The sequence below is a fragment of the Pradoshia sp. Z6_59 genome, from assembly GCF_058267515.1.
Window position 1 is genome coordinate 57,672 of sequence record NZ_JBZCPP010000012.1, and the last position, 57,156, is coordinate 114,827.

The 57,156-nt window shown below is 35.6% G+C and carries 68 protein-coding genes and 1 pseudogene (2 of these 69 running past the window's edge); 59 read left to right on the forward strand and 10 right to left on the reverse strand.

Annotated features, from left to right (window positions below):
* From AC4D4B_RS13225 to AC4D4B_RS13300, 16 genes are all read left to right on the forward strand, one after another.
* Positions 1–200: the 3' portion of a hypothetical protein gene (locus AC4D4B_RS13225; RefSeq protein WP_491000152.1), read on the forward strand. The gene continues 175 nt to the left of window position 1, outside the view; the window shows 200 of its 375 coding nt (coding positions 176–375); its start codon lies beyond the left edge, outside the window; the stop codon is at positions 198–200.
* Entirely contained in the window at positions 200–499 is a 300-nt protein-coding gene (locus tag AC4D4B_RS13230; protein ID WP_490996180.1) for a WXG100 family type VII secretion target, read from the forward strand. Before AC4D4B_RS13225 ends, AC4D4B_RS13230 begins: the two co-directional genes overlap by 1 nt.
* Entirely contained in the window at positions 496–1,206 is a 711-nt protein-coding gene (locus AC4D4B_RS13235; protein ID WP_491000153.1) for a DUF5081 family protein, read from the forward strand. Before AC4D4B_RS13230 ends, AC4D4B_RS13235 begins: the two co-directional genes overlap by 4 nt.
* Entirely contained in the window at positions 1,199–1,537 is a 339-nt protein-coding gene (locus AC4D4B_RS13240) for a hypothetical protein (protein ID WP_491000154.1), read from the forward strand. Before AC4D4B_RS13235 ends, AC4D4B_RS13240 begins: the two co-directional genes overlap by 8 nt.
* Positions 1,538–1,540: 3 nt before the next feature.
* Complete coding sequence (locus AC4D4B_RS13245) at positions 1,541–1,774, forward strand: hypothetical protein (protein ID WP_491000155.1); 234 nt, start codon at positions 1,541–1,543, stop codon at positions 1,772–1,774.
* Complete coding sequence (locus AC4D4B_RS13250) at positions 1,764–2,141, forward strand: UCP033725 family protein (protein WP_491000156.1); 378 nt, start codon at positions 1,764–1,766, stop codon at positions 2,139–2,141. Before AC4D4B_RS13245 ends, AC4D4B_RS13250 begins: the two co-directional genes overlap by 11 nt.
* A 187-nt stretch (positions 2,142–2,328) precedes the next feature.
* A complete protein-coding gene (locus AC4D4B_RS13255; RefSeq protein ID WP_491000157.1) occupies positions 2,329–2,955 on the forward strand; it encodes a hypothetical protein in 627 nt (208 codons plus the stop codon).
* A gap of 80 nt (positions 2,956–3,035) precedes the next feature.
* Positions 3,036–3,665, forward strand: a complete 630-nt coding sequence (locus AC4D4B_RS13260) for a hypothetical protein (protein WP_491000158.1) — start codon at positions 3,036–3,038, stop codon at positions 3,663–3,665.
* Positions 3,666–3,724: 59 nt separating this feature from the next.
* Positions 3,725–3,871 (forward strand): hypothetical protein, encoded by a 147-nt coding sequence (locus tag AC4D4B_RS13265; RefSeq protein ID WP_491000159.1) that lies wholly within the window; start codon positions 3,725–3,727, stop codon positions 3,869–3,871.
* A complete protein-coding gene (locus tag AC4D4B_RS13270) occupies positions 3,864–4,502 on the forward strand; it encodes a hypothetical protein (protein WP_491000160.1) in 639 nt (212 codons plus the stop codon). Before AC4D4B_RS13265 ends, AC4D4B_RS13270 begins: the two co-directional genes overlap by 8 nt.
* Positions 4,503–4,861: 359 nt before the next feature.
* Entirely contained in the window at positions 4,862–5,830 is a 969-nt protein-coding gene (locus AC4D4B_RS13275; RefSeq protein WP_490996183.1) for a proline dehydrogenase family protein, read from the forward strand.
* Between the two features lie 148 nt (positions 5,831–5,978).
* Entirely contained in the window at positions 5,979–6,761 is a 783-nt protein-coding gene (locus tag AC4D4B_RS13280) for a polysaccharide deacetylase family protein (RefSeq protein ID WP_491000161.1), read from the forward strand.
* 14 nt (positions 6,762–6,775) lie between these two features.
* On the forward strand, positions 6,776–7,402 hold the full coding sequence (locus AC4D4B_RS13285; RefSeq protein ID WP_491000162.1) for a YkyA family protein: 627 nt from the start codon (positions 6,776–6,778) through the stop codon (positions 7,400–7,402).
* A 243-nt stretch (positions 7,403–7,645) separates the two neighbouring features.
* The gene (locus AC4D4B_RS13290) at positions 7,646–8,149 is read left to right on the forward strand and encodes a DUF2798 domain-containing protein (protein ID WP_490996186.1); all 504 of its coding nucleotides are present in this window, start codon (positions 7,646–7,648) and stop codon (positions 8,147–8,149) included.
* Between the two features lie 311 nt (positions 8,150–8,460).
* On the forward strand, positions 8,461–8,922 hold the full coding sequence (gene yiaA, locus AC4D4B_RS13295) for an inner membrane protein YiaA (RefSeq protein ID WP_490996187.1): 462 nt from the start codon (positions 8,461–8,463) through the stop codon (positions 8,920–8,922).
* A gap of 174 nt (positions 8,923–9,096) precedes the next feature.
* Positions 9,097–9,315, forward strand: a complete 219-nt coding sequence (locus AC4D4B_RS13300; RefSeq protein ID WP_490996188.1) for a VOC family protein — start codon at positions 9,097–9,099, stop codon at positions 9,313–9,315.
* Between the two features lie 222 nt (positions 9,316–9,537).
* Here the strand turns inward: AC4D4B_RS13300 and AC4D4B_RS13305 are convergent, their stop codons facing one another.
* Positions 9,538–9,963 carry an HIT family protein gene (locus AC4D4B_RS13305; RefSeq protein ID WP_490996189.1) on the reverse strand — a complete coding sequence of 142 codons (426 nt, stop codon included), beginning with the start codon at positions 9,961–9,963 and terminating at the stop codon, positions 9,538–9,540.
* A gap of 110 nt (positions 9,964–10,073) precedes the next feature.
* Here AC4D4B_RS13305 and AC4D4B_RS13310 point away from each other — a divergent pair, with 110 nt between their 5' ends.
* Both AC4D4B_RS13310 and AC4D4B_RS13315 read left to right on the forward strand, forming a co-directional pair.
* Complete coding sequence (locus AC4D4B_RS13310) at positions 10,074–10,199, forward strand: hypothetical protein (protein ID WP_491000163.1); 126 nt, start codon at positions 10,074–10,076, stop codon at positions 10,197–10,199.
* A gap of 22 nt (positions 10,200–10,221) precedes the next feature.
* Entirely contained in the window at positions 10,222–10,428 is a 207-nt protein-coding gene (locus tag AC4D4B_RS13315; RefSeq protein WP_491000164.1) for a DUF3221 domain-containing protein, read from the forward strand.
* 62 nt (positions 10,429–10,490) lie between these two features.
* On the opposite strand, the gene AC4D4B_RS13320 is transcribed toward AC4D4B_RS13315, so the two are convergent.
* Positions 10,491–11,588, reverse strand: coding sequence for a YkvI family membrane protein (locus tag AC4D4B_RS13320; protein WP_490996191.1), 1,098 nt, complete (start codon positions 11,586–11,588; stop codon positions 10,491–10,493).
* Between the two features lie 185 nt (positions 11,589–11,773).
* Here AC4D4B_RS13320 and AC4D4B_RS13325 point away from each other — a divergent pair, with 185 nt between their 5' ends.
* The 18 genes and pseudogenes from AC4D4B_RS13325 to AC4D4B_RS13410 all read left to right on the forward strand — a co-directional run bounded on the left by AC4D4B_RS13325 (position 11,774) and on the right by AC4D4B_RS13410 (position 28,284).
* Positions 11,774–12,748 carry an ADP-ribosylglycohydrolase family protein gene (locus AC4D4B_RS13325; RefSeq protein WP_491000165.1) on the forward strand — a complete coding sequence of 325 codons (975 nt, stop codon included), beginning with the start codon at positions 11,774–11,776 and terminating at the stop codon, positions 12,746–12,748.
* A 261-nt stretch (positions 12,749–13,009) separates the two neighbouring features.
* On the forward strand, positions 13,010–14,749 hold the full coding sequence (locus tag AC4D4B_RS13330; RefSeq protein WP_491000166.1) for a DNA/RNA non-specific endonuclease: 1,740 nt from the start codon (positions 13,010–13,012) through the stop codon (positions 14,747–14,749).
* An 11-nt stretch (positions 14,750–14,760) separates the two neighbouring features.
* Positions 14,761–15,249 carry an immunity protein YezG family protein gene (locus AC4D4B_RS13335; RefSeq protein ID WP_491000214.1) on the forward strand — a complete coding sequence of 163 codons (489 nt, stop codon included), beginning with the start codon at positions 14,761–14,763 and terminating at the stop codon, positions 15,247–15,249.
* Between the two features lie 307 nt (positions 15,250–15,556).
* Positions 15,557–16,261: a hypothetical protein gene (locus AC4D4B_RS13340; RefSeq protein ID WP_491000167.1), complete on the forward strand. Its 705-nt coding sequence runs from the start codon at positions 15,557–15,559 to the stop codon at positions 16,259–16,261.
* Positions 16,262–16,272: 11 nt separating this feature from the next.
* Complete coding sequence (locus AC4D4B_RS13345; protein ID WP_491000168.1) at positions 16,273–16,788, forward strand: Imm6 family immunity protein; 516 nt, start codon at positions 16,273–16,275, stop codon at positions 16,786–16,788.
* 330 nt (positions 16,789–17,118) lie between these two features.
* Positions 17,119–17,727 carry an immunity protein Imm33 domain-containing protein gene (locus tag AC4D4B_RS13350; protein WP_491000169.1) on the forward strand — a complete coding sequence of 203 codons (609 nt, stop codon included), beginning with the start codon at positions 17,119–17,121 and terminating at the stop codon, positions 17,725–17,727.
* Positions 17,728–18,138: 411 nt separating this feature from the next.
* A complete protein-coding gene (locus tag AC4D4B_RS13355; protein WP_491000170.1) occupies positions 18,139–18,471 on the forward strand; it encodes a DNA/RNA non-specific endonuclease in 333 nt (110 codons plus the stop codon).
* Positions 18,472–18,475: 4 nt separating this feature from the next.
* On the forward strand, positions 18,476–18,955 hold the full coding sequence (locus tag AC4D4B_RS13360; RefSeq protein ID WP_491000171.1) for an immunity protein YezG family protein: 480 nt from the start codon (positions 18,476–18,478) through the stop codon (positions 18,953–18,955).
* Positions 18,956–19,291: 336 nt separating this feature from the next.
* Positions 19,292–19,733: pseudogene (locus AC4D4B_RS13365) on the forward strand (hypothetical protein); the annotation flags it as partial.
* Positions 19,733–20,173: an SMI1/KNR4 family protein gene (locus AC4D4B_RS13370; RefSeq protein ID WP_491000172.1), complete on the forward strand. Its 441-nt coding sequence runs from the start codon at positions 19,733–19,735 to the stop codon at positions 20,171–20,173. The pseudogene AC4D4B_RS13365 and the gene AC4D4B_RS13370, both read left to right, overlap by 1 nt.
* A 186-nt stretch (positions 20,174–20,359) precedes the next feature.
* Positions 20,360–20,836, forward strand: coding sequence for a DUF600 domain-containing protein (locus AC4D4B_RS13375; protein WP_491000173.1), 477 nt, complete (start codon positions 20,360–20,362; stop codon positions 20,834–20,836).
* A 317-nt stretch (positions 20,837–21,153) separates the two neighbouring features.
* The gene (locus tag AC4D4B_RS13380) at positions 21,154–21,300 is read left to right on the forward strand and encodes a DNA/RNA non-specific endonuclease (protein WP_491000174.1); all 147 of its coding nucleotides are present in this window, start codon (positions 21,154–21,156) and stop codon (positions 21,298–21,300) included.
* A gap of 20 nt (positions 21,301–21,320) precedes the next feature.
* Positions 21,321–21,776 carry an immunity protein YezG family protein gene (locus AC4D4B_RS13385; RefSeq protein WP_491000175.1) on the forward strand — a complete coding sequence of 152 codons (456 nt, stop codon included), beginning with the start codon at positions 21,321–21,323 and terminating at the stop codon, positions 21,774–21,776.
* A gap of 101 nt (positions 21,777–21,877) precedes the next feature.
* Positions 21,878–22,078: a hypothetical protein gene (locus AC4D4B_RS13390; protein WP_491000176.1), complete on the forward strand. Its 201-nt coding sequence runs from the start codon at positions 21,878–21,880 to the stop codon at positions 22,076–22,078.
* A gap of 413 nt (positions 22,079–22,491) precedes the next feature.
* Positions 22,492–23,481, forward strand: a complete 990-nt coding sequence (locus tag AC4D4B_RS13395; protein ID WP_491000177.1) for a LacI family DNA-binding transcriptional regulator — start codon at positions 22,492–22,494, stop codon at positions 23,479–23,481.
* A gap of 280 nt (positions 23,482–23,761) precedes the next feature.
* Positions 23,762–25,171: a sucrose-specific PTS transporter subunit IIBC gene (locus tag AC4D4B_RS13400; RefSeq protein ID WP_491000178.1), complete on the forward strand. Its 1,410-nt coding sequence runs from the start codon at positions 23,762–23,764 to the stop codon at positions 25,169–25,171.
* Between the two features lie 71 nt (positions 25,172–25,242).
* Positions 25,243–26,682 (forward strand): glycoside hydrolase family 32 protein, encoded by a 1,440-nt coding sequence (locus tag AC4D4B_RS13405; RefSeq protein WP_491000179.1) that lies wholly within the window; start codon positions 25,243–25,245, stop codon positions 26,680–26,682.
* Positions 26,683–27,024: 342 nt separating this feature from the next.
* Positions 27,025–28,284, forward strand: a complete 1,260-nt coding sequence (locus tag AC4D4B_RS13410; RefSeq protein ID WP_490996203.1) for a cytochrome P450 family protein — start codon at positions 27,025–27,027, stop codon at positions 28,282–28,284.
* A 123-nt stretch (positions 28,285–28,407) separates the two neighbouring features.
* On the opposite strand, the gene AC4D4B_RS13415 is transcribed toward AC4D4B_RS13410, so the two are convergent.
* The 3 genes from AC4D4B_RS13415 to AC4D4B_RS13425 are packed head-to-tail and all read right to left on the reverse strand — an operon-like array spanning position 28,408 to position 31,307.
* Positions 28,408–28,761, reverse strand: a complete 354-nt coding sequence (locus AC4D4B_RS13415) for a cupin domain-containing protein (protein WP_491000180.1) — start codon at positions 28,759–28,761, stop codon at positions 28,408–28,410.
* A gap of 14 nt (positions 28,762–28,775) precedes the next feature.
* Positions 28,776–30,335 carry an autoinducer-2 kinase gene (gene lsrK / locus AC4D4B_RS13420; RefSeq protein ID WP_491000181.1) on the reverse strand — a complete coding sequence of 520 codons (1,560 nt, stop codon included), beginning with the start codon at positions 30,333–30,335 and terminating at the stop codon, positions 28,776–28,778.
* Positions 30,336–30,386: 51 nt separating this feature from the next.
* Positions 30,387–31,307, reverse strand: coding sequence for a sugar-binding transcriptional regulator (locus tag AC4D4B_RS13425; protein WP_491000182.1), 921 nt, complete (start codon positions 31,305–31,307; stop codon positions 30,387–30,389).
* Positions 31,308–31,641: 334 nt separating this feature from the next.
* Here AC4D4B_RS13425 and AC4D4B_RS13430 point away from each other — a divergent pair, with 334 nt between their 5' ends.
* The 5 genes from AC4D4B_RS13430 (at position 31,642) to lsrF (ending at position 37,141) form a co-directional block, all read left to right on the forward strand.
* A complete protein-coding gene (locus tag AC4D4B_RS13430; RefSeq protein WP_491000183.1) occupies positions 31,642–33,150 on the forward strand; it encodes a sugar ABC transporter ATP-binding protein in 1,509 nt (502 codons plus the stop codon).
* A gap of 67 nt (positions 33,151–33,217) precedes the next feature.
* Positions 33,218–34,138: an ABC transporter permease gene (locus AC4D4B_RS13435; RefSeq protein ID WP_491000184.1), complete on the forward strand. Its 921-nt coding sequence runs from the start codon at positions 33,218–33,220 to the stop codon at positions 34,136–34,138.
* Between the two features lie 7 nt (positions 34,139–34,145).
* Positions 34,146–35,147, forward strand: a complete 1,002-nt coding sequence (locus AC4D4B_RS13440) for an ABC transporter permease (protein ID WP_491000185.1) — start codon at positions 34,146–34,148, stop codon at positions 35,145–35,147.
* 14 nt (positions 35,148–35,161) lie between these two features.
* The gene (gene lsrB, locus AC4D4B_RS13445; RefSeq protein ID WP_491000215.1) at positions 35,162–36,223 is read left to right on the forward strand and encodes an autoinducer 2 ABC transporter substrate-binding protein LsrB; all 1,062 of its coding nucleotides are present in this window, start codon (positions 35,162–35,164) and stop codon (positions 36,221–36,223) included.
* Positions 36,224–36,262: 39 nt separating this feature from the next.
* Positions 36,263–37,141, forward strand: coding sequence for a 3-hydroxy-5-phosphonooxypentane-2,4-dione thiolase (gene lsrF / locus AC4D4B_RS13450; protein ID WP_491000186.1), 879 nt, complete (start codon positions 36,263–36,265; stop codon positions 37,139–37,141).
* A gap of 309 nt (positions 37,142–37,450) precedes the next feature.
* On the opposite strand, the gene AC4D4B_RS13455 is transcribed toward lsrF, so the two are convergent.
* Together AC4D4B_RS13455 and AC4D4B_RS13460 are read right to left on the reverse strand one after the other, a co-directional pair.
* On the reverse strand, positions 37,451–38,185 hold the full coding sequence (locus AC4D4B_RS13455) for a glucose 1-dehydrogenase (RefSeq protein ID WP_491000187.1): 735 nt from the start codon (positions 38,183–38,185) through the stop codon (positions 37,451–37,453).
* Between the two features lie 315 nt (positions 38,186–38,500).
* The gene (locus AC4D4B_RS13460; protein ID WP_491000188.1) at positions 38,501–38,896 is read right to left on the reverse strand and encodes a SpoIIAA family protein; all 396 of its coding nucleotides are present in this window, start codon (positions 38,894–38,896) and stop codon (positions 38,501–38,503) included.
* A gap of 286 nt (positions 38,897–39,182) precedes the next feature.
* Here AC4D4B_RS13460 and AC4D4B_RS13465 point away from each other — a divergent pair, with 286 nt between their 5' ends.
* Positions 39,183–39,815 carry an SGNH/GDSL hydrolase family protein gene (locus tag AC4D4B_RS13465; RefSeq protein ID WP_491000189.1) on the forward strand — a complete coding sequence of 211 codons (633 nt, stop codon included), beginning with the start codon at positions 39,183–39,185 and terminating at the stop codon, positions 39,813–39,815.
* 332 nt (positions 39,816–40,147) lie between these two features.
* Here the strand turns inward: AC4D4B_RS13465 and AC4D4B_RS13470 are convergent, their stop codons facing one another.
* The 3 genes from AC4D4B_RS13470 to AC4D4B_RS13480 form a co-directional block, all read right to left on the reverse strand.
* Entirely contained in the window at positions 40,148–40,597 is a 450-nt protein-coding gene (locus AC4D4B_RS13470; RefSeq protein WP_490996207.1) for a DUF3021 domain-containing protein, read from the reverse strand.
* Between the two features lie 10 nt (positions 40,598–40,607).
* A complete protein-coding gene (locus AC4D4B_RS13475; protein ID WP_491000190.1) occupies positions 40,608–41,048 on the reverse strand; it encodes a LytTR family DNA-binding domain-containing protein in 441 nt (146 codons plus the stop codon).
* A 540-nt stretch (positions 41,049–41,588) separates the two neighbouring features.
* Positions 41,589–42,650 carry a YkvI family membrane protein gene (locus tag AC4D4B_RS13480; protein ID WP_491000191.1) on the reverse strand — a complete coding sequence of 354 codons (1,062 nt, stop codon included), beginning with the start codon at positions 42,648–42,650 and terminating at the stop codon, positions 41,589–41,591.
* Positions 42,651–42,990: 340 nt separating this feature from the next.
* On the opposite strand from AC4D4B_RS13480, the gene AC4D4B_RS13485 reads away from it, so the two are divergent.
* The 17 genes from AC4D4B_RS13485 to AC4D4B_RS13565 all read left to right on the forward strand — a co-directional run.
* Positions 42,991–44,037, forward strand: coding sequence for an XdhC family protein (locus tag AC4D4B_RS13485; RefSeq protein ID WP_491000192.1), 1,047 nt, complete (start codon positions 42,991–42,993; stop codon positions 44,035–44,037).
* The gene (locus AC4D4B_RS13490; RefSeq protein WP_491000193.1) at positions 44,030–44,650 is read left to right on the forward strand and encodes a nucleotidyltransferase family protein; all 621 of its coding nucleotides are present in this window, start codon (positions 44,030–44,032) and stop codon (positions 44,648–44,650) included. The genes AC4D4B_RS13485 and AC4D4B_RS13490 overlap by 8 nt, the downstream gene beginning before the upstream one ends.
* A gap of 1,053 nt (positions 44,651–45,703) precedes the next feature.
* Complete coding sequence (locus AC4D4B_RS13495) at positions 45,704–46,597, forward strand: FAD binding domain-containing protein (RefSeq protein WP_491000194.1); 894 nt, start codon at positions 45,704–45,706, stop codon at positions 46,595–46,597.
* A gap of 16 nt (positions 46,598–46,613) precedes the next feature.
* Complete coding sequence (gene pucD, locus AC4D4B_RS13500; RefSeq protein WP_491000195.1) at positions 46,614–48,875, forward strand: xanthine dehydrogenase subunit D; 2,262 nt, start codon at positions 46,614–46,616, stop codon at positions 48,873–48,875.
* Positions 48,866–49,381, forward strand: a complete 516-nt coding sequence (locus tag AC4D4B_RS13505; protein ID WP_491000196.1) for a (2Fe-2S)-binding protein — start codon at positions 48,866–48,868, stop codon at positions 49,379–49,381. Before pucD ends, AC4D4B_RS13505 begins: the two co-directional genes overlap by 10 nt.
* 427 nt (positions 49,382–49,808) lie before the next feature.
* On the forward strand, positions 49,809–50,324 hold the full coding sequence (locus AC4D4B_RS13510; protein ID WP_491000197.1) for a GNAT family N-acetyltransferase: 516 nt from the start codon (positions 49,809–49,811) through the stop codon (positions 50,322–50,324).
* Positions 50,325–50,598: 274 nt separating this feature from the next.
* Positions 50,599–51,204 (forward strand): uridine kinase family protein, encoded by a 606-nt coding sequence (locus tag AC4D4B_RS13515; RefSeq protein WP_491000198.1) that lies wholly within the window; start codon positions 50,599–50,601, stop codon positions 51,202–51,204.
* A gap of 91 nt (positions 51,205–51,295) precedes the next feature.
* Positions 51,296–51,628, forward strand: coding sequence for a hypothetical protein (locus AC4D4B_RS13520; protein ID WP_491000199.1), 333 nt, complete (start codon positions 51,296–51,298; stop codon positions 51,626–51,628).
* An 86-nt stretch (positions 51,629–51,714) separates the two neighbouring features.
* On the forward strand, positions 51,715–52,158 hold the full coding sequence (locus AC4D4B_RS13525) for a WapI family immunity protein (protein WP_491000200.1): 444 nt from the start codon (positions 51,715–51,717) through the stop codon (positions 52,156–52,158).
* A 117-nt stretch (positions 52,159–52,275) separates the two neighbouring features.
* Complete coding sequence (locus tag AC4D4B_RS13530) at positions 52,276–52,599, forward strand: YjcN family protein (RefSeq protein WP_491000201.1); 324 nt, start codon at positions 52,276–52,278, stop codon at positions 52,597–52,599.
* Between the two features lie 147 nt (positions 52,600–52,746).
* A complete protein-coding gene (locus AC4D4B_RS13535) occupies positions 52,747–53,172 on the forward strand; it encodes a hypothetical protein (protein ID WP_491000202.1) in 426 nt (141 codons plus the stop codon).
* 190 nt (positions 53,173–53,362) lie between these two features.
* Positions 53,363–53,722: a DUF4181 domain-containing protein gene (locus tag AC4D4B_RS13540; protein ID WP_491000203.1), complete on the forward strand. Its 360-nt coding sequence runs from the start codon at positions 53,363–53,365 to the stop codon at positions 53,720–53,722.
* A 170-nt stretch (positions 53,723–53,892) separates the two neighbouring features.
* Positions 53,893–53,973 (forward strand): hypothetical protein, encoded by an 81-nt coding sequence (locus AC4D4B_RS13545; protein ID WP_491000216.1) that lies wholly within the window; start codon positions 53,893–53,895, stop codon positions 53,971–53,973.
* A gap of 393 nt (positions 53,974–54,366) precedes the next feature.
* Positions 54,367–54,546: a hypothetical protein gene (locus tag AC4D4B_RS13550; RefSeq protein ID WP_491000204.1), complete on the forward strand. Its 180-nt coding sequence runs from the start codon at positions 54,367–54,369 to the stop codon at positions 54,544–54,546.
* Between the two features lie 114 nt (positions 54,547–54,660).
* Entirely contained in the window at positions 54,661–55,674 is a 1,014-nt protein-coding gene (locus AC4D4B_RS13555; protein WP_491000205.1) for a serine hydrolase domain-containing protein, read from the forward strand.
* A gap of 497 nt (positions 55,675–56,171) precedes the next feature.
* On the forward strand, positions 56,172–56,483 hold the full coding sequence (locus AC4D4B_RS13560) for a hypothetical protein (protein WP_491000206.1): 312 nt from the start codon (positions 56,172–56,174) through the stop codon (positions 56,481–56,483).
* Positions 56,484–56,636: 153 nt separating this feature from the next.
* On the forward strand, positions 56,637–57,156 hold the 5' portion of the coding sequence (locus tag AC4D4B_RS13565) for a nucleoside/nucleotide kinase family protein (protein WP_491000207.1). 23 nt of this gene lie beyond the right edge of the window; the window shows 520 of its 543 coding nt (coding positions 1–520); it begins with the start codon at positions 56,637–56,639; its stop codon lies off the right edge, out of view.

Here is a 57,156-nt window from a genome sequence, read left to right on the forward strand (position 1 = left end):
CCAATGATTTTGACACTAAAAGGGAAGAATTGAATGCTAAAGTACTGAAGTACTTTAACAATGATAAGGATAAAAGGGAGTCATTAGTTCGTGCCAAAGAGAAAGCGTATGATAAGTACCTCTATTATAAGCAGAAGGCAGCAGAAGAGGCGGAAGAACAGTTGAGGAGAGAAAAAGAGTTTTTGGAGGGATTATTTTAATGGGGAAAGTGATTATTCATGAAGATAAGCTTAATGAAGCCAAAACAGCTGCAAAAGCATTAGAGCAATCAATTGACCAAACCTATGAAACTTGTAAGCAGCTCCTCTCCTATGTAAACAAAGCGGAATGGAACGGTAAAGCCCGGGACTCCTTTTTAACCTATCTTGAGATCATCGAAAAGTACCATCAGGAGATGAAGGGGACCGTCAAGAAACAAACAAAAGCATTAAATAATCTGGACGGCTATCTGGATGATTTTCTGAAGGATAGCTCAGTGAAGGAAGTAAAAAATCTATGATTGAAGAGACAACGAAAATATTTACAGCACCTGAGTTGTATTTATTGGCAGCAGCCTTCGGAGGAAAAGCGCTCTTTGGATTACCTGAGAAAGAAATCTATCAGCTAAAAGGGGATGGAGTCTTTCAGGAGGCCTATCAGAGATTAATAGACAAAGAAATCTTGACGACTGAAGGAAAAATTACTCGCGGCGGTGCATTTATTATACAAGCCGTTGAAATGTACCATCAAAGTAAAAAATATGTCCGAATTAATAATTTGATGTTCGCTTTTCAGGAAAAGAATCAGGATGAATTAATTTTATTAATTGAAATGGAAGAAAGCGAGCACTATCAGCTTCGCGTTCTTTCAAAGGCGATTGTATTGAAAATGTTAAGTGATGAAATCCCACTTATTTTGAGAGAGCCGAAGGAAGAAGAAAAGAAATTTCAGCAAAAGGAATTACTGCATCAGGAACGACATGAGGTGGAAGAGTATGAACCGGAAAGTATGTTTATGAATCTTGAACTCTTTCATTTAGAGGAAGAGCCAAAAAACAAATTTAACCCGAAATACTACCAGCAATGGTTTATCTTTACGAAGGATGAAAAGCTAATTATGGTGGATATCATCAACAAGAAATATTATCATGCCAGTCAATATTGGTTTTTAAAGATGTTGTTTGATGAAATGGACTTCCCGTATAAGAGGAGTGAAGAATATGCCTAATGTACAAATGAGTGATGGTGGCGGAGGCTCCAGTCAGATGGTTCTGATGAATCCGGATGAGTTGATGGAAGTAATCACCTACTTAAACGAAATTTTCACAGAAATTGAAACCAGGGCTTTACCTAATATTGAAAAACTCGGAAGCGTCAAATTTTATACGGATGGAAAAGCAAAAGAGACCATGGAAGTATACGCGGAGGCAAATTTAAAAATACAGGATTTATTTGACCATTATTACCGGGCATCCTCATTGGTATTCGATATTCTCAATACCATGATACAGACAGATTCAGCCTTGGCTGAACAAATTTGGGCAAAATTCGGGGGATAGTTTATGGATGTTAAATATATACCTTCCGACTGGGAGAAAATGAGGAGCGGTATTAAAGAGTTAATTGGCTATGGGGTACCATCAAAATCTCTCAACATATCATCTACTAGAAAGATAGATAATTTGGTGGAGGATGTTGGGGAAGTGAATAAGGCAGTTCCTGATAATAGTGTGAATAAAGATATGTCTTCAGTATCTCAATATAATAAAGAAAAGCTTAGTACAAATGAAAAATAAAATTTATGCGCTATATAACGGCAAAGAATATGAAGCGGCTATAATAGATTTGAATACCATCACCCTTAAATCAAATGATTCAGACGATTTGAAAAATGATTTTAGTTTATATAAAGGGAAAATATATATTAAAGATGTTACTAGAAGTGAGGTATCCGAAGTTTATAAACGAATTTGCTTAGCAGAATATAAAACATTTGAATTTTACATTATTAGTGAAACTGAAGATAAGTATCTCATTAGCACTATGAATTTAGATTATAAAATTTGTGAAGACTTGGATATGGAAGTAGCTGATAAAGGTGTTTATCAAAAATGGATTGATAAGAAGGATGTGAAAGTAACCAAACAAAAGGTTTTACTATAATAGTTTCTATAGATTTAGGGGAAAGGTTTAAATTGATAGATTTATTGCTAACGGATTCAAAAAAGAGTCTATGCAAAATTTTCTCTGATTCAATTATAGGGTGGTAAATATATTCTATAAAATGAGTCTGCTGAATTTTGTAAATAAAAATGAAGCGATTATAAAAAGGCATGGTTGAAATATCATAATGAAGATCAAGGATGTAACCGAACTATTAAATACAGTAGGTGTTAAGGTTTCTTATAACAATAATATTATAAAAGAAGACGTTCCGCCCTATACAAATTATTATCAATTAGAGAAAAAGGATTCATGGGAATACGGCTTATTTATTTGCGAACGGGAAAATAATCCTTATGTAAAGAATATTTATAAATTTGATAGTGAGGATGAGGGTGCAAAATATTTTTTTCTTGATAGATTATCATCCTATTACTTTACAAATAGAATCCAACCCTTTATAGCTCAGTATAAAGAATTTAATATAGGAGGTACCAATTTTCCTGAAGATAAATTAGTCGAAGCATTAAATATGCTAAGTATTCCATCTTCCTATGTTTATGATAAAAAGAACAATGTAACGATGAGTATATCAATAGAGCAAACATCAGATACGCTTTATAAATTATCGGTTATAGGAAAAAATGGTGCGGTTTTGCAATCTGTACCACCAATGAGCCGTCAAAGAGCGTTATTTATGGCTTTTAAAAAAGTATATTTATTATATATATACGAAACTAAGGTTAGTGAGACCCTTCGGAATTTTGGTTTATTGAATGAATTCAAGGAAGAAGATGTTCGCTACTTTCTATAAGAAGTGTCTAAATTTTTCGGTTGAAGTAGATATCTGATATTAGGATGTGAATGTATACATTGATTTAGGAGAAAAAGTTAATGGATATAGGGCTAATAGCACAATTACTAAATGAAGAGAATGTATTTACAAGAAAAGTAGACACGTCTATAGAAGAGGATAGAAGCCAGGGTGAAAATTATTACAAGTTGCTAAATAATAATGGAACATGGGAATTTTATTTTGTTTCTTGTGAAAGAAATAGTGAAGGAAAACCTGAAAAGCTGAAGGAATTTTTTGATGAAGATACTGCTTGCAAATATTACTATTTATTTGTCTTATCAAAATATTACTTTAGAAAATATATTTATTCTTTTGAAAAGAATAACAGGAATATAAGTATAGGGTTACCGACTTTTGAATTAGAAAACCTTAAAGAGGCATTGGTACGGCTGAAAATAAGTGAACAATATTACACTTTTAATGGCGAGGGTAAAAATCATAGCATCCAATTATTCAGTGTTAATGATCAAGAGTCGCGTGTAGAGTTTATTGGAGAACAGGGATTAACTGTCTTTTCAACAGAAGTAATGGAAAATTGGTTGGCTTACTACGTTATGTTTAAATATGTTTATTATTTGGTTTTACTCGATCAGAAAAAGGAAGATTTAATGAAAAAGAGTATCGATTTAAATTTAACGGACCATGATTATTATGAATTTATGACTTAATTAATGGAGTTGTTGTTGGAGTCTTAATCAGAAATACAGTACACGGATAGAGGATTTTAATGAATTGTAAACAAGTTTCAGAGGTATTAAATGAAATAGGATTGAAAATAAGTTATAAAGCAGATCGGATACAAGAGGTTGCGGGTTATTACGAAAATTATTTTCAATTAGTAAAATTCTCAAAAGGAAGAGTTAAAGATGATTGATTTATTAGCGAGTCATCTAGGAGATAACTTTGTTCTATTAAATAAAACATCTAAACATCTGAATATACAAGTTTATAGAAAATATGAATTTGGCATTGATTCTGAAACATATGTTGAATTGAACGAAAGTGATAATAAGTATCATCTTTATATAGTCCAGAGGGATAAAAAATTTTTAAAGGCTATATTCAACAAAGATAAAGATACATTATTTGCATTAGGTGTTTATGCAGTAAGTATATTAGGATATCAGATACAAAAAGTAAAAATAAGAGATAGTATTTTGGATTTAAAAGCAGATGATTTATTAATGTTAGATCATATTTTAGCCCAAGAAGTTGGAGTTGAGTATTTTTCCATTAACCAAGAAAAAGCTAATGTAATTAATTTAGCGGAGGGAAATGGTTCTGCTTTATATAACATCTATTATATAACTGATTTAAACTCAGAAAAGGAATTCCTTGTTAAAGATCGAAAGGCTCCTAATGCTTTTCTGGTGCTTTATAATTTTGCGAGTAAATTAAAAAATGTTCAATCATTGATTGATAGATGGAATGAAGACTTTAAGGTAAACCAAGAACAAGTTGAACGTGCGAAAAAATTATATCTTGGTTTAAAAATTGAGGTGTAGGATTAATCTGGCTCATTTAAAAATGGGCTGGATTCATTTTGAAATGATTTTAGACTGATAGAGACGGTGAACTGATAAAAAGCAATTTGACTTAATTAACATGCAGTTAATAATCTAAAATAATAAGTTATCCAGTCATATGGCTGGATAACTTCAGCTAGCCCCTATGCAAGAAAGAAGCAATTGTAAAAATTTGAGTATTCTTATAGATATATTTCAGAATTTACTATATTATGAATATATTAAAATAAGTAAGCGCTTTAATAAAGGTTATATAAAAATATAAGTTTTAGTTTTATAAGCGTTTATCCTATTTTCAATATTTTCATGTTATTTATCTAACACAAGGGGTGTTCATAATGATCGTTAAGGATTTCTTTATTGCTCTTTCAGAAAATCAGTTCTTAAACCGTACAGCTCAAAAATACGGGTTGAAAATGGGTGCGCAAACCGTGGTTGCGGGTACAAATATAGACGAAACAATTGAAAGTATAAAAGAGTTAAATAAGTATGGAATTTCTTGTACGGTGGATAACCTTGGGGAGTTTGTCGATGACAGAGAAGAGGCTGTGAATGCAAAGAATCAAATCCTTCAAGTCATTGATGCCATTCATGAAAATGAAGTTGATGCTCATATCTCATTAAAACCATCTCAATTGGGATTGGATATAGAAATGGATTTCTGTCGAGACATTCTCTTAGAAATTGTTGAAGCAGCTTCAAAATATGATATTTTTATAAATATTGATATGGAGAATTATTCACGACTTCAAGCTTCCTTTGATATGTTAGATGATATCTCAGAAAAATATGAAAATGTTGGAACAGTTATTCAAGCATATTTTTATCGTGCTGAACATGATATACAAAAATATAAAAACTTTCGGCTCCGTATTGTAAAAGGCGCCTATAAGGAACCGGCCGAATTGGCTTACCAAACAAAAGCAGAAATTGATAAAAATTATATTAATTTAATTGAATACCATCTATTAAATGGAAAGTTTACCTCGATTGCTACACATGATCACAACGTAATAAACCATGTAAAGAAATTTGTAAAAGAACATCAAATTCCAACTGAAAAATTTGAATTCCAAATGCTATACGGCTTCCGTTCAGATATGCAGATTGAGTTGGCTAAAGAGGGATATCAATTTTGTACATATGTTCCTTTTGGAACGGATTGGTACGGTTATTTTATGAGACGTTTAGCTGAAAGACCTCAAAACATTAGCCTTGTAACAAAACAAGTTTTCACGAAAAAAACCAATACTGTTCTTGCCATAACAGCAGGTGCTTTTTTACTTGGGAGATTATCTAAAAAATAAATAAGTATGAAACAGTCACTACCCAAACAAAGGCTAGTGGCTTTATTTAATTAATCTATTTTTCTGATATATTACTAAAATATTACAAAAGAAAAAGAATTGTAATATAATAGGAGTTAGACAAAGATTTATAAAGGAAGAGTAAAGAATGCGTAATTTTGCAATAATCTTGGTTACTATTGTGCTATCCATAACCGTAATGAGCTGGGTCAAACCGACTTCCAGTTTGGCTGACAAAACGAATGATCAATCTGGGCATCCAGAACTGAACATAGTTACATATGAAAGGACCGTAAAAAAAGTGCCTAAAAGATTAAATGGTAAAGAGAGAAAAGTAGTTTATTTAACAATTGATGACGGTCCAAGTCTTTATACAAAGGATTTAATTGCTATACTCGATCAATTTGAAATACCTGCTACTCATTTTTTGATCGGAAATAATATAAAGAAATACCCGGATATGGCGAAGGAATATGTCAACCGAGGAGATTATATCGGAATGCACTCAATGAGCCATGATTATAATAGATTGTACAAAAAGGGGAAAATTGTAGAAGAAGTGATGGAAACGCAACAATTGATCAAAGAACAGGTAAATATTTTGCCGATTTTATTCAGGTGTCCATATGGATCATCTCCAGGGTTAAATAAGAAATTGCGAGATCAAGCTGCACACGCAGGGTTAAAAATGTGGGATTGGACAATCGATTCAAAAGATTGGAAGCTGCAAGAGAATCCTTCAAAAATTAAAGGAGAAATTCTGAAGCAATTAAATGAATCTGAAGAAATTATCTTGATTCATGAAAAGAAAGGTACCATTGAGGCATTGCCAGGAATAATTAAAAGTATAAAGGAAGCGGGCTACGAATTTGAAAGATACGAAGAATCAAAACACTTTCCGGCAAACTTCCATAAAGATAAGAGATTATAAAGTCGAGGAATCGTATGATTAGAAAGAAAATAGGTATATATCTAGCTATAATTGTAATCACTATGGTAATGGCTGTTTTAATTCTGCCAGTAATACAAAAGTATGATGAAAAATATTTAAAGGTTCATAATCAAGTCGCATGGGATTTTAAGTCTAATATGAATTATGGCGAGCTTTTTAATACCGAAAATAATAAGCTGCAATCCCTATACGAAATGACAGTAAAGAATGGAGCAGATAATCTAAAAAAGGCTGAAAACCAAATAAGTAAGGCTGAAGAGACAATCAATCAGTGTAAACTAATGGTTGACGAGGACAAATCATTGGTAGAAAACCAATTAATACAAATGAAGGAATCAGAGGAACTACTGAGTAAAATAGATCAAAAAGTAAATAAAGAAACGTATATGAGTCTCCATAACTCATTGATTAAACTGTTAAATACATATAATCTAGCCCTTGATCAATATGAAGAAGTACTTAGCTTGGAGCAAAAGATTTACTCAGCGTTAAAAGCGGAAAAGGATTTAAAAGAAATAACCGCTATTATAGATGAAGCAAATCAATCATCCGGTGAATTATCAGGTACAATCAAGGATTTAAACGGCTATATAGTATCCTACAATAAGCTACAAATCTAATTCAGACATCTCCCATTGATTTGCTGTTAAACTCTTGAAATAGATCACTTGTATAGTTGGAATCTATTAAAGAACGAATAGGAAAACACGATTAGCCTTTAAAAAAGGTGCTTGAAAAATTTTTACCTAACATGGTAATATGTTTAAATCAGTGTGTAGAGATATTGGTGTAGTCGATATGCCAAAAATATATGTCTTGTTGATACGTCTGCCATCTGAATTTTTCATTTTCGGAGGGTATATATGCATAGAGAAGATAGGTTGCCACAAAACGCAAGAGAAGGCATATTATTTATGCTCATCATTTCAATCATCTCAGTAAATACGATTGCACCAATTATTATGGGATTGGAACGTGGTTTCAGTAAAGAAAATTATCTTGAAACCTTAAAGATCATTCCAATTATGTGGATCATTGTGGTTTTATTGGTGAGATTCGTTGCTGGACCTGTGGTTGGTAAAATAATGCCTAAATTCATAGGTAAAACAGATGGATTCAATGCAAGAGTTTTAATGAATACATTTTTCAATGTAACTGTTCTATCCGTCCTTTTAACCATTATCGGCACATGGGTTGGCTCAAAACAAATCAGCCTAGAACCAATTCAAAATTTCTTCTTGAGCTGGTTTAGGAATTTCGGTGTGGCATTTTGGATTGAATTAATAGTAGCGCAGCCGATTGCTAGATTTGTAATGAAGAAAATCCATAAGAGAAAAGTGAATAAAGCAGAGACAGTTAAATTATAAGGCCTGTGAGATTCTCAGAGATTTTTAGATAAAGCTGTAAAATAATGAAGTTCAACCAGAACAAGACTGGTTGAACTTTTTATTTTGCAACTTTATTTTATTTGCATGACTACTTTTGATGGAGGTTAAAAGGCTGGGTTATTCTACCAGGATGATGAATATTCGTATTTTATAATAGGTCCTTGTGAAGGTACTGAACAATTAAAAGGATAATATGTACTGATTTGTAAGAATATTCTATATAATAGATATGGAGGCGGAATTCTGCTTATCAGAGTTATTATTTATATAGAGAAGAGGTGAAGGGTTCAGTGTCTAATGAGAATGAGTATTTATTAGATAACGAACAAAGTGTTTCCAAAAAGAAAAGACATCCCGGGGAACCGACGGCAGCTTTTAAAGGTGCTACCTGGGCGGCATTATTAGTTGGGGTTGTTGCTTATCTAATAGGGTTATTTAATGCATCTATGGAATTAAATGAAAAAGGGTATTATTTTGCAGTATTAGTATTTGGACTTTATTCAGCAGTATCATTACAAAAAGCGGTTAGAGATCGAGATGAGGATATACCTGTGACAGCCATCTATTATGGAATTAGCTGGTTTGCTCTAATTGTTGCTATCGCCTTAATGGGCATCGGCCTTTATAATGCGGGAAGTATTGATCTGAGTGAAAAAGGGTTTTATGGTATGTCATTTGTCTTAAGCGTATTCGCTGCCATAACTGTTCAAAAAAATATTAGGGATACACAGAGGGCTAAAGAACAAGACTGATTCATTTGTGCAGTAAAAAGCAGATGTTTCTTTCAATTCAAAGGGCTATCTAGAAACGGCCCCCAAAAGTCAGATTTCAATTCTAAATTTCGGAGGCCATTTAAATTTTTGGGTAGGAAATACACTTTCTTTTATGGAATTTAATCATGGTCAATAATTAGAAGGAGTGGAAGAATGGAAGGACTGGTAAAGAGAATTGATACCGTATTTTTAGAGGTAAGTGATTTAGACTACTCGATTAAATGGTATTTAGAAAAATTAAGATTAACTATGAGGTGGAATCGCAATGGGTATGCTGCCTTCACAATAGGAGAAACCTCATTAATCCTTGTTCAATCAACAGACATCCATTTCTGGTTATCATATTTTCACCTCGCCTATCATTATATTTGAAAAAAATGTATATGTCATTTGGGAATAAACAAGAAAGAGTATCACACAAAATGAAGCGTAGAAGGAATGAGAAAGTGAACATAATTACTCACCAATGGGTGGGCACAGATGAAGGGATAGCAGGAATGATACTAAAATCTATTAAGTTTAGTTTGGTTTAAAAAAAGAAGAAAAAAACGGGGTGTAGTATAATGGAATGAATAAACCAAAAGGTAGTGGAAATTAATCCAAAACCTTTAGCATTTCAGTGATTCTTCTTTTCATCTCTTCTAAGTCATGTTCCTTTTCTACGATTGTTTCTCCATCTTCAGAATAGAAATCTGCAAAATTTTGTCCTTTATACCGCGGAACTACATGCATATGAAAATGTGTTAATTCATCAAATACTCCACCGTTCTGACAGACTGTAATACCATCAGGATTAAACAAGATTTTTATCACTTTTGATAGCCTCTTTGCTGCCATCATCACGGAGCTTGCCGTATGTTCGTCAAATTCATCAAAGTATCGAACATGTTTTTTAGGTAAAATCAAAACATGTCCTTCATTATAAGGATCAATATCTAAAATACAACAAACATAATCATCTTCAAAAACTACATGAACATTTTCTTCTTTATGTGCTAATTTACAGCCTAAACAATTCATTACAGCTCCCCCTTTATTAAATTATATACTTAATTAAAAAAGTGAAGAGGGAAATTTTAGGAATAATAGAATAAAGGTATTGATAATAGATCGGTAAGGGAGGTGGAATCTTGAAGATTACGACCAAGGTTGCCCTATATATCGGGTTATCCTTATTGCTTCTCATCGTCCTCTATATGTATGAACTTAAACGACAAACCGACTCACCTGGAAAAAGAAGGGACGATTATCATTAGCAAAGGTGATACTGTTTTCATTGTGCTGGATCCAGGTTTTGAGAATCAGGACGTGGATTTATCAATCCGGGAGATACTCGTCAAATATAAAGACGTTGGTCGTCTATCCATCCATCAAAGTGATTATAGAGGTGAACTAAAAAACGGACAAAGGGTGAAAGTATGGATAAGCCAAGGTATGGAATCCTATCCCCCAATCTTTAAAGCAATAAAACTGGAGAGATTGTAGGGATATATTCATTTATTACATTAAAATCCCCGCGCCATAAATGGAACGGGGATTTTAATGTTTTATACTGCTTTTTCTTCTTTTTCAGCTATTGAATTTATCCGATTGATTTCAGGAGCATGGTGCTTAGATTTAATCCAGGACCAGCCAATTGCTGCGAGTAAAATAAATCCGACATAACCCATGATTGGATATACAGTGTTTACCAATGTAGTAAACCCAGCAAAGCTAAGACCAAAACCAATTGCTCCGACAATCACAACTGAAGGATGAAATAAGCGTCCTTTAGGAATGATCCTCACTGTGAATGCATAAAACATTCCCACGCATGTATTGTAAATCATAGCTAATAGAATAATAGATAGCAGGTTCCCAATTAAAGGTGAAATACTATTAGCTAAAAATAAAGTAGGCATTTCTACAATTTGCATATTAGCCATATCAGTCATCATACCTATGTTAATCAGCAGCATGAGTACACCAAGCAGGATACCGCCCATGATTCCGCCAATAGCTGCCTGTTTTTTATTTTTAAACGTACCGCTAATAACAGATAGCATAGAGAAACCGACAGCAACATTAAAGGATACATAAAGTAATGCGGACATGAACCAATTTGAAGCCGCTGCTTTGTCTAAATCAACATTACGCTCTATGTCTATTGGAGTGATTCCATTTTTAATTAGGGCGTATCCTGATATAAAAATCATAATAACTAATAAAAATGGTGTGATTGAGCTAATGATAGAGATGATTTTTTCTACCTTCAATAGCATGGTCAGGACGGTAATAACCGTCATAAACAGTGAGCCCCAAATGGCAGAAATCCCAAATTGTTCTTCAACAATTGATCCTGCGCCCGCTATCATAATTACACCAACGCCAAATAAAAAGAACGATAAAATTATATCCAGTGCTTGACCAAGAAAACGTCCGCAGAGAACCTCGATGATTTCTTTATGTGAGGTGGCTTGCATATGGCTGCCCAGTTGAGAAAGTTGCATGGCAATAAAGGAAAATAAGACAGTTGCCAGCAAAATGGCAGGTATACTGTAAAAGCCGAAATTCGTGAAAAACTGCATGATTTCCTGGCCGGAGCCAAATCCCGCTCCAACAATGACTCCTACAAATGCACCTGCTAGGTATAAACTTTGTTTCATTTTATCAGTCCTCTTTTATGGTAGTTTGGAGGGATATCCAAAAATTAAGTATTCTGATATATTAACATATTCATTCTATTTTCACAAATTGAAGGAAATGGAATTAAGTTTTTGGGAAATCCCGTTATAGAAGAAAGGTTAGTTTGGTAAAATGAGATAAAAGACAGTATGAGGGAGGATTCCATATGACAAGAAAAGTAGATGGAGTTCCAGCAGATACAATGAAAGATAAGATATATTCAACCATTATAGGCGGGATTATTGGGGATGCTCTTGGTGTACCGGTAGAATTTAAAGCCAGAAATGCCGGCGTTACAGATATGATCGGCTATGGAACCTATAATATGCCTCCTGGAACATGGTCTGATGATACATCACTAACGATGTGCCTGATTGAAAATTTAATTGCAGAAAAAGATGAAAATGATTTGATGAACCGGTTTGTTGCCTACCAAGAAAAAGGGTATTGGACTCCATATGGTGAAATGTTCGATATCGGCATCGCAACTGCAAATGCTATTAGCCGGTATAAGCAAGGTGTACCGGCTGTTCAATGTGGCGGAAAAACGGAATATGATAATGGCAATGGCGCGCTTATGCGTATAGTGCCACTCGTATTTACATTATCGAAAGAGCCTGATTTCCAAATGAGGAAAAAGGAAATAGAGAGGATTGCGCATATCACACATGGCCATCCAAGATCTACACTCGGTACAATTATTTACGTAGAGTTTTTATTGAATATGTACGGTAAACACGCACCTTTAGATTCCTTGAAGATGGCGGTCAATACATGCCAGGAGGAGCTCGCAGCAGAGGATACTTATCAAAAGGAGTTTGCTTCATATGAAAGAATCTTTAATCTAAGCTTGCTCGAAGCAGACCGTGATGATATTTGCTCCGATGGTTATGTTGTTCATTCGCTTGAAGCAGCTTTATGGTGCTTTTTTAAGCATCCTACGTATGAAGCTGCCGTTCTTGAAGCGGTAAACTTGGGCAGTGACACCGATACGATTGCTTTTATTACAGGAACTATGGCTGGTATGTATCACGGGATGGAGAATATTCCGAAAAAATGGGTGAATGCCCTAGTCAGTAAAGATAAAATCATAAACCTTTGTGATTGCTTTTATAACTATTGCGCACAGAAGACGAATTAACTTTATATATGAAACATAAGATTTTGAGAAGGACCTGCTCAGGAAGTCTGTAAAAACGACTTTGGGGCAGGTCTTTTTTTAGAATGATAAATCATTAGCCTTATAAATGGAGTTTGTTTATTGGGTAAAAAGATATATTTTGTAAATCAACGAAAGGGAAATACTCCCAGTTGGCGAATAAAAGATAGAAGACTGTCTAATGAGAACGAATCATCCTAGAGAATCAACAAGGATCTGTAAAGTTTAGGAAAGGGGTTTTCTATGGATGTGAAATATATTCCCGCCGACTGGGAGAAAATGCGAGCGGGACTTAGTGACTTGGTGGGACGTGGGCTTGGTTCAGGTGTATTTGATCACTTAAAGGATATCAATGAAGTACTTGAGGATGCTGAAAGGGATATTGCCAGATATGATGTGGATGGCGCAATTTCCTTTCATCATAAAAGTCAAAAAAGCCTCTATAACAGCCTATCCGATGATTTCTCTGTCTTGCACCGCTTTACCGGAAAAGTCGGGGATATTGTCGACCGGACAATTGATGAGCCCTTCTATAAGGAGATGGATGCTTTTGTGCAATCTGTGCGAGACCTTTCCATTTCGAACTATACAACCGGCAATCGAATCGGTGCCAAAGAGACGGTGCAATATGGCTATGGAGCAGGCACGACTCAAATGGAAGTGCCGAAAACAGAAGTAAGCATCGATGATTTATTGAGCGGCGGCAATTTTTATGCAGATCAGATGAAACAACAGTTTGAAGAATGGAAGATTGCCAATCCAGACCAGGAGATATCTGAGGATAAATATCGAATGGCTGCAGTTAACTCACGCGCCTTTGAATATGAATCTATCCGTGATAAGCAGGAAAACAAGGAGTTCTGGGCAGGAATTGCCGCATTGGTCGTGATTGTAGGAGTCTCATTAGTATGCCCTCCAGCCGGAATTGCTTTAGGAGCGGCTTATGGAGTGATGGAAGTCAGTACCGCGGTGTCAGGGAAAGACTGGGTATCAGGAAGAGAATTGAGCACATCCGAACGCTGGACAAGGGGTTTGTTAGCGCCACTTGATATCATTCCTGCAGCAGGGGCTGTCTCCAAATTTGCCAAGGGAGCTAAACTTGCTCAACTTAGTGGGCATATGGGAGAATTAGGAGTAAGGAATGGAATAAAAGCAATTCCTTCTGCACCAGCTACCATTAGAAATTTAACAGAACAAGCTGCACAGCACACAGCAACACGTTTGAGAAGTGCTCAAGCGGCCATAAATAGTGCAGGAAGTGCCTTGAAAAATAAGGTGGTAAAGGATTTCAAGGAAGTCGGCGAGTTATTCAAATACGTTGCTAGCTCGCTAAATATCTCTTCTTCACGACAAAGACTAGCGTTTGCCAGGATGGGGGACGAGGCAGTTTTAAGTGGCGGTCGTTGGGTTGATGATACTGCACCTAACAATTCTAGTAATGTTAGTGACAATCTTACTAATAAAACTAATAAAATTCCAGAAATAAGTGAAGTCAACTATGGCGACCATTTTCTTAAAGGAAAAAGGGGAAGAAAAGAACTTTCACCAAATGTTCGTTATGTGACACGTGATGGATATAAATATACAACAGATGATTTAGGAAGAATTGTTGACGTTGAAGCAGATAATCTAATATTGAAAGAAGCGGAAAGAAATCTTGGGATGCAAAGAGCCGCCGGTAGAGAAGACAGATTACCAGATGATGATGGCGGACATTTAATAGGAAGTCAGTTTCATGGTTCGGGAGATATTGATAATCTTGTTGCTCAAAATAGCCAAATTAACCGTTCAGGTGGAGAGTGGTATAAGATGGAGACAATTTGGGCAAAAGCTTTGAAGAAAGTCCCACCGAAAAAGGTATCTGTAAAGATAGAACCGGTTTATAATGGGAACTCACTCAGACCAAGCTATTTTGAGGTTCTTTATAAAGTTGAAGGAAAAAGATTAGTTAAGAAAATTATTAAAAATCAACCAGGGGGATGATATTGTTGACTATGGAAAATGAAATGAACCAAATATATAGAGAAATTGCCGAAACAGTTAATGAAATGATTCCAGAAAAATGGATTAAATTTTATATGTATGCTCAAGTTTCAGAAACCGGAGGAGGCACTTACTTCTTCTATAACACTCCCCAAGATGAACAAAACTATAAATATAGTTTAGAAATTCCTTTTGAATTTAACGTTAATAAAGAGCAGTATAGGCAAAAGGAAATAAACCTATTTGAGCTGAGTGACAAACTAAGAAAAGTTTTCGATGATAATCAACAAGAGCTATGGTATTCATTTACCTTATCGTTAGATAACAATGGTAAATTTACCATTCATTATGATTATACCAACTGGTTTGAGACAAATTATAGCTTTGATGACCAGTTAGTTATTTGGGAGTATAAATATTTAGGAAATGAACCAGAAGATGTTGAAAGCAAAGCGTTGATCGATAGATATTTTATTGAGTATCCGAATAATCCGATTTGAGGAGTAAATTGAAAATATGCTTTTTGTTCGTTCTACAAAATATTTAATAGTTGAGTTATAAGATATTAATAAGAGTTTTAACTATGAAGTACTTGATTACTTGGAAAAGTAACAAGTGCTTTTTGATGTGTAATCTATTTGTGTGTTCCGCGTATGCCTCCACGCAGAACTCTATGGGATAATGAAAAGTGTGTTACTTAAATTTATTTCGATAAAGAATGTAATGAAACGATAACCCCATTTTGTCTGTAATACATAGTGCAGGAAATAAACTGTTAAAAATAAATTAGCCAATGATGTAATCGAAGTGGCACAAGTAGCAGACAAAGCCATAACTGCTACCAAAAACATCCTTTCTACTAGAACAATGGTTCTCGCCGATGACTTTGGCGCAGGGATACATGTTAATAGTAAGGTTGAAAATACTCATGCCTTAGAGAATAGGGTGAGGAGTAGGTTTAGTGTTAGTGATGGTGTGGATGCTGGTAAGGGTAATGAAAAAAAACAACTGGCCAAGGAAGATTTGGATGATTTACGGAAAAAGTGGAATGTTCCAGAAAAGGATACAATCGCAGTGGGTAAGACTGATGTACCTGGCCTTGAAGATATAATATTTGAAGGAGGGTCTCCTGCGGTTAGAAAAGAAGCGGGTTTACCTGATTTAGATACTGCTATGCCTGATAGACCAATAAAATCACCAGGGAAAATTGCGAGTGCAACCAGACATGCTGAAGAAGTCATCCTAAATGAATTTATAAAAAATATTGAAGAGCTTGGTAAAAAACCAGAAGAAATTACTGGGATTTTAAATATACACCAATCAAATGTAAAAGGAGTGTGTCCAACGTGTATTCAAGGATTAAATAATCCTAGTGTTCCACCAGGTATATTTAAACAATTTAGCGAGATGTTTCCGAACATAACAATAAAGGTTACATCTGAAACAGCAGAAAATGTTAGACCAAACGGTAGATTGGAATTCGTTGTAAAAAACGGGAAATATATAGATTAGGAGAAGGGTAAATGTTTAAAGATTTTAGTTTAATTAATTCAGAGGCTCAAGTAGTATACTTTTTAGGTCTTTCGGAGAAAGTTATTCCAAATCTTGTGAGCTCTAAAAACTATGAAACTTTGAGAAAAGCACTAGATCGATGCTGGGATTGGTTAGAGCATAAGAATATAGATGCAGATGATTTGTATTGGTATTTTGAAAATCTAGATGATACAGGCGTAATAACTCTAATGCAATTCGAGGAGGATGATTACAAATTAAAAATTTGGATCTGTGTAGCAGATGCAATAGCTTTCACGATTCGTCAGGCTTATATATGTCAAAAAGATGAATATCTACCAGCAACTATTGAAGCAGTTGATATCGAAGAGACTATTAATGAATTTAATACTAATTTTGATGCCATTTTAGATGCTAAGAAAGATAATAAGAGTAAAGACATTTTGTTAGATTATTTAATTGAAAATTATCCCAATTCTATAAATGATGGTCCAACAAAAGAAGAGATAATAAAGATATTAAGTTGAAAATTCTAAAATAGATAACTATAAAGCACTTGATTACCAATTTTGGTAACAGGTGTTTTTGTTTTGTTGAATTTAAACTTTGGGTGACATAGATGTTGCTTTACCGAATTTCATAGCTCATGAAGGTAGTACCATCATGGAGTAGCGTTATAATACTTGGAGGAACGAAATAAGAAAGAGAAATGGGTGTAAGGGGGCTCATAGTTGGGCTGATTGGAAAGGACATTCTAAGATGGGTGAGGTTCCTGTTAATGTTAGAATGGAAATGCTAGAAAAAGAGAAACAAGCTAGAGAAGCTCTAAAAGTAGCTATAGAAGAGAGGTTGAAGAAATGAAGAAATTTGAAAAGATTATTAAGGGCAAAACCATTATAGTGACTGCCGAAAAAGAATTAGAACCTCAAATAGAAATTTTGTTTGCTATATTAGAGCAGGTAGACCGAAATAAATTAATTCATGGATTCACTTTACAAGTTGGTTGGTCCGTCTACTATTTACATGAGAGAGAAACCGGGGATTTTATATTGACTTCTCCTGATTACTCTAGAAATCCATTTGAAGATACAACAGAAGATTTAACTTTAGCATTGTGGGTACAACTAGAACAAGGTCATTTTTTGAGAAAGATAAATATCGATGGTTTATCAATAAAATTTAGTGATAAAATCATACTTTCTAAAGGTGTACTAGAGCTCGAGAAAATATATTTACAAAGAAATGGAGATGTTGAAAAAGGAGATTCAGGTTGGTATATAGGTCCTGTAGAGGATGATAATACTACAGAGTTGTATGCTCTTTATGCTTCTCAACTACTAAAAATTAAACCAGAGATCATACAAGTTCTTGCTTTACCAAATGATTATATGGTTGTTTTTGAAGGTAATGAAATAAAAGCAGTATTAAACGAAAACGATGTAGATGTTTTTAAAGACTCTTTATAGATTTTATTTATGGGGTATCTTAAGTTACACAACTAAACTATACAGGTAGTAAAACATTGAATAAAGCACTTGATTGTCTACTAATGGCAACGAGTGCTTTTTGTTTTTTTGGTGAGAAATTTATGCTTTGGACAACTAAAAAAGATTGTTTTAAATTCATAGCTCATGAAGGTAGTATTTCTTCAAGGCATTCTGTTTTAGTACTGAGTTTGTGAAAATAATAAGGTAAATAGGCGAGTTGGCAGTTTACGTGGTAAAAGGAGTTATAACAGGGAGTAACTAACAAACTACTAAGTATGACAATACTCATGGTGATAATTAATATATTATATAAAAGAGCATCTATATTCTAAAGTGGGTTTATAAATACAAGGTGTTGCTTTTAAAAGAAACAACTGTATTATACTCGGTGTGTTTAGAAGCATTACATTTTTAATTAGTGATAGAACATATACATCTAATGATGATGGTGGTCACTTAATTGGAGCACAGTTTAATGGGCCTGCAGATATAGATAATCTTGTCCCACAAAACAGTCAGATTAATAGAAGAGGTGGGGTATGGTATGAAATGGAGACAGAGTGGGCTAATGCACTGAAAGAGATCCCGCCTAAGAAAGTCTCTCTTATCATTGAACCCATTTACACTAATTATTCTATGCGACCAGATAGCTTGATTGTTGAATATGAAATAGAAGGTCAATTTCCAGTTATACGTGAGATTGCAATTAAATCAGGGGGATGAGAAGATGAGTTTTGAATCAAAGCTTAACAACTTATATAATGAAATCGCTCAACAGGTTAGCGATATGATTCCTGTTGAATGGGATAATTTCTATTTTAATGGAGAAGTAAAAGAAAGGGATGGGGGAGTTTTCTTCTTCTTTACACCTAAAGGTGAGAAGCAGAATGTTTTTTCACACTATATTCCTAGATATTACAATATAGATAAAAGAACATATAAGAAAGACCTTCACAAGTTATTTGAACTAACTGTAAACCTTCAACAGATATTTATTGAGAATGACCAAGAACCGTGGTTTTCAGTTTCATTAATAGTTAAGGATGCTAGCAAATTGAATGTACATTTTGATTATACTAATTGGTATGATAGCAAGTTTGGTCCAACAGATAGGATTAAATATTTTGAATATAAATATGTAGATAAAAATAAAGAACAGCAAGACATAGATTTGATTGAGAAGATGAAGAAATTTGAGGAAAAGTAATCTGGAAAGCGCTTGAAATTGTCTTAGGTATAGACAACAAGTGCTTTTTTATATAGCTTATTAGTTTTATATACAGAGCGTGTAATTTAATTGTGTATTCTCCAGTGAAATTTACTGAAAGTAAAAGGACAAATCAGCCAATGATGGAATCGAGTGGCACAAGCAGCAGATAAAGCCATAATTGCTACCAGTAACATCCTTTCTACTAGAAAAATGGTTCTTGCTGATGACTTTGGCGCAGGGATACATGTTAATAGAAAGGTTGAAAATACTCATGTCTTAGAGAATAGGGAGAGTAGTAGGTTGGGGGTTAGTGATGGTGTGGATGCTGATAAGGGTACGGGTAATAAAATAGATTCTGATACAATAAAAAAATATATTAGAGATATAGAAGGACGAACAGGTAGGGAGTTACCTAAAAACCAAATAGAGAAGTTGAAGGCAGCCTTAAGAGTTAAAGAATATAAAAAAATGTTGCCAATAGAAACAGCTAAGCATAGGGCAGAATTTGATAAAGTAAAAAATAAAGTAATTAAAGAGTGGGAAGAAAATACTGGCAAAAGTGGCCTGTATATAATGAAAATGTTATTTCAGAAAAAACAGGTAATTAGGAAACAAGTGAGATAATTATGATGCTTATCATATAATTGAAAATACTTTTGGCGGAGAACATGAATGGTGGAATGTGCATTCTGCAAGATTACCAAATGACCATCAAGCTGGTATTCATGGAGCAGGTTCACCAGCAAATACACTATTTAATGGAGGTAAAAAATAATGAGCTATGAATTTATTAAGGCAAACCAAGAAAAAAGTTTTTACCCAGTGACTGAAAACGAAATAAAAGAGGTTGAGGAGGAACTCGATTTAATATTTCCTAAGGAGTTAGTTGATTTTTATATAGAGGTTGGCTACGGATTTATTAAAGGTTCAGAGTTTAATATTAATCGTATTATGGACCCATATTCAGTAAGAGATTTTCGATTAAGAGTTAATGATTTTGAGTTTTATCCCGACATAGAAATCTATGATGAATTTGAGAATAACAAACTTATATTTTTTGAAGGCAGTGAATCAGCTTTAATGTCTATAGAATTGAATGAAAATAATAGAAGTGCAGTTTACTATTATGATATTCAAATTGCGAATTCTCTTAAAGAATTTTTAAGTAAAATAGAAGAAAATGATAAATATTATTTGGAGTTACTAGCTGATTAAAGAACGATAATAAAAAAACTCTTGAATGTTTTTGCGCCTTTCAAGGGTTTTTTCTTTAATTTATATTAAATCAAATTTTGAAATTAAATACGACGGAAATAATTTTAGATTATCAGAACTTATGGTGAATTATGAGATGAATGGAGATTATTGTGAAATAAATATATTAAATTAGGAGTGGATATATTGAGTAAAGAATTTGAAGATCATTTTAGTGAGTTACAGGCAGATATAGTTTCGATATGTTTAGAGTATGTTTTTGAAAGAGCTAATAAAATATATATATATTGTTCACATGAGGAAGGTCTTATTGCTAATAACTTTTTTTATAATATCAATGGATATATTGTCGAGAAACATAAACTTAATGATGCATTAGGCGAAGAAGATGTTAATTTTTCATATGATGTATCAGTGGAACGACAAAAAGGAGTTGTTAGAATTATTAATGAAAATATAAAGGAAATGGTTAAATTATGTAAAGAGTATAATTATGATATGCCGACAGAAATTAAGATGGTTTATGATGTAAAAGCAAACAAACTAATAGCAGATTATAAATATGAGCTTGTATATACACATGATGATACTAATAAAACTGCAAGTTCCATTGCTAGATTGTGGTTTGAACAGATTAAAAAAGAAAATAATTTAATAAAATGAACTAACTGATTACTAACCTTGATTGAGTTTTCGTTACTTAGGCAAGGTTTCTTCTTTATGGATATTTCCAAAAGACCAGAATTTATTTAAGGATCGCATTAAACAACTAGGAGACAACAAGTGCTTTTTCATGTAGCTTACTAGTTTTAGTGTAATCTAATTGTGTATTCACTGTGAGATTTATTAGGTAAAGTAAAAGGACAAGATTATGCTGGGTATTTAGCAGGTGATAGGTTTGGTGAATCACCTAAACTCGGCAATCTGGTATCGCAATTATCTGATGTAAATTTAAAGCAATATAAGAAAATTTAAGATGAATGAGCTGTAGTTTTAAAAGACATACATCCAAAAAGGTGACGGTTGATGTGGAAATAGTATACGCAGGAAATGATGTACGTCCAGAAAAATTTATAGTTAATTACTTTATAGATGGTAACCCAGAATTTGGGATTTTTAACAATTAATCTAAGGGGTGAAAAAGTAGATGAATGAATTTGAAGAGAGATTTAGTGAATTACAATCAGATATGATTTCTATATGTCTAGAATATGTGGAAGATAGAGCAGATAAAGTGTATGTCTATGCATCAAGTGAAGAAGGAGTAATATCGAGTAAATTCTTTTATTTAATAAATAATAAATATATAGAATGTCACAAGGTGAATGAAGCATTAGAGAATGGAGAAGAGAGATATGATGCTTCTCCAGAACGAATGATGGCGGTAATGCGCATACTATGTGAAGATATTGAAAAAGTAAAAGTATTATGTAAGGAATATGACAGAGATATGCCTACTGAAATGAAATTAATATATGATGTTAAGAGTGGGAACTTCAAAGCTGAATACAAGTATGATTTAATATATACACACGATGAGGTTAAAACGGCCAGTCACATTTTTAATGAGTGGTTCTTAGAAGCAAAAAAGAGTAAACTTTAAGTTGTTATATATAGCATATAGCTGATTTTGGATTTATTAATGAACTGGAAAATAAAACATATAAGATATCTGAAGATGATATATTAAAAGCTGAACAAAGAATGGGCATTAGTTTTCCAGATGATTTAAAACAATCATATTTAGAAGTTGTTTATGGTTTTATTAAAGGTCAAAGTGCTAATGCAATTAATAGAATATTGGGACCCGGTGCTGTAGCAGATATTAGATTAAGAGAAGGTATTTTTGAATCGGATTCAGATTTAGTTGAACTTTTTGATGATGTAGATAAACTTATTTTTTGAAGTGAACGAGGGTGTATATATTTCAATAGATTTACAATTAGCTAATAATCCAATATTTTATTTCGATGTTCAAATAGCTGAATCGGTAGAAGAATTTTTTAGAAAGTTTCTCAATAATAATGAATATTATATTGATTTAATTGAGGATTATGGATTAATTGGAAGTAGTAAAAATTAATTGACCTTGATTGGCTATAACTGGCCTTTCAAGGTTTTTTACTTATATTGGCTAGAAAGTTAAATCTAAAGTGAAATCTTTAATAACAATAGGCCTTTCAAAGGCGGATATTTAGCTTTAAATTTCTTAAATTAATAACTCTATAATGTGTAGAAATTGAATAGACAATAACCCCCAGAAAAGATATAGTTGGAATGAAATTATGTGGATTTTTACGGGTGAGGAGGAACTGTCTGTGATTACAATAAAGGAAATTGCTGAGAGGGCAAATGTTTCTCGAACAACTGTTTCAAGGGTATTAAATAGCTCCGGTTATGTAAGTGAAGCAGCAAAAAAAAGAGTGGAAGAGGTCATTAAAGAAACGGGGTATATTCCGAGTGAGAATGCAAAATCGCTAAGGACGAAAAAGACGAAAGCAGTTGGGGTAATCCTCCCAAAAATAAGTACAGAAACATCTAGCAGACTGGTTTCTGGAATAGATGAGATTCTCTCAAATAAGGGCTATCAGATTTTGCTTTCGAATACCAATTTAAACCCTGAGAAAGAAATTGAATCCTTGAGACTTTTAAAAGGAAGGCATGTAGATGGCATTATTTTGTCTGCAACCAATTGTAATGAGGAATTACTTGCAGAAATCAATCAGTTGAACATTCCCTTTGTAATGGTCGGCCAATCCGTTGAGGGCTTAACCAATGTTTTATATGATGATTACCAGGCCTCAAAGGATATGACAAATCTCTTAATTAAAAAAGGCTATAAACAAATCGCCTTTATAGGTGTGGATGAAACGGATCAGGCCGTTGGAGTCTCAAGAAAAAAAGGATACCTTGATGCGATGAAAGAAGCAAATTTAGAAGTTGAAAAAAGTTGGGTTCAAAAAGGGATTTTTGATGTTGAATCAGGCTCTGAATGCATGAAGCAAATTATCAATGAATCCAGGATAAAACCAACAGCAGTTTTAACGGTAACAGATCGACTTGCGATTGGTGCGATGCAAACAATTAAACAATATGGATTATCGATTCCCGGTGATATTGCTGTAGCTGGTATGGGGGCATCCGAGCTATCGAGATTCATTACCCCATCATTGACCACAGTAGATTTTGCTATTGAAGATGCCGGCCGTGAATCAGCCTTGATGATATTGGGCGAGATAGAAAGAAAAGTACTTAATGGAGAAAAAAGGAAAATTACATATAGACTTGTCGAAAGAGAAAGCATATAATAGATGTGTAATCGTTTTCAAAATATTTCGATTACATATTTTTTATGCTTTGTAGAATCGATTCCATATACGGATAAGTATACTAGGCTGTAGATTCAATCTATTGAAGATGAAGATTACTAGCTTTGTATAAAGGTAGGCTCATCTTGGAGTATAATTCAAAACGGTATATTAATCAGAATACGTAAACCATTTCTCATGAGTTTTATGTAATCGATTCCACACAGAAAACATAACTTTCGTACAGAAGAATACTATATTTTGAACAGGGGTGAAGGAATTGTCTGAAAATCGCAAAATAGCAGAAGAGGTTATTAAAGCAGTTGGAGGCCGAGAAAATATTCATTCAATCGCTCATTGTGCAACAAGGCTTCGAATTATGGTAAATGATAAAGAAAAAATCAATCAGAAACAGGTAGAAGATATTGCTAAGGTTAAAGGAGCTTTCTTTAATTCAGGACAGTATCAAATCATTTTTGGAACAGGAACCGTTAATAAAATTTATGAAGAAATTTCCCAGCTTGGACTTGATACATCCTCAGTCTCAGATCAGAAAAAAGAGGCTGTGAAAAGCGGTTCAAGGTTCCAACGAGCGATTCGAACGTTTGGAGATGTGTTTGTTCCAATCATCCCTGTATTGGTGGCCACTGGTTTATTTATGGGATTGCGCGGCTTAGTTATGCAGGAACAGGTTCTTGCCTTTTTCGGAATGGAGCCGGCCGATGTTTCAAAGAACTTTTTACTATATACAGAAATACTGACAGATACCGCCTTTATCTTTTTGCCAGCTCTTATTGCCTGGTCTACATTTAGAGTGTTTGGCGGAACTCCGATAATAGGATTGGTACTGGGATTAATGCTTGTCAGCCCATCATTGCCAAATGCATGGGGAGTTGCAGGCGGAAGTGTTGAGCCTCTTCAATTTTTAGGTTTTATTCCAGTTGTCGGATATCAGGGCTCTGTTTTGCCAGCCTTCATCGCCGGTATCATAGGAGCAAAATTGGAAAGGCTGATTAGGAAACGGGTACCTGAAGCATTGGATTTAATTGTTACACCATTTTTGACATTGCTGATTATGAGTATTATGGCTTTATTCGTAGTTGGACCTATTTTCCATGTAGTAGAGCAAGGAATTCTCACAGCAGCAACCGAGGTTCTGTCCTGGCCATTTGGAATTAGCGGTATTCTATTGGGTGGACTTAATCAGCTGATTGTCATCACAGGGGTTCATCATATTTTTAATATGCTGGAGATTCAGTTGTTGGCTGAATTTAAGAATAACCCATATAACGCAATTGTTACATGTTCTACTGCTGCCCAAGGTGGAGCAGCACTTGCTGTAGCTCTTAAAACAAAATCAACTAAATTGAAAGCACTCGCTTATCCGTCATCCATCTCCGCATTTTTAGGAATCACAGAACCAGCCATATTTGGGGTCAATCTGCGATATGGAAAGCCGTTTATCATGGGTTTAATTGGTGGAGCGGCAGGAGGATTCCTGGCATCGATTTTAGGACTTAAAGCTACAGGAATGGCTATTACAGTTATACCAGGGACATTACTGTATTTGAATGGACAATTACTTCAATATATTTTAGTTAACCTTGTCTCCATTGCTGTTGCTTTCATCCTTACCTGGATGTTCGGTTATTCAGATAAAGTGAAGGAACAAATTGAAAAGGCTTCATAAAAAGAAGGCAGGATTTACTCTTGCCTTTTCCTTTTTTTCTTAATTTAAAATACACAGCAGGAGGTTCTGGTATGTCAGAAAGAGAACATCTCCTTATTCAAAAAGCAAATGAAGAAGTGAGTAAATATAAAACGTTGGTTGATCAAGATCCGTATAGATTAAATTATCATCTTATGCCCCCGGTTGGGCTGTTAAATGACCCGAACGGTTTAATACATTTTAAAGGAATCTATCATGTTTTCTATCAATGGAATCCTTTTGATACAGCACATGGAGCTAAGTATTGGGGGCATTATACATCAAAGGATTTAATTCATTGGGATGCGCAGCCGATTGCACTTGCCCCAAGTGAGTGGTATGAAAAAAATGGCTGTTATTCTGGCAGTGCGGTTGAATCAGATGGTGAGCTTTACCTCTTTTATACGGGAAACGTAAAGAAAGATGATGGCACTCGCGAAACGTATCAGTGTCTTGCGGTCTCAGCTGATGGCATAAAATTCACTAAATATGGGCCTGTTATAAATCTTCCAGAAGGATATACGGCTCATTTTCGTGATCCAAAGGTTTGGAAGCATGGTGACCTCTGGTACATGGTAGTAGGTGCTCAGACATTAGCTAATAAGGGAGCAATTGTTTTATATTATTCAAAGGATTTATATCATTGGAATGAAGCTGGGAAAATGGCTGGCGATGAGATGAATGATATAAAGGATTTCGGATACATGTGGGAATGTCCAGATCTCATTCATTTAAATGGAAAGGATATTTTACTCACTTCTCCTCAAGGGATTGAGCCAATAGAACATGTATATAATAATCTATTTCAGTCTGGGTATTTCATAGGAGAATTAGATTATGAAAACCATCTGTTCAAGCATGGTCCTTTTACGGAACTAGATCGAGGATTTGATTTCTATGCTCCGCAAACATTTGTTGATGATAAGGGAAGAACAATTATGTTCGGCTGGATGGGAATAACCGATGAGGCAGAAGCTCATCATCCTACGGTTTCTCATAGATGGCTGCATGCCTTAACACTGCCAAGAGTACTGACTCTTAAAAACGAAAAAGTTTATCAGACTCCTGTAATGGAATTAAATCAGTTTCGGAAAAATCAAGTTTATATTCCTAATCTAGTTATAGATGAGAAAAATGGAAAGTCTGCAACTCTAGCAGGGGATTGTTTGGAATTAAAAATAGAATCCATTCAATTGTTAGGATATGAGTTTAGAATAAACTTCCGTAACGAGGCTATTTTTATCTATGACCAAGAAAAAAGTGAAGTAAGCTTACAAAGAAGAAATGTAAGAACAAATTTAATAGAGTCAAGAACGTGTAAATTGGATAACCTAAAGACGATGCAAATATTTATAGATACCTCTTCATTAGAAATATTTATTAATGAAGGAGAAGAAACATTCACAGCCCGTTATTTCCCTAAGCTAAAGGAAAAAGAAATTCTTTTTAGTGGAGAGGGACGATTTGATTTGATGAAATGGGATCTAGCTTAGCTAATTCCTTATTATGACTTGTACAAATGCCTATTAAGGCTTTTGTACAGGTCTTTTTTTATAAATTCAAGTTTTTTAACCCATGACCTTTTATCTAGGTGAGCAAAAGTATTTATTTTAAAAGAGATATATTTACACATGAATCGCAAGGGTTTTTTAAAGCTGCACATTCATTCTACCTATATTAAAAAAGTACTTTACTCGCATTTACTCTATAGTATGGTAATAGTATCCTAAGAAATAGTACACAAATTAGAGTACTAAAAATAGAGTATTGTATGAGAGCTTGCAATCATTAAGAATATGTAAGGCTAAAAGAAAAAATGGAAGGAAGGTAGATTGATGAATAAGACAGAAGAAATGGTTTCCAACCAGGTTCTGGGTGTATTAAGTGGGAAGAGTAATGAAGATCCGTTTTCTGTATTTGCCAAAATGCGCGAGCTTGGGCCGATCGTGTCTATTCCCAACCCTTTGGGAGAAGCAGATCGTCAAGCTTGGATGGTTGTACATATGGATGAGGCAGTCCAAATCCTTAAAAACCACAAACAATTTACTGTAGATCCTTCCTCTATTGATGGAGAAAAAGGTTTTAGAGATAAAATTTATAGCGAGGTAGATACATCAGCACCTGACACATTTTTTACCGGCAAATCAATGCTTTTTGTTGATGGTATGGACCATCGGAGATTACGGATGTTGGTCTCAAAAGCATTTACCCCAAGATATATGGAAGGATTGCGACCTCGTATTCAAGAAATTGCAGATGAACTCCTTGATAAAGTTCAATCTAAAGGTGAAATGGATCTTGTAAAAGACTATGCTTACCCATTGCCAATTAATGTGATTTCTGAAATGCTGGGTGTGCCATATGCAGATCGTGAAAAACTCAATATCTGGTCTTCTGCAATTGCGAAGGGGATGGGCTGGGGGAGACAGGATCCTACTGTAGCAGCCCATTTACAGGAGTTTGGAGAATACACTCAAAACCTGGTTGCAGAAAAGAGGGCCAATCCTTCTGATGATTTAATTAGTCAGCTAATTGCTATTGAAGCAGAAGGAGAACGTCTTGAAGAATCAGAATTAATTTCAATGATTACTTTATTAATTTTTGCTGGGCATGAAACCACATCAAACTTAATTGCAACGGGATCCATGTTGTTATTTGAGCATCCTGAACAACTTGAAGCATTAAAAAACGATCTCAGTTTAGTACCATCAGCTGTAGAGGAATTATTACGTTTTAACGGTCCATCTACAAGTGTGGGTCCGCGCTTTGCAAAAGAGGATGTAGAGATAAGCGGCAAAAAAATTAAAAAAGGAGATATGGTTCTTGTGACGGTAAAAGCCGCGAACCGAGATGAGGAAGTATTTACTGATTCAGAAGGTTTAGATGTGAAGCGGAAAATAGATCATCACCTAGCCTTTGGACATGGTGTCCACACCTGCTTAGGAGCTCCGCTTGCAAGAGTAGAGGGAGATATTGCATTTACTACCCTATTAAAACGTTTCCCTGAATTAAGACTGAATGTACCTCAGGAGGAAATTCAATGGCAATTTGCCCTTTCCTCAAAGGGAATCGATTCACTTCCTGTTGCATTTTAGTATATGTAATAGCAAAAAGCCAAGACCTTTATTTGGAAGGTTTTGGCTTTCCTTATTATAGACTTTAATTGAAAAGAAGATTTTCCTTATTGATTTAAAATGAGGACTGTTGTGTTTTTAGTATCACCCATAAGGTCTATAATCAACATCAACCTTATCTTGTATTTGATAGGGTGCCAGCATGAAGGCCGCCTTGAGTATTGTATCGCCCTTGTTGATCAAGTAGTGAACTTTATTTGGCTCAACATGAATGAAATCGCCTTTTTTACATTGGAAGATATCATTGTCGATGTGGATCTCCAATTCGCCTTCAAGAATAAAAAAATTCTCTTCCATGATGGTGTGATAATGTGCAATGAAGTCCTGTCCTGGCTGTAATACAACTAAACCGAAATTCATTCTCGGTCCTTTTAAAAGATACTTAGGGCCACTATCACTAAATCGATATTCTCTTTCATTCTCGTTGATAACTGACATAACTATCACTCCCTTTATAATCCTGGTGCAATCCACATATGATCTGTAAAGCCTTCGTCTGCAAGATTTAGCTGTACTTTATATATGGATTTCCACTTTTCAAATAGGTCTTCATAAACTAACCGGTTTGATTCGATAGGATAGAAGGTTTTTTCAAATTTTACGACTTTATCAATGGCTTCATTAAAGTTTTCATAAACACCTGCTCCTACACCCGCGCATATAGCAGCACCAAGAGCGGTAGATTCTTTAACTACTGGAACTTTTACAGTTAGATTCAGAACATCAGCGACTATTTGGCACCATAGATCACTTTTTGAAGCCCCTCCGCCAAAGACAATTGATTCCGGTAAATGATTTGTAACACTGGAAACCCTTTGGATATTTCCTCTGGTAACAAAAGCAGCATTCTCCATAATGGCTCTATAAAAAGTAGCTTTATTAAAAGAACGATCAATCTTAAAATTTATGAAACTGGGAGCGGCATGTTTCCATGAAAAGTAATCCATTGTATCAGAGAATATGCAAATCATTCCGTTGCTTCCTGCAGGAACATTTTTTGCGCGTTTTTCCATTTGGTTATAGATGCTTTCGTTGTTTTGCTCTTGAAGATAGGCTTCAAGTTCACAAAACGAATCTTTGAACCACCTCATAATCAACCCTGGAAAGAAAGCAATCGCCTCATATTGCCAAGTATTTGGGATAGCATGGCAATTAACTCTTACTTTACAGGAATCAATAATCTCTACCTGGTTAGTTGTATATTCATATTGCCAAAAGCTGCCGCCTAAAACAGCAGCATCTCCTTCGTTGATGACGCCCATACCAATGCAGCCTAGTTGAGCATCACCCCCGCCTGAAACAACTAAAGTTTTAGTGCTAAGCCCGGTAAGTAACGAGAATCTATCAGCAACATTGCCAATTACAGAACCGCTTTCATTTACCGTGGGGAAAATATCATTTTTGATTTCAACCTTATTAGCAATGCTAGAATCCCAATTTCTATCGCTAAGATTGAAAAGACCGGTCGTGCATCCATTAGATGGTTCTACCGAAATCACACCGGTCAAGCGATATGTTATCCAATCGTTTAGCATTGAGACATACTTGATCCTCTCATAAATCTCGGGAATATTATTTTTTATCCATAGGATACGGGGAATGGCACTCAATGAAAAGGTCTGGCCAGAAACATGATGGATTTCTGCTTCAAGCGTGTCACTTAATTTATAAAGGTCAGCAACTTCATCATTAGAGCGTGAATCTACATTGGCACATGCCCACAATTCATTGCCATCTTCATCATATAAGACAATGGCCTCGCGCATACTTGTGGTTGAAATAGATGCGATATTCTCTGGGTTTATCTTACTCTTAGTAAGGATATCTTTGATTAAATTGGTAATAATATCAATATTTCTTTTGATATCAAAGTCCATAGAACCTGGATACCGTTTATCTTCGTTATGAGTCCACTCAGCTTGTTCGACAAAGAGTTCATTGCCTGAAGTGTCAAATAGAATTACTCTAACACTGCCTGTTCCAGCGTCAATCGCCATTAAATACTTTTCCATGCCATTTTCAACTTCCCTTCTATTTAGGTTAGTAGAGACCATTTCAGCATTTCAATCAATCAGACTTTCAGCGACAACTTCATCTGTAATGAGGACATCGATATACCCTCCTCTTAACGCACCGATAATTGCTTCGCGTTTCTCAATTCCGCCAGCTACACCAATAACATGATTAAGTGATTTAAGTTGATTAATATCTGTACTCACTAGTTTCTTATGAATATGAAAATTAAGTACATTACCATCTCTGTCATAAAACTGGCTTAGTAGATCGCCGACTGCCCCCATAGATTTGAATATCTCAATGTCATTCGTGTTCAAGAAACCTTCCTTTACAAGAGTTGCCTGATCATTTACAGCTCCAATGCCAATAATCGTAGTAGTGGAGTACGGAATCATTTCGAAAATCTTTTGAATTGGTTTTTCCTTAATTAATTGTTCAGCAAGTTGCTCCGTTGATACTAATAAAGGTGCTGGCATTATGTAGTGGGTGTAATTGGGGTTTATATAATAATCTGATGATGAATATGCTTTTGTTGGAATATAAAATCGTACACCCCCAGATAAAGAGACAAAAGTGACTTTATATTTGGACGAGATATTTAAATGCCCTAATGTACTTGAAACCGCCTGCCCATAGCCAACATTAATCATAGTGTCACTGGTGATTCTGTCTTCGATATATTGAGCAGCAGCTAATGTAAGACTATCTAATAAATATTGGTTAGAGGCTGGGACAATATAGATATCTTGTAATTTATATTTCTGTTTAATTTTGTTTTGCAAATCCATATCAGCGAATTTATCAAGGTTAATTTTAAATTGAATAATATGATTCGCCTTTGCTAAATCCAGGTATTTAATTACTTTCATTCTGGATAGGTTTAATGACTCGGCAATCTCGTTTTGAGTCATTCCTTCGTTGTAGTATTTCCAGGCAACTTTAATAATAAGGCTGTTTTCATATATCATGCATTCCACTCTTTACATAGTATTTTTACTACAAATCATAACTAGAACTAATGTTTTATGATGAAACAAATATAGATTAATAAACTCCGTATCAGTCCCTTAGCCGGATTATTTTATAACTATATGGATTGCCTTATTTAAAAGCGTTCATACAAATAGAAATGACCAGGCGGATTCGGAGAACAGATTTTTATTGTTAGATTTATATTTTTATAAATCAAAAAAAGAATAAAAAGTTTTATGTTTAATAAAATGATTAATAATTCGATAACAGTGCTGGATACTATAAATTACAATTTATAGAAAACGCTTACAAAAGGAGGTGGAAAATTTTATGGGGGCCTCGAAGCACTTAGTGAAATTGGAGAATATCCAAAAATCTTTTAACCATAACAAAGTTTTAGATGGGGTTTCATTGCAGCTCAATCAGTCTGAGGTCATTTCGATTATTGGAGGAAATGGTGCAGGAAAGAGCACCTTGATGAAGATACTCACAGGAATTTATAAAGCAGATGCTGGGTTTATCGAGATTAATGGTGAAAGAGTGGAACATTTAAATCCCAATTCTGCTCATGAAAAAGGTATTTACCTAGTTCCTCAAGAACCTTTACTGTTTCCTAATATGACAGTTGAAAAGAACCTTACGATTGGGTTTGGGAATAACAAACATGAAATAAGAGAAGAATCAATTAAACTCATTGAAGAATTAGGCTGGGATATTGATCTAAATCGGATGGCAGCCACATTAAGTATTGCAGAACAACAGCAGCTTGAGATTATAAAAGGGCTTCTTAGAAAGTCAAAGGTGTTAATTCTTGACGAACCAACTTCTACATTGACATTTTCAGAAACCAAATCCTTATTTAGAGTAATTGAGCAATTGAAGGAATCAGGGGTAGGTATCTTCTATATTACTCACCGTCTTGATGAAGTTTATCAGATTTCCACACATGCCATTATATTGAGGGATGGTAAAGTAACGCTTAAAGGTAAAATAGAAGATTTTACAAAAGAAATGTTAATTAAGGGACTACTTCCACTCGGAAACAAAACAAACCAAAAGAAAATGTTTGAAAGAATTAGAGTCAATCGTAAAGAGGAGAAGCCTATTCTAACAGTAGAAAACATTGATGGAGATGGTTTTAAAAATATTAGTTTTGAAGTATTTAAGGGAGAAGTAGTTGGCATTGCAGGTCTGGTGGGAGCAGGCCGAACAGAGATTGCGGAAGCCATTTACGGAGTGAATAAGATTAAGAGCGGGAAGGTTTACCTTGATGGAAAAGACATTACACATTTATCGATAAATGAAAGTGTTGCTAACGGGTTGGCTTATATCCCTGAGGACCGTTTCTTACATGGAATTTTTTCAATCAGTTCTGTAAGAAATAATATTACAGCCCAAATAATCAGACAAAATGGTTTATTTACTAAGAAAAAAGTAGAAAAACAGATTGCCAAAACGTACATTGATAGATTGAGGATTAAATTGAGTTCTCAAGAGGATGAGATCAAATCACTTTCAGGAGGGAATCAACAGAAAACTGTTATTGCCCGGGCATTGTCCATGAACCCTAAATTGATCATCATGGATGAGCCAACAAGGGGAATTGATGCCGCCGCCAGGGGTGACATCTATTCCATCATTAAAGAGTTAATGAAACAAGGAGTTTCCATCCTGCTTATATCCTCTGACCTTGAGGAAATAGAAAGAATTAGTGATCGTATCTATGCTGTCTATCAGGGAACATGCACTGTTTGCCTGGGCTTGGACGATATTAATGCCACAAATGTAATGAAAGCAGCTTTTGGAACATATGAAGGAAGTGATCAGGGGTATGTCTAGGATTTCGAGCTTCATCAAACTCCGTGAATTTAGAACTTTTCTATTTTTAGTTCTCCTTTTTATAATAGTGGGTTCCATCAACTCTGATTATTTATCTGTACAAAATATCGATAAATCGTTAAAAAGCAGCTTGTTATATATTGTACTGGCAATTGGGATGACCTTTGTTTTGCTAACTGGAAATTTGGATATTTCTATTGGCGGGACACTTGGCTTAACTGCTGCTATATGTGGCACGATTCTTCGGGATGGTGGAAGCATTTTAACAGCTTTAATCGTTGCAATCCTCATTGGAGCTGGTATTGGTCTAATAAATGGATTTGGTGTGATCAAATTAAAAATATCCTCCTTTATCATGACTTTGGCTGTACTCTCCATTATTAAGGTGCTTCAGGTTATCTATACAGATGGGAAATGGGTGGAAAATATCCCTGCAAACGTTAAGGAGCTCTCCACTTTTGAATTCTTCGGCATAAATGGATTGACAGTTATCGTTGTTGCTGTGGTTATTATGGTACAGCTTTATTTATCTAAAAGCAGGAAGGGGAGTTATTTTTACGCGATAGGCGACAATGCGGACGGTGCTGTTTCACTGGGCATTCCAGTAAATCGATATATTGCGTACTCATTTGTTATTTCAGGTATTTGTGCTTCATTAGCGGGGTTAATATTTGTCAGTCAAATTGGTTTTGTTTCAACCAATGCCGGGGCAGGAATTGAGCTAACGGTCATTGCTGCGTGCGTCCTAGGTGGAGTTTCACTGGCAGGCGGAATTGGTACTGTTGTGGGGGCTGCATTGGGAGCCATTATATTAACGTCTATTAATTCCGCATTGATCTATATGAAAGTTCCTGCATTTTGGAATGATACCATTTCAGGTTTATTATTAATCAGCATTGTGGTGATTGATGCCCTGCTTGCATTTAATGCAAATAAAAAGGCGAAGAAAACAAGATTAAATGCAAGAGTTCTTCGGAAGGAGGCTTGAAGTTAGCGTGCTAAATAAAATCCCGAAATGGAACCTTACCTTAGCAGTCATAATCATAGTTGAACTGATTATTTTTGGGATGATAAACCCTCGATTTTGGAATGTCTCTATCTTATTAAATAGTTTTAATGATTTTCTTCCGATTGCTATGATAGGTTTTTTTGTCACCTTGGTTGTTATAACCGGTGGAATCGACATTTCGGGGGTATCCATTATCGGATTGACATCTGTTGTTACAGGTCTGTTATTTCAAGTGGCAGGAATTAATATCTGGGCATCCATTCTTTGCGCAATTTTAATTGGGGGATTATGTGGTCTTCTTAATGGAGTCCTGATTGCTTATGGAAGAGTTCAGGCAATGGTGATAACTCTTGGAGGTATGCTTTTGTATAGTGGCATAGCTGTAGTGCTGGTCGGTATTTCAGGTGTCAGTACTTACGAAGGATTTTCCGGATTTCCTGAGTCGTTCAGCCAGATTGCCAATGGAGCGTTTTTTGGAATTCCAAATGCTGTGGCCATCTTTATTATTATGTTTTTCATTGCTTATATCCTTTTGCACCGTACCAGATATGGAAGATGTATTTATCTGACCGGAATCAATCAAAATGCTGCGGAGTACTCTGGCATTTCTACAAAAAAAGTTATTACCAGTACATACATTTTGTCAGGGTTAAGTGCTGGTGTAGCAGGGGTTATATTGACTTCCTATCTGGGCAGTGCGAGATCTGATTATGGTGCTGAGTATCTGATGCCAATTTTAACTGTTGTTGTATTGGGAGGGACCTTGATTACAGGAGGTAAAGGGGGTGTTGTCGGGACGGCGTTAGCCAGCATTATATTGGGATTCATGCAGATAGGATTACAAATGGCTGGTGTTTCAACCCAGTATATTGGATTGGCTACGGGAGTCCTTCTTATTGTGTCTGTTGCATTCTTGGGAATCAAACCTAATTTCAAATTTGATGTCAAAAGGATTATCACACAACAAAAACATTATAAAGGAGGTTAGTAGCAGTGAGAAAAATGAAACTCATTAAATTGATTACTTTGACAATGATGATGCTATTTGTAGTTGCATGTGGATCAAATGAAGAAGGCTCCGAGGGAGACAAAAAGAAAGATGCGAAAGATATTGAAGTGGTTTTCATACCGAAAATGACAGGAAATGCTTTCTTTGAATCAGGGAATGATGGTGCACAGGAAATGGGTAAGAAAGAAGGCTTCAAAGTAAAGTATGATGGTGCTCCCGAAGGTACAGTAGCTAACCAAGTACAAATCATTAATAGTGCCGTGAATAGCGGTGCTGATGCGATTGCCATTTCATCGGTATCATCTGATGGTTTAAACCAAGCCTTGAAAAAGGCATTGGATGCTGGTGTTAAAGTCGTAACATGGGATTCAGATGTTGACCCTCAATATCGTTCTGTCTACATTAACCAAGGGACGCCTGAAATCTTAGGGAAAATGTTGGTGGATATGGCAGCCGAACAAATGGATAATCCAGATGATGCAAAAAAAATCGCCTGGTTCTATTCAAGCCCAACTGTACCGGACCAAAATTCCTGGGTTGATTATGCGAACAAATATATTAAAGAAAAATATCCGAAGTGGGAGCTTGTTACAACCCAATATGGTGATGCCAACGAACAAAAATCATTGCAAGTGGGAGAAAGTATTTTAGATTCATATCCTGATATTGATGCTATTATATGCCCTGATTCAACTGCCCTTCCGGCTATGGCGCAAGCAGCAGAAAACAAAGGGTTAAAAGCAGATGATGTTATTATTACTGGATTTGCTTCACCGAATTCAATGAGGCCATTTATTGAAAATGGGACTATCAACAACCACGGTTTATGGGATGTGAAAGACCAAGGGGCTCTAGCTGTGTATGTCGCTTATTGGTTAGCTAAGGGTGAAGGCTTAAAGGTGGGTGACTCTATTGATGTTCCTGATATGGGTTCTGTGAAAGTAGAGCCCAACTCTATTCAGGGATACGATTACGAGGCAGAGGATTCAGGAATTATTGTTTTACCTGAGCGAATTGTTTTTACAAAAGAAAATACGAGTGACTATAACTTCTAATAATCTGAACAAGTCAGTGGAAAATAAGGGGGGAAGACAATGGCAGATACTAGTGGTAATAAAAATGCAAAGGACTTTTCTGAAAGTACTCCATTTGCAAACAATGGGAATTTTCATGTAAAGGGTGCTAATAATTATGACTGGGGTATGAAGGATCGCTTATCACGAATCTTTAACCCCGATACTGGCAAAACGGTTATGCTGGCTTTTGACCATGGTTATTTTATGGGCCCAACTTCAGGGCTTGAGAGGTTGGATTTACTTATTCCACGTCTGGCAAAGTATGCAGACTGTTTAATGGCTACAAGAGGTGCTATTCGAAGCAGTGTCCCTCCATCCTATAACAAAGCGATTGCATTAAGAGCATCATCTGGATCGAGTATCCTCCAGGATGATCTGAGTCACGAATCCATGGTAGTTGACATTGAAGATGCAATAAAATTGAACGCAAGTTGTATGGCGATACAAACATTCATTGGAGCAGATGGACAAAAGGAAACCATCCAAGAATTAAACCGTGCCGTTAATTTGGGTATGAGATACTCCATTCCAACGTTAGGTGTTGTTGCTGTTGGAAAAGAAATGGAACGAACCACTAAATTTTTCTTATTAGCCACTAGGATGCTTGCTGAATTTGGGGCACAGATTGTTAAAACCTATTATTGTGAGGATTTTGAAAAAGTTGCAGCTGCATGCCCTGTTCCATTAGTTGTTGCTGGAGGCAAGAAACTTCCAGAAAAGGATGCCCTAAGTATGGCTTATCATGCCATACAAGGCGGAGCTGCTGGTGTAGATATGGGAAGGAATATTTTTCAATCACAATATCCTGAAGAAATGCTTCAAACGGTAGGAAAGGTCGTACATGAGGGATATACCGATACAAAGGCTTATGAGTATTACCTGCATCTTATAAATTAATAACGAGTGGGATTTTCATAAAGCTTCTACTCATAAGTAGAGGCTTTACTTTTATACATATTGAATAGAGAGAGAGTAACGATGGTGAAAAAATATTTTTATTAGGATGTGACTTTGAAGCTTTCGAAATGAAAAATCCATCCGTATATATATTTATTGCCCTAAAGGATTTAATTAACATCTTATCGAACATGATAGATTCAAATAGATTAAACCTTTTAATAAAACAATACGAAAGAAAAAAGCCATCGTTTTGAGTGATTCTCTGTTCAAAACGATAGCTCTATAATACAATCAGATTAGAAAACTTTATTGTGCTGTTAAACCGCCATCAATGATGAATTCACTGCCAGTTGAGTAGCTGGACTCATCAGATGCCAGGTAAAGCACTAAGTTAGAAACTTCCTCAGATTGAGCCACACGTTTAAGAGGAATGTGTTTAGCAAATGCTTCTACGGCTGCTTTTGTATCTTCTTGTACAACCATTGGTGTAGCAATGACACCTGGGTGAACAGAGTTTACGCGAATACCGTAGTTTGCACATTCGATTGCAGCTGCTTTTGTCATACCGCGTACAGCAAACTTAGTATCAGTATAACCGATAGCACCAGCAACGATTCCGTTCATGGATGAGATGTTAACAATCGATCCACCGCCAGCTTTTTGCATGGCTGGAATAACTGCTTTCATTCCTAAGAATACAGAAAGTTGGTTAATATCAACGATACGGCGATAATCTTCCTCAGTCATGTCTAAAATAGATTTTGCCATTGTAATACCAGCGTTATTGACTAAGACATCGACTTTTCCAAATGCTTTTTCCGCTTCTTCTACAACCTTTGCCCAATCTTCAGCACTAGTAACATTTTGTTTTACAAATAAAGCGTTTTCGCCAAGTTCAGCAGCTGTAGCTTGACCTTTTTCTTCATTAAGGTCTGTTAGAACTACTTTAGCGCCTTCTTCTACTAATCTACGAGCATGTGCCGCACCCATACCTTGAGCGGCTCCAGTAATTATAGCAACTTTACCTTCCATACGTGCCATGATGGCATTCCCCCTCAGCGCCTAATTTCTACTATTAGGCATATTATCCTACACTTATAAATTACCAAATAAATGTTCCGTTTGTCCATTATTTAGGATTAAATATCATTATATTTACATAATTTAGCTAATTTTGATGAATGTTAAGAAATCTCTGCTTTCATTAGAAAAAAGAAAGTAATATAGTAGAAGTTTACTCCCTTTTAAGGATCGTTGATTTATAACTGAATCAAAGGATTATAATTAGCTATTAAATCCATCACATCAACTAAAATAACTCCCTGAAAAACTGAAGGGAGTTAACTAATGTCTTTTTCAAAGAATGACATTTGTTGGATCGTCACTTTGTTGTTGATAACCTAGTATCCAATTCCAAGCATCATCGAGCTGATCGGAGTCAAAATGCTTAGCTTCAATGCCCGGTACCAAATTAGTAAGCGTTGCAATCATGTTGGACCAACTCTGATCTGCTACAATGGCAATCTTGTTAAATTGATTCATTCGTTTTGTATCGAATTTGATTCCTTCTGCCAGACCTTTAAGGCTGGCTCCATCGACGTTATCAATGACAGCTAGTAAATTGAATTCCTTACCATGCAATAAATTTTCTTTTACAAAGTTATCTAATTTACGTGCATCTTCTTCAGTCGATTTCCCATACATTTCTACAGCAATAGTAGAAGGGTCCTTACTAGGTAAAAATGTTAGCATTTCTATTCCTCCTTATGCATTCTTTTATTACACAATTCCCCTGTAGAACAATGTCAAACCAATAATTGTATATTTGCGAGTATTCATTCATCCGCACGGTCAAGGATATTTAATCTATTTTTGTTTTAAATTTACCAGGATATACAAGTAGATCTATAAAGTTTAAAATGAACGTAATTAATGATATTAAACAAAGGCAAGTGCTATTTAATTCCTGTTTACTCTGAACTTACTTTCACTATACACGGATTAATTTTTGAATAAATGAATGGGGGAAAAATAGATCATGAATAATAGTAATAAAATAGTTTTTATAGGTGATAGCATAACAGAATGGGGACGTGAAGGAGATCCTGAAGATATTGGCACTGGATATGTACGTCTGATTCATGATTATTTAATTACCTCCTATCCAGAAAAGAAATTTACTGTGTTGAACAGAGGAATTGGAGGAAATCGAATTACTGACCTGGCAGACAGGTGGCAAAAGGATGTTGTTGAGGAAGAACCAGCCTATGTATCTATTTCTATTGGTATTAATGATGTATGGCGCCAGCTTGATCATCCTGGAAAGGAACAGGTATATCCGGAGCAATTCGAAGAAATCTATAACGATTTGTTGACTCAGTTAAAGGTAAAAACGAAGGCAGTAATCATCTTAATGGAACCAACAATCATAGAGGAAGATGCAGAATCAGAAGGGAACCAAAAATTAGTAGCTTACAGCAAAATAGTCAGAAAACTGGCAGTAAACTATGGAGCGATTCTTGTACCCACTCACGAGGTATTTATCCAGTATTTACAATCGAGCACTGACTATAAACTGACTATTGACGGAGTTCATACAAATTCTGCAGGTAATATGTTAATGGCAAAAACATGGATTCAAGCCTACGAAAATTATATAAACAGAGTATAGAAAGAGGTCGTTTGCAGAGAAATTGGGAAAGAAATTGGCTAATAAACGTAAAAAAGATGACTCTAAAGAAAAGTGTTAGAGGTCATCTTTTTTTATGAAAGGCTGTTTTTAGTATTTTCTCTAACTTTAAAGATCACTGGAAACTTAATTGTTATACTTAAAAGACACAGCTAGCGACTGGTCCCTGAGAATAGGGTCACCTTTTCTTATTGTAAGAATAAATGGAGATGTACAAATCTTATTGAGGTGCTTTTATAGATTTTAAAACTGCTTTTAATAGGAGTTAGAAGGTCTTATTGCTAGTGGGAAAACTGTAATCCTATAGTGGATGTCTATGGTTTATTTAATGAATGATTCAAACGATTAATTTCTCGCTTCCAAAATAGATACTGAATGACCCAGAACATTAAATAAATGACCACAAAGATAAGGAAGTAAAGTGAAAATCCTATAAAGGAATGCTCCATCCAATGGGAGTAATAGGCGACAGGAAACATGGCGATGGTAACTATGCAAAAGTGTAGGGTTGTTTGTTTTGTAAGACTCCAATTATCATGTTCAAAAATGATAGAGCCTGCAGCAAAAGCAACACCTAATAATCCGCTTAAAATAAATTGCAGTAGATAGGCATTTAATTCTGTACCCATGGTCTCTATTAAGCTGGGTACTACAGCATAAAACGTTCCATCCCCAATGCCAAGTGAAATGAAAAGGGTTATAAAGGTTGATATAAAAACGCCTAGCGGAAATCCTATTGCCCCTCTTACGATAATTGTCTTCATTTTCATCACCTCATATTCCTAAATGTTTTTTTATCTTATTAATATAACGCCTCGAGACATATGATTGATCGCCGGAATAGAATTTCAGAGTGATCGTTCCGCTTATACTCATATCTAAGCTTTTAACTTTTTCAAAATTGACAATCTCAGAGTTTGAAATTCTGATGAATTGTTGGCGTGGGACCATTTCTTCTAATTGGTATAATCTTTGTCGCAAGCGCAATTTTTCATTATTTACTTGTGCATAAACATATTGACCTTCAGTATAAATCCGCAGGATATCGTCCATTTGTATTAAAAGAATTTCATTATCTTTATAACCCATCAGTGATTGGTATTCATTGCCTGAAAGTTTTTCAAGTAAACTTGAAATTTCATTTGTCATCTCACTAGCATGTATAACGATTTTGGGATCTTCACACTCACTATCTAACTGGATTTCAATCCTCATAATTCACCTCCAACCTTATGTTTATTGATCTTCCTTCCTTTATTATAGGAAGAGATTGGATATAGTACTACATCATTTATATACCTGGTCAGATTTTTAATATATATGGATGAAAATGAATAATAGCATGATAATCAGTGGAACCAATTCTTTAGGGATTAAACCCGTGGCCAATATGAGCGGAAGATTAAAGAGGAGTGAACTTAAATGACCGAAAACCTACATAGCAGGGGACAATCCTTTTTAAAATTATAATGAAGTAACCGCTAGTTAGGGTTAGAGGGAAAGCAGAGATGCTATATTCAGGGTGAAATATCTATAATTAATAATTTCCAGATGATACTTAAGAAAAATCGAATATACTCAGTTAAATTTGAATTGATAATTGGAAGTAAATGGTGAAGTTAACAGGTGAAATTAGCAAAATAGAAAAAGAGATTCATCAAATTTGACGAATCTCTTTTTCTATTACAGTGGATTTTGTGTTTTTTCAGAAGAATGCAATTCTCATTCTTTTATTAGACACGTAACTAATACAAATTAATCAGTTTTATCCTTCAAAGGCTTCATTCTAATTGATGCGATAATGAGTACAACAATTAAAATCATACCCAGATATCCAAACAGTGGGTAGAAAAAGGAAACTAACTGCTTGAATCCCAAGAAGCTTGCAGCAAAGGCAACAAGTACGGAAATAATCACGAACCAGTTGTATTTTTTCGTTTTTGGAGTAAAGAAGCGTGTACCAAACGAAAAGAACATACTGACAGCTGAATTAAAAATCATGCCGAATAGAATGATGGAATAGAGAACTCCAAAAAGCGGTGATATTTGATTGGCCAGTCCTAAAGAGGGCATATCCAAGTGCCCTACAACATCAATTTTTACGAAGATGGCTAGATGATGCAAGACAATTAATATGCCTACACCTATACCTCCCGCCAATCCTCCAATCGAAGCAATTTTCTCCTTAGGTTCATCACCACCCATTACTAATGTCATGGATGCTCCCATTGCGATTGCAAGTGAAACATAATTAATGATAGAGGTCAGCCAATGATTTGTAGCTGAAGGCTGTTCGTTCGCTATAGAGTCGAGTTCCGAGAAAGAATAATCCATGGTCATCATACTATGTATAAATAATACGACCACTCCCAATATGAGAAAAGGAGTTATCATAGCAATAACTTTTACAACCCGGTCTACGTTGGAAAGGATTGTGATTAAAATGAGAATCGTCATGATAATGATGCCAACGAAACTTGGCAACCCAAACTGCTGACTGAAAATAGACCCTGAACCAGAAATCATGACAATTCCAATTCCAAAAAGGATAAATACGAGGATAGAATCGATGAGAACGCCGAGGTAACGTCCACTGATTTTGTAAATAACTTCCTTATGTGAGTCTGTCTGAAGCCGGCTGCCCAGCTTAGTTAAAACCATTCCCAAATATCCGAACAATAGGATCGAGAGAAAGGCTCCAATCGTTCCCTTCATTCCAAAACTAGTAAAATACTGTAAAATTTCTTGTCCTGATGCAAAACCGGCACCTATGATAATTCCCATAAATGCACTGGCTATTTTAAAAATATTCTTCATGTCTCCTCCATTCGTAGTATTATAAAGAATTTGAGGCACCGTTCAGCCACTGCTTCTGAACCGGAATAGTCCTCAATAAAATTATTTTCCCTATATAAATAGTGTTAAACATAAAATATGAAATAGATGAATTGTTTATGAGAAAAGAGACAGCAGTGTACTGGAAATAACTATGTATAAATCTCCTGTATCCCAACCGCCTAATTAAGCGGTTAAGAAAACTATGAACCTGCATATAGAATTACTATTTTTAACAGAATTGACATATTTATAGTGTGGTTGCTATCATAATCTAATAAACTTTCCACTTTTTGTGAAATTTGGTTAAGGAGGAAGATGAATGTCTCGATTACATGAGTTTCAAGAGCTGTTTAATCAAATTACCTTAGCCTGGAAACGCGGAGAACAGGTGGTTTTAGTCGTTCTGGCAGATGTGAAAGGCTCGGCATATCGATTGCCTGGAACGAAGATGGTCATGACATCTGATGGACAAATGTACGGGACAATCAGCGGCGGCTGTTTGGAAAGTGATTTATATGAATGGGCACAAAAAGTATTCGATACAAAAACGGCGATGACTCACCAATATGACCTGAGTGAAAGTGAAATTTGGAGCTTAGGCATTGGCTGTAAAGGTAATCTGGAATTTTTATTTCTTCCTATTTTCCCAGAGGATGAATTTTGGAAAAAAGTAAATGAATTGTTGTCTGAGGAAAAAGCCTTCACCGTTATAGTTGATATGGATTCCGAACAATCTATGTTAGTAGAAGAAAACGGCGATATATTTGGGGATATTTCAATCCCATTAGAAGTGATCAATCATGCAAAAGCAGTCAAAAATAGACAAACACGGGCAGAAATTCTTCTACAAGATGATAGGCGTATTTTTATTGATACGATAAGACCGAGCGAACAGCTAATTATAGCTGGTGCAGGTCGAGATGCTATACCGGTCGTATTTTTGGCAAAAAGAGCCGGATTTATGGTCACCGTTTTAGATACCCGTTCGCATTTGAATCAAAATCGATACTTTCCGAATGCCGTTCATCTCGTTAAAGAACCGGAAGAGATTGAAGAGGGACAGCTTCAGGATTGTTGGTGGATTATAATGAATCATCAGCAAGCAAAGGATGAAGCGGCTTTAAGGCTTGCACTTAAAAGAAATCCGCGCTATATAGGGGTGCTTGGACCGATTTACCGAACGAATGAAATGCTTGCCAACATCGGTTATCGGCTCGATAGCGGACCAATCCATTCACCAGTCGGCTTGGATATCGGGGCAGAAACAAGCGATGAAGTAGCCATTAGTATAGTATCGGAATTAATGAGTGTAAGAGCAGCGCGCATCCCCCGATTTTTGCATGGCAAGGAGAGAATACATGGCTAAAACAGGAGCTATCATATTGGCGGCAGGAATGTCGACTAGAATGGGGACACCAAAGCTGCTTTTACCCTTGAACGGAGCTCCAATCATCTATCACTCTATAGCACTGGCACTGCAACAAGAATTAGATCCAATTGTCGTCATTGCAGGACATTATATGGGAGAAATTCAATCTGTTATGAAGGATTGCCCGCAAATTATATTTAAATATAATCCAGACTATAAAAGCGGGATGGCGTCTTCTCTTAAGCTCGGAATAAAAACATTGGCCAATCAAGTCGATGCAGTCATCATCTTTCTTGGGGATCAGCCATTTGTTCATGAACAGGTAGTCCAATCGTTATTAACTGAATATGAGAATGAAAAGGATAATGGTGTTTGCATTGTCAGACCCCGTTATGCAGGAAAGCAAGGACACCCAATTTTGTTTAACCGCAACATGTTTGAACATTTTGCGAACATAAAGGGTGATGAAGGTGGACGAAGTATCATCAATAGTAATAAAGACCGTCTTAAATTAATTGATTTTTCAGAAAGTATATGGGGAATGGATATTGATACACCAGAAGATTATGAGAATGTTGGAATTGGGCTTGTACATAAAAGTAATAGATAAATGGTGGATTGGGAAAGGCGCAGGAAAGCACCTATGAAGCACCTTTCCCGCACCTATACCCCGGTAAAGGTGTATCAAAGGTGTAGGAAAGGTGTGGAAAAACACCTATGAATCATCTATCCAACACCTATGCCCTGGTAAAGGTGTATCAAAGGTGTAGGATACATGTGAGAAAACACCTATGATGCATCTATCCCACACCTATGCCCCGGTAAAGGTGCATGAAAGGCGTAAGAAAGGTGTAAGAAAACACTATGAAACACTCCCCGATATACACACTCCCGTGAAAATCCAGAAATAGCTTCATTTAATCATAGTTAGAGATACTAAGAAGAGGGCCTTGAATAATAAAGGGTCCTCTTTTATTTAATTTATAGGCAATGTATTTTGTGAGCTTCGTTGTCAAAAGCATATGAGTCATTTCTGCCTGCTTTGCAATTTTATAATGGTCATTTTGTACATGGATATTCCATATAAAAGAAATAATTACTCCAGTTAAGGAGATGGAATGTACATGGAAATGATGGCTGCCGTTTGCTTGGCAGCCATTAGCCTTCTATTTGTGTAAATAAAAATTAGCGTTTTTTCGTAAGACAACGTATCTGATTTGCTGAATGATTAATTGATGTTAATGAAGGATGTGACGACAGCTGGGCGGAGGGGATAAGTCTTATCCGAAATATGTATCATTGCTGTATGTTCTTACGCATTAAATGCTACTTTCCGAATTCCCTTTATAGCTACACTTACTGTAAAAGAAACATTTGGAAATGAATGTTAGATATTCTTACATATTATTAGCTAATGGTATGTATTTATAGGGAGGAAAGAGTTCAGTATCCCTCTTATTACGGTTACCGCTTGCTGGTGGGAGGGAAGAACCATAAATTCATGCATCAGTTTAGTTAAATTGACTATAAAAAAAGAAAGAATAGTGCAATTCATACAATGACAGGAAATGGAGAAATTGTTAATATGTTAATTAATATAACATGAAATGTAAATGAAACTAACAATATATCACCATTTAAGAGAAAAGAGGTGAGGGTAAACGTGATTGATCACAATGAACGATCCAATTTGCAATCTCCAACAGTTTGGTTGCCCCATACCATGGAAGGTGCAGTGGAACAAATGAGACGGCTTGGTTCGGATGCGTGTTTTATATCTGGAGGAACTTTGCTGCAAATTGGGTGGGAAAACGATCATCGTAGGCCTGAACATCTTATTAGCTTAGATTCGATTTCTTCATTAAAAAAGGTACACGTTTTTGATGAAGAGAGTTCGTTGGTTATAGGAGCCTTCACCACCTTAGCTCAGTGTCGTAAGCATCCGATTATCAAAAAAGTGTTTCCTATAATTGATGATGCTGTTCGATTAATTGCTTCTCCAGCAATTCGTACCCGGGGCACTATCGGTGGAAATATAATGGGGGGAATAGGAGACCTTATCCCTTTATTATTGGCGATGAAAGCCGACCTTATATTCTTTACTCCCTATGGAGAGAAAAAAATCAATCTATGGGAATGGATTAAACAAGGTGAAAGGGATAGGGATGCACTGCTTATACAGATCGTAATACCTGTTATGTCTGATTCACCTGCTAAGAATTCATTTTTCAAGAAAATAGGCAGAAGAGAATCCTTCATAGCTGCCATCGTTACTGTATCCGGCATGATAGTGAAAACCGATTTAGGAACAGTCAGTGAAGTAAGACTTGCGGCTGGCGGAGGAGATAATAAACCGATTTTATTAGAACGAACAGAAGCATTGTTAAGAGGGAAGGAACTAGAAAAAATTGATTGGAAAGCGGTATATCGTACGATTTGTGATGAATTCAAGCCTGTTAACGATGCTTTTGTGACAGCTGAATATCGAAAAAAGGTAGCTGCTAATCTTATAATTGCTGAGCTGAAAAACGGACTTCGCTCAGATGCAATTGTATAGGAGGGGGTGAGGAGGAATGAAGTTCAATAAAGCGGAACGAGAGGGAAGAGTCAGACCGGACGGCTTATCAAAGGTAACAGGTAGCCTAAAGTATCTAACGGATTTGTCTTTTCCCAATATGTTATATGGCAAAGTACTGAGAAGTTCATTTCCCCATGCTAGAATAACCTCCATTAACACCGAAAAAGCTGAGATGCTGCCTGGAGTAAAGGCGGTCATTACACATAAGGATGTCCCAGGGATGAACCGATTTGGAATTGTCATACCTGATCAGCCAGTACTGTGTGAGGAAAAGGTGCGCTACGTGGGAGATGCAGTGGCAGCAGTGGCTGCCTCCTCTCTTTCTATTGCTGAAGAAGCAGTAAAGCTAATAGAAGTAGTATACGAGGAACTGCCAATCTTGGATTGTCCGGAAAAAGCAATGCAGAAGAATGTCATCAAGCTTCACTCGGCAGGTAATATTCTTCATCACGCATCTTATCAAAATGGTGATACAGAGGCTGCCTTTGAGAACTGCCATATGATTGTAGAAGAAACCTATGAGCTTCCGAGACAAATGCATGCTTATATGGAGACAGAAGGCGGTGTTGTTGTACCTGAGGAAGATGGAGGAATCACTGTTTATGCTGGTACTCAGCATGGATTTAAGGATCGGTTCCAGCTTTCGAGAATTTTAGGATTACCGGAGAGCATGATTCGTATTATATCAAGTCCGATGGGTGGATCGTTCGGCGGAAAGGATGAATTAAATATTCAGCCATATGGAGCGCTGCTTGCACTTGTTTCCGGGTGTCCGGTTAAAATCCACAATACAAGAACGGAATCCATTCATGCAGGCTTAAAAAGACATCCTATGAAAATATCAATGAAAACTGGCACGGATACAACTGGTAGGATATTGGCTCATAAAACCCGAATCATTGCAGACACGGGAGCTTATGCAACGCTTGGTCCGGCTATCCTTGATTTTGCCGTTGAACATGCTGCTGGCCCTTATAGTATCCCGAACATGGACACGGAAGGTTGGTCTGTATTTACCAATAATGGCTTATCTGGGGAGTTCAGAGGTTTTGGCGGCAATCAAATCACATTTGCGTTAGAAGGACAAATGGATCGTCTGGCAACATTTTTGCAGATTAATCCATTCGAAATCAGAAGGGTCAATTTGAGGAAGGCAACTGATTTGGGTCCGCTTGGACAGAGAATTGCACCAACAAGTGGAGCGGCAGATGTACTTGAATTTCTGCAAAGTAAGTATGAAAAGGAAAAAACGTCAAAAGCTGACGCCGCTTTGAAACGAAAAGGCAGCGGTATCGCCATTTCCATGCATGGTGGAGGATTAGGGTTCGGTCGATTGGACGCGGCCGGAGGAAAAATAGGATTGAATCAGAAAGGTAAAATTGAAATCTCCTTTGGTTTTGAAGAGTGCGGCCAAGGACTGCTCTCGGTTATTGAAAATATTGTAGTAGAAGAGATGGGGTGCCAAAACCATGATATTGAAATCATTATCGGTGATACAGCACTTGTACCTGTATCAGGATCCTCTACTGCATCCCGGGGAACGAGCATGGTTTGGCATTCGGTGCAACGGATGAAGGAGCGATTTAAAAATAAGCTTTATCATAATGCCTCGGTCGTAACAGGAGTTTCTGCGGAGGATTTGTACATCGGGTCAGGAGGCATTTGGCAGAAAAATGGTGATGATGGGCCATTGATTACCTTTGAACAATTGGCTCAAAAATTGGTTGAGGATTGCACCGTATTAACGAGCTTTCATTTTCCGACAACACCCGATGCTGTAACAGGTGGGCATTTTTTATATTCATTCGGAGGCATAAAAGTGGATGTGGAGGTAGACCTTTTAACAGGAAAGGTTAAAGTCACCGGGGTGGAACATGTGATTGCTGCAGGACCAGTCGTCAGTCCGAATGGTTATCGTGGCCAGATCGAAGGAGGAGGAGTGATGTCGCTGGGCTATACGCTTATGGAAGAAGCCAAGATGATAGATGGACAATATGTAACAAAAAATTTCGATACCTACTTAATTCCTGGTATATCTGATGTTCCTTTTGAGACAAATATAACTGCGATTGAACATTTGCATGAAGGGGATATTTACGGTCCCAGAGGTGTGGGTGAAATCGGGACCATTTCGATTACACCGGCAATCATCAGTGCCGTTTATGATGCAATCGGATATCGGGTCAGAACACTTCCGATTTCTTCTGAAGAACTATTAGAAGCTATTGAATTAAGGGGGATGATTGAATGGGTGTAAAAAAAGATGAGCTTCAAACCCTCATATACGTGAATGATCAACAAAAAATGCCCCTTCATATAACCGTTAATAAAAACTCATACGATTTGGAGGTACATCCGACAGATAAGTTGATAGATATACTGCGAAACGACCTGCAATTGACAGGTACAAAAATTTCCTGTGGAATTGGCAGGTGTGGTGCCTGTTCAGTATTGGTGGACGACGAATTGGCAAATTCCTGTTTATTGATGGCCTTTCAAGTGAACGGGAAAACAATCCAAACCATCGAGGGTGTCGGAACTGATGGCCTTGAGGAGGTTCAGCAAGCTTTTTTGCAGGAAGGCGGCTTTCAGTGTGGGTATTGCACATCCGGAATGATCATGGCTGTTAAAAGTTTGTTGGCAGAGAATCCTTCTCCGAGTGAAGGTGAAATTAAGGAAGGCCTGGCAGGAAACTTATGCAGGTGTACGGGATACAGTGGCATCATTAGAGCCGTGCAATGCTTAAGCAAAAAAGAGAAATAGGAAGCGGAGGTGATACCCGTTGAGACAACCTCTATATGCTGTTGAAATGACCGATATTAGTAAGAAATTTGGTGAAGTAAACTTCAAATGACCATGTGGATTATCGTTGAAAATCAAAAACTAGAATTGCTGCCGCTTGATCTCCAGGCTGAATTGCATCTAGTTTGAGACCGATTGAGTATCGCTTATAGAAAGCTGCTAAAGGAACAGGGAGTTACATTTGGGATGGCTTGAATATGAAAGGTGCATGAAGTATATTTCCTTCTAGAAGGAGAGGAAATGATACGTGAAACTTTGCAAAGCTTAGGCCCAGTAAGATTAAGGGTTTAAGCTTTTTTGTAGATTAAAAGTGTTGTTTTAGAAAAGAAGGAGATTAGGAGTGGTAAATAGAATGGAATATACAAATTTCATGTTAAAGGAGTGAGTAGTGATAAATATTCGTATTTTAGAAGAGTCCGATGCTCATTTATATCAGAAAGTGCGATTGAATGCATTAAAAATGAACCCGGAAGCATACGGTTCAAACTATGAAAGAGAGGAGAGATTTTCATTAGAAATGGTAAAGGAACGAATAAAACCAACAAGGGACAAGTACATATTAGGTGCCTTTGATAATCGAAAATCTTTAGTTGGTATTGTTACCTTTATGCGTGAGGATAATCTCAAAACCAGGCATAAAGGGAATGTTTATGGAATGTACATAGCTCCAGGCAATCGAGGTCAGGGTTTAGGAAAACTATTAATGAATGAACTTATCAGTAGAGCGAAGAACTCTGAAGGATTGGAGCAAATCAATTTAACGGTTGTATCTGATAATGACTATGCAAAGAAATTATATAAGTCATTGGGATTTGAGGTTTATGGTAAAGAAAGAAATGCCTTAAAGGATAATGGCCGATATTATGATGAGGATTTGATGGTGCTAAAATTAGCAGTGAAATAGAGATATCTTTAAGATATCTTTTTCTTTATAGAAATAATGAGGATAGCTTATGGATTATGCTATTGGGCGATGGAATCAAAGTTTGATAAGCGGCATTTTGGTCTTATAGTGAACATAAGTTAAGAATAAAAATTCTAGTTTATGAAATTAAACAATAAATAAAGAATCCCCTTTTGAGCTAGCTTGTGACCAGCTTTTTTTGTTATGCAGCTAAGGGGCAGTTAATGGAAGTGGATTGTAACAAGACAGTTACTCGATTTAAGGTGGTGTTGTTATGCATGATAAACCTCTTAAAGGCAGTTATGATTTTGAACATTTGGTAAGGCTAACCGATTCAGTTCCTCAAAAACAATCAACCTTGTTAATTGGAATAGATGGCTGTGGGGGTTCAGGGAAAAGCACACTTGCTAGTAAGCTGAAAGATAGATTAATAAATACGACTGTTGTGCATATGGATGATTTTTATTTACCATCTTCTCAACTTCTAAAAACACTTCCAAAAAACAAGCCTATAGGTGCAGATTATGATTGGAGGCGTGTTTTAAATCAGGTTCTTGAACCCATAGCTCAAAATAAAGAAGGCCATTATCAGCGATATGATTGGGCAATGGATGGTTTAACAGAATGGCATACTGTACCGATTGGGGGGATTGTCATAATAGAAGGTGTTTACGCAATACGTCAGGAATTTTTTAATAAGTATGATTTTACGGTTTGGGTTGAATGCCCACGAGAAACAAGGCTTTCACGAGGTCTTGAAAGAGACGGAGAAACAGCACGTGATAGGTGGGAAAATGATTGGATGCTATCAGAAGACATTTATGTTGAAACCTATAAACCTTTTGAAAAAGCTAGCTTAATAGTAAGTGGTATTGAATAAATATACTAACATCAGGATAACCAAAGAATGATTTTATCTTCGCTAAAGAAGGGTGAATAGTTTGTTTTACTAAACAAGGGAGGTAATAAGTATGAACTTCAATACAACCTATGAAGCATATAATCCAAAAGAATTATTAGCAGGACTAGAGGCGAAATTTGATTATATCCTCATTAAAGGTGATTACTTCATAGAAGTCAAAAAGATAATGGATACACATTTAACAGAGGATGAACGTCTGGGTGTTGAGTTAGGCGGTGGTGGTTCCATAACGATTCTAGTGTATGCTTTAGATGTGGTGAGAAATTTATTCAGTAACACAGACAAAATGGATCAAGAAATAGAAAAAAAGCTAAATTTATATAAAGTTAAAAAGATTACAGATGATGGTTTATTGTTGAGCCTAAAACAGTTAGATTATTAGAAATTACGTTTTATACTATTTCTCTAAAATTTTATGTGTTAATTATGGCACTGGGTTTCGCAACCGGTAGGAAACGAGTTGAAACTATGAATGGATTTACCCTTAAAGGCAATCAAGGATTTATCCGAGTTGAATTACAAAATATAAGTGGTTTTCCTAATGATACTAGCCATTTTGGGGGCTATGATGCTAAGGGCATTGTTGAAATTAAGAGTGGAAATTATTATGTTTTAGGTGAACTGTGGTTTACGACTGGTGATGTCTATGAATTTTATAATCAATTATATAAGTGCCATCAGGAACTTAAAGGAATGGCTACTTTTCAAAACTACGAAACTTCTCTTAAATTAGAGGTTGTATTCAATCACTTGGGGCAAGTTGTTTTACAAGGTTATTTTATAGAAAAAGCACATATGGAAAATGAATTACACTTCGAAATAGAAAGTGATCAAACTTTTTTATCTTCAACACTAGAGGACTTGAGAACATTTGTTGACCATTATGGTGACTTAAAAGGAATAAAAAAATAATTAAACCAATTTCTATTGTGCTAATTGGCTAAGAAGAATTAATGTCTTTTTGTGTTGAATTGCTTATTGGGGTGCAGGAGCAGGCTGACGGAATAAAAGTGTTGAAAGGGGATCAATTTGAAAAAGAAAAAAAGACTTTTAGTAGTCGGCTTGTTGGTATTAGTAGCGACACTACTATTTCCGCCTATGTTAGGACAATTGGTACACAATAATGATTCGCCAAAATCTGCAATAAGAGAAGAAATACTCAAAGACGGGCATCCATATCAAAGTTTCTTTGCTTTAATAACGAAGAGTGATTATAAAGATAAAGTATATGGACAGCTATACAATGTAAATTGGTATGACTACGATAGTCCTACAGGACATACGGTAACACTGTGTTATTCAACAAAGACAGAGAGCGGAAATTACGAAGTCTCTTGTGGTACAGGGCCATAATATATTAGTTCGTCTCTCTACCCTTGAGGCCCAATGATCATCTCTGTTTGCTATTTCAACAATCAGAGCTGTTTAGTTACATGAGGTTTTAGCTAGTAAAGGCAACAATTATTCTATTACATAAATCCAAAAGTGTGGAGAGAGAATATGATACCAAATTATACTGACTTGGGATTCGCAGATAAAATGGGTCCGGAATTAAGAATGTTAGTAGAAAAACAACTATGTGATGACCTCCGTTTTTATGGAATAACGGCGAATAAGTTTAAATTTGATTGGTCTGAAAGTTGTATAGAGGGTGACGATGCCGCTTATTTAGATGGAGTCGTGGAAAACTTCTCGGGAATTAATATATTTGATGAAAAAGATAGCCATATTGCAGAGGGATGGATGCAGTTTATTTATGAGCCAACTTATAACGTTTTCATTTCTTATTGGCAATTTCTTACCCACTTTAATGCGGGGATAGAAATTGATATTAAAGATAGGGTAGGAATTCCCCTTCATATTTTTAATAAGATTCCAGAAACGATACGATTTAAGTATGAGACTATGCTATTAACAGATTTTTAAAATATATCAATTTATGAATAAATGGAATTAAACAAACAGGGGCATTGATCCAAAAGGATGAATGTCTTTTTGTGTTGAATTTCATATAGGAGTATAGTAGAAGTTTAGTGTTAGAAGGATTTTCTATCACACATATCGAATTATAAAGTTGTAATATTGGAAGTCGTGGTTAATAGAGAGAAGGATGAATATGAAGCTGTTGGTGATTATTGTTATTTTTCTGATATTAACGTTTTTAGTAGATAAAACAGTGGCGAAATTTCTCGGTGTAAAGAAAATAGATATCTCCGAAACTCCTGGAAAATCAATTGAACAGTGGGGAAAAATGATAATAACTATATTTTTTGTGTTTACCTATTGGTTTGCCCTTGAAAAAGAATCGGAGGCCCTTTTAAAGTGGAATTTGATTCTATTGTTAACAGTATCAACTTGTTTACAAGTTATATTGGAATGGAAGTATCTAAAGAAAACAAAACAATATATGTCAACGCTTATAAGCTCGGTTATAATTATTTGCTTCTTTTTTTACGTTGTTCACTTTTATTACTAAAGGGAAGCATTCTTTTAATATTGAAGCATGTTTATTTGCGTACAGTTAATTATAGTAAATAAATACACACAGACTATCGGGAGCTTCCCTTAAAGGAAAGTTCCTATTTTCATATAAAGAACCTTTGAAATAAATACTTTATAAATGAAGGCAATAAGAAAGCCAAAAATATCTATTGGAATGAACGAGAGGAAACTGCCAATATTACCTGGACAGACAATGATACAGTTGAGATTAATGCCATATATTAGATGTACCTAAAGATAAATTTGATTTTAGACATCAATGATTCATTTACTAAATAAACTGATGCATTGAACCAATAAAGATTCAAAAACCAAGGATACTGCAGATTTTTAATTGGGTTTCTGAAAAATAGATTAGTAAATTGACATTGACCTCTGAATAATTGAGGTTTTTTTATTAACTCTCAGCAACTTATACTTATCCACCTAATAGACTTTGTGAATGTTAGCGCAAAAACTAACGGGGCATTGATCCAAAGAAGGATTAATGCCATTTTGTGTTGAATTCCTTATTGTAGAAACGTGGTGGGTCAACATAATTAGGATTCTTTCTGATTTTACAATTAGACTGAATTTTTTTGAGTGCTTAATTATTCTGGTTGGGAGGATATTGAATAAATGAGTAATTCGTTATACATACTTTATGCTGTAATTTTAGGAATACTATCTTGGTTTACTGGAGAAATTGTAACATTTGTTATGTTGGGTGTTATTCTTATTGCTTTAAATAATATAAATACAACGCTTAAAAAGATTTATCTTCAGAATAATGAGAAAAGCAATAACGCAGATAAATAGAATTTAAAAATAATCTGTTTTCAAAAAAATGGAGCTTTGAACCAAGTAGTGTTAATATCTTTTCCGTTGAACTCTTTATGGTAGTAAAGGGCAGTTTAGCGGGAGATCAAGGAGATGTTTTATTTGGATAAACTTGAAAACTTAATTACTTGGGTAGACGAAATAAAGAAAAAAAACGGAAGCAGTGCATCCGCATTATATATTCTAAAAGATAACGAGGTACTATTGGAACACTATGATGGTTATCATTCTAATTCTCCGGAATCATCCCCAATCACCTCAGTTTCTCAATTTAACGTAGCTTCTGCAAGAAAGAGCTACCTTGGTTTAGTCGTTGCATATGCTCTTTATGAGGGGAAAATCAAAAGCCTTGATGACTACGCGATAGATTACTTCAAGGAAATGGATGAACAATTGCTCGGAAAAACAACAATACGGCATTTAGTCACTCACTCACACGGGTTACACGAAAAAGAGGATGGTACTATTTTTCGAGAGTTTGAACCAGGGCAAGGTTGGGCTTATAGAGGAATCAATGTGTTAATGATGACTCAGCTGGTAAATCGTCTATTTCAAATGAGCTTTCCAGACCTTTTAGAAGAAAGGGTATTTTCACCTTTAGGTTTTAAAGAAACAGCCTGGCAAACGACAGAGAATGAATCATTAGTTAAACAAATTGATGATCCAGCTTCGGAAGGTTCATTCAATCTAGGGAATTATGCTGATGGAACGGAGTCAAACTTACATACTTCTGCTCGGGAGTTTGCCCAATGGGGTAATCTTCATTTAAACAAAGGGTTTGCAGAGGGGAAACAAATTGTTCCAAGCGAAGTGATTGAAATTGCCACACAAGTCCAAAGCCCTTTTTACAAAGATCATAAACTTCCTCAAAATGGCTTCTTTTGGTATGTAAAGGGAATTCCAGCTGCCCATAGTGAGCTCGGTGATAGGGTCCCAGAAGGATCCTATCAAATAGTAGGAATAACAGGTCCAACTGTCCTTGTCATTCCTGAATACAGAGTGGTCGTTGCAAAGATGTATAACAAACGTTATAACTATGGCGGAGATAATTACCTTTACTACCTAAGAGAATTTAGTAATATAGTTGCTGATACTTTTCGAAAGTAAGGAACATTAAGAGTTTCGCTCAAAATATCAGGGAGCATTCTTATACTGAATAAAAAACGTATATTAAGTTTTTAAATATCGAATTCCATATAAGAATATAATGAAGGTCACCTACAACTGCAATTTTTTCAGGACATAAAGTATTGTCATCAAGGGATGCGATTGAAATTTTCAATAAAACAACATTTTATGGAAGCATAAAAATTTCACTCAGGGATAAAAAAGAGTTTATTACTGAACTTAAAAGCGATGCTCTAACATACAGATTCAAGAATAAAAACTTGAAAATTTACTATCCAGAAAATGAATTGTAAATTCCACAAAGTTTGTAAGAAATAATGAACTAATAGGATCTACTCCACTCTATGGGCTTTTAATTGGCTCATTTTTTATGCAGCTGAAAGGGCAGTTTAGCGGAAGAAGGATTTAAATGTAAGGTGACGAATAAATATTATTATATACTGACAGACAATACATATTCTAAAGGAGGTGTATATTTGGGAATCCAAACTGCTGTAACTAAGAAGTACAGTATTCTTAGTTATGGTTCTCTTATCGTTGGGGTAATTTGTTTCTTTATTGTTTTTGTACCAGCTACAAGAATAGCCAATACAGGGAATACGTATGGAGATTATATAATACTTTCTCTTACCATATTCGGTGTTTATTTATCTATAGCAGGGATAGTGAAGAAAACAGAAAACAATCTAATTCCTATTATAGCTTTAATCCTTTCTTTATCTGAAATCATCTACTGGTTAATTGCCTTCGTCTTATTGCTTACTGGTCAAATCGAATTTGCTCCCTAGTGTTCAAAATTTTGAGTTAACAGGGGCGGTGTTTCAAGAAGAACTAATGTATTTTACTCCCCTTTTTTGTCGAAATTTATTATGAAAATAACAGGACAGATTAGATCAATAAGAAATAGTCGAAATAAGACATTCGAAAAGTTGGAGGATTTTATGAAAAGGAAATTTCCGTTTGTGATTTCAATTGCTGCGGTTTCAGGTGGTGGCAAAACAACGATAACTTCCTACCTAAAAGAGCAGTTGCAAAATAGTAAAACAATATCTTTTGATGATTATGATTTTAATGGTCCTGATAACATTATTGAATGGATTGATAATGGTTGTAATCCTGATGATTGGGACTTATCGCCACTCATTAGAGATATAAAGAAGTTACTTATTGAACCACTAGATTACATCATTTTAGATTTCCCATTTGCTTATTTACATACTAAAACAAGAGAATTAATTGATTTTGCTGTGTTTATTGATACTCCACTGGACATTGCAATGGCACGGAGAATACTTCGAGACTTTAAAGATAATTCTGGTGAGGATATATTGCTGGATTTAGATAACTACATTCTTAGAGGAAGGCAGGGGTATCTGGATATGTTAAATACGACAAAGCCGAATTCAGACCTCATTGTAGATGGGACATTATCTAAATCTGAGATTACAAGTATTATTGTTC

Excerpts from the sequence above, each read along its gene's own strand:
- AC4D4B_RS13230 (WP_490996180.1), top strand. The coding sequence starts at position 200 with ATGGGGAAAGTGATTATTCATGAAGATAAGCTTAATGAAGCCAAAACA.
- AC4D4B_RS13235 (WP_491000153.1), top strand. The coding sequence starts at position 496 with ATGATTGAAGAGACAACGAAAATATTTACAGCACCTGAGTTGTATTTA.
- AC4D4B_RS13240 (WP_491000154.1), top strand. The coding sequence starts at position 1,199 with ATGCCTAATGTACAAATGAGTGATGGTGGCGGAGGCTCCAGTCAGATG.
- AC4D4B_RS13245 (WP_491000155.1), top strand. The coding sequence starts at position 1,541 with ATGGATGTTAAATATATACCTTCCGACTGGGAGAAAATGAGGAGCGGT.
- AC4D4B_RS13250 (WP_491000156.1), top strand. The coding sequence starts at position 1,764 with ATGAAAAATAAAATTTATGCGCTATATAACGGCAAAGAATATGAAGCG.
- AC4D4B_RS13255 (WP_491000157.1), top strand. The coding sequence starts at position 2,329 with ATGAAGATCAAGGATGTAACCGAACTATTAAATACAGTAGGTGTTAAG.
- AC4D4B_RS13260 (WP_491000158.1), top strand. The coding sequence starts at position 3,036 with ATGGATATAGGGCTAATAGCACAATTACTAAATGAAGAGAATGTATTT.
- AC4D4B_RS13265 (WP_491000159.1), top strand. The coding sequence starts at position 3,725 with ATGAATTGTAAACAAGTTTCAGAGGTATTAAATGAAATAGGATTGAAA.
- AC4D4B_RS13270 (WP_491000160.1), top strand. The coding sequence starts at position 3,864 with ATGATTGATTTATTAGCGAGTCATCTAGGAGATAACTTTGTTCTATTA.
- AC4D4B_RS13275 (WP_490996183.1), top strand. The coding sequence starts at position 4,862 with ATGATCGTTAAGGATTTCTTTATTGCTCTTTCAGAAAATCAGTTCTTA.
- AC4D4B_RS13280 (WP_491000161.1), top strand. The coding sequence starts at position 5,979 with ATGCGTAATTTTGCAATAATCTTGGTTACTATTGTGCTATCCATAACC.
- AC4D4B_RS13285 (WP_491000162.1), top strand. The coding sequence starts at position 6,776 with ATGATTAGAAAGAAAATAGGTATATATCTAGCTATAATTGTAATCACT.
- AC4D4B_RS13290 (WP_490996186.1), top strand. The coding sequence starts at position 7,646 with ATGCATAGAGAAGATAGGTTGCCACAAAACGCAAGAGAAGGCATATTA.
- AC4D4B_RS13300 (WP_490996188.1), top strand. The coding sequence starts at position 9,097 with ATGGAAGGACTGGTAAAGAGAATTGATACCGTATTTTTAGAGGTAAGT.
- AC4D4B_RS13305 (WP_490996189.1), bottom strand. The coding sequence starts at position 9,963 with ATGAATTGTTTAGGCTGTAAATTAGCACATAAAGAAGAAAATGTTCAT.
- AC4D4B_RS13320 (WP_490996191.1), bottom strand. The coding sequence starts at position 11,588 with ATGAAACAAAGTTTATACCTAGCAGGTGCATTTGTAGGAGTCATTGTT.
- AC4D4B_RS13325 (WP_491000165.1), top strand. The coding sequence starts at position 11,774 with ATGACAAGAAAAGTAGATGGAGTTCCAGCAGATACAATGAAAGATAAG.
- AC4D4B_RS13330 (WP_491000166.1), top strand. The coding sequence starts at position 13,010 with ATGGATGTGAAATATATTCCCGCCGACTGGGAGAAAATGCGAGCGGGA.
- AC4D4B_RS13335 (WP_491000214.1), top strand. The coding sequence starts at position 14,761 with ATGGAAAATGAAATGAACCAAATATATAGAGAAATTGCCGAAACAGTT.
- AC4D4B_RS13345 (WP_491000168.1), top strand. The coding sequence starts at position 16,273 with ATGTTTAAAGATTTTAGTTTAATTAATTCAGAGGCTCAAGTAGTATAC.
- AC4D4B_RS13350 (WP_491000169.1), top strand. The coding sequence starts at position 17,119 with ATGAAGAAATTTGAAAAGATTATTAAGGGCAAAACCATTATAGTGACT.
- AC4D4B_RS13360 (WP_491000171.1), top strand. The coding sequence starts at position 18,476 with ATGAGTTTTGAATCAAAGCTTAACAACTTATATAATGAAATCGCTCAA.
- AC4D4B_RS13370 (WP_491000172.1), top strand. The coding sequence starts at position 19,733 with ATGAGCTATGAATTTATTAAGGCAAACCAAGAAAAAAGTTTTTACCCA.
- AC4D4B_RS13380 (WP_491000174.1), top strand. The coding sequence starts at position 21,154 with ATGAGCTGTAGTTTTAAAAGACATACATCCAAAAAGGTGACGGTTGAT.
- AC4D4B_RS13385 (WP_491000175.1), top strand. The coding sequence starts at position 21,321 with ATGAATGAATTTGAAGAGAGATTTAGTGAATTACAATCAGATATGATT.
- AC4D4B_RS13390 (WP_491000176.1), top strand. The coding sequence starts at position 21,878 with ATGGGCATTAGTTTTCCAGATGATTTAAAACAATCATATTTAGAAGTT.
- AC4D4B_RS13405 (WP_491000179.1), top strand. The coding sequence starts at position 25,243 with ATGTCAGAAAGAGAACATCTCCTTATTCAAAAAGCAAATGAAGAAGTG.
- AC4D4B_RS13410 (WP_490996203.1), top strand. The coding sequence starts at position 27,025 with ATGAATAAGACAGAAGAAATGGTTTCCAACCAGGTTCTGGGTGTATTA.
- AC4D4B_RS13415 (WP_491000180.1), bottom strand. The coding sequence starts at position 28,761 with ATGTCAGTTATCAACGAGAATGAAAGAGAATATCGATTTAGTGATAGT.
- lsrK (WP_491000181.1), bottom strand. The coding sequence starts at position 30,335 with ATGGAAAAGTATTTAATGGCGATTGACGCTGGAACAGGCAGTGTTAGA.
- AC4D4B_RS13425 (WP_491000182.1), bottom strand. The coding sequence starts at position 31,307 with ATGATATATGAAAACAGCCTTATTATTAAAGTTGCCTGGAAATACTAC.
- AC4D4B_RS13430 (WP_491000183.1), top strand. The coding sequence starts at position 31,642 with ATGGGGGCCTCGAAGCACTTAGTGAAATTGGAGAATATCCAAAAATCT.
- lsrB (WP_491000215.1), top strand. The coding sequence starts at position 35,162 with ATGAAACTCATTAAATTGATTACTTTGACAATGATGATGCTATTTGTA.
- lsrF (WP_491000186.1), top strand. The coding sequence starts at position 36,263 with ATGGCAGATACTAGTGGTAATAAAAATGCAAAGGACTTTTCTGAAAGT.
- AC4D4B_RS13455 (WP_491000187.1), bottom strand. The coding sequence starts at position 38,185 with ATGGCACGTATGGAAGGTAAAGTTGCTATAATTACTGGAGCCGCTCAA.
- AC4D4B_RS13460 (WP_491000188.1), bottom strand. The coding sequence starts at position 38,896 with ATGCTAACATTTTTACCTAGTAAGGACCCTTCTACTATTGCTGTAGAA.
- AC4D4B_RS13465 (WP_491000189.1), top strand. The coding sequence starts at position 39,183 with ATGAATAATAGTAATAAAATAGTTTTTATAGGTGATAGCATAACAGAA.
- AC4D4B_RS13470 (WP_490996207.1), bottom strand. The coding sequence starts at position 40,597 with ATGAAGACAATTATCGTAAGAGGGGCAATAGGATTTCCGCTAGGCGTT.
- AC4D4B_RS13475 (WP_491000190.1), bottom strand. The coding sequence starts at position 41,048 with ATGAGGATTGAAATCCAGTTAGATAGTGAGTGTGAAGATCCCAAAATC.
- AC4D4B_RS13480 (WP_491000191.1), bottom strand. The coding sequence starts at position 42,650 with ATGAAGAATATTTTTAAAATAGCCAGTGCATTTATGGGAATTATCATA.
- AC4D4B_RS13485 (WP_491000192.1), top strand. The coding sequence starts at position 42,991 with ATGTCTCGATTACATGAGTTTCAAGAGCTGTTTAATCAAATTACCTTA.
- AC4D4B_RS13490 (WP_491000193.1), top strand. The coding sequence starts at position 44,030 with ATGGCTAAAACAGGAGCTATCATATTGGCGGCAGGAATGTCGACTAGA.
- pucD (WP_491000195.1), top strand. The coding sequence starts at position 46,614 with ATGAAGTTCAATAAAGCGGAACGAGAGGGAAGAGTCAGACCGGACGGC.
- AC4D4B_RS13505 (WP_491000196.1), top strand. The coding sequence starts at position 48,866 with ATGGGTGTAAAAAAAGATGAGCTTCAAACCCTCATATACGTGAATGAT.
- AC4D4B_RS13515 (WP_491000198.1), top strand. The coding sequence starts at position 50,599 with ATGCATGATAAACCTCTTAAAGGCAGTTATGATTTTGAACATTTGGTA.
- AC4D4B_RS13520 (WP_491000199.1), top strand. The coding sequence starts at position 51,296 with ATGAACTTCAATACAACCTATGAAGCATATAATCCAAAAGAATTATTA.
- AC4D4B_RS13525 (WP_491000200.1), top strand. The coding sequence starts at position 51,715 with ATGAATGGATTTACCCTTAAAGGCAATCAAGGATTTATCCGAGTTGAA.
- AC4D4B_RS13535 (WP_491000202.1), top strand. The coding sequence starts at position 52,747 with ATGATACCAAATTATACTGACTTGGGATTCGCAGATAAAATGGGTCCG.
- AC4D4B_RS13540 (WP_491000203.1), top strand. The coding sequence starts at position 53,363 with ATGAAGCTGTTGGTGATTATTGTTATTTTTCTGATATTAACGTTTTTA.
- AC4D4B_RS13550 (WP_491000204.1), top strand. The coding sequence starts at position 54,367 with ATGAGTAATTCGTTATACATACTTTATGCTGTAATTTTAGGAATACTA.
- AC4D4B_RS13555 (WP_491000205.1), top strand. The coding sequence starts at position 54,661 with ATGTTTTATTTGGATAAACTTGAAAACTTAATTACTTGGGTAGACGAA.